We start from the raw sequence: 56,382 nt of genomic DNA, 5'->3' as shown, positions 1-56,382 counted from the left end.
TAACCAATCCCTTCGCCTCCATCGAGCACCTGGTGATCTGGCTGCTCATCGGCTTCTCCGTCGTCACCTGGGGCCTGGCCCTGGTCAAGGGCATCCAGTTCGCCCGCCTGAAGCGCCGCGACCGCCAGTTCCAGAAGCGCTTCTGGAGCGCCACCAGCCTGGACAGTGCCGCCGAGCAGCTGCAGCAGCATGCCGGTGCCGCCGCCCACGTGGCCCAGGCCGGCTTCGCCGCGATCCAGGTGCAGGGCGGCCAGCCCGGCGACCTGAGCCAGGCGATCAACCACCAGGACCGCCTCGAACGCGCCCTGCGCCAGCAGATCCAGCGCGAGCGCCGCTCCCTCGAATCCGGGCTGGCGGTGCTCGCCTCGATCGGTTCCACCTCGCCCTTCATCGGCCTGTTCGGCACCGTCTGGGGCATCATGGAAGCCTTGAAGGGCATCAGCGCGGCCGGCTCGGCCAGCCTGGAAACCGTGGCCGGCCCCATCGGCGCGGCACTGGTCGCCACCGGCGTGGGGATCGCCGTCGCCGTGCCGGCGGTGCTGGTTTACAACTACTTCCTGCGCAGCCTGAAGCTCACCGCCGCCGACCTCGACGACTTCGCCCACGACTTCTACCTGCTGGCGCAGAAGAGCGCCTTCAAGCTGATCGTCAATGCCGCGCCGGCACGCGCCGCCGGCTCTGTGAAGGAGGCGTCCTGACATGGCCTTCTCCACCCAGGACAACGACGAAGTCCTGTCCGAAATCAACGTCACCCCGCTGGTGGACGTGATGCTGGTGCTGCTGGTGGTGTTCATCGTCACCGCGCCGCTGCTGACCAACGCCATTCCGATCAACCTGCCGAAGACCGAGGCCGTGGCCCCGCCCGAGCAGAAGGACCCGCTGGTGGTGAGCATCGACGGCGCCGGCAAGCTGTTCATCAACAAGGACGAGATCCAGCCCGACCTGCTGCAGACCAGCCTGGAAGCCGCCAAGGCAAAAGACCCGGAGCTGCGCGTGCAACTGCAGGCCGACGACCAGGTGGACTACGGCGCCGTGGCCCGCGCCATGGCCTCCATCGAGCGGGCGGGCATCACCAAGCTCGCGGTGATTACCGCGCGCTGACCGGCTTGGCTGCTTTGTAGGTTGGTCTGAGCTACGCGAAGCCCAACGAGCGAACCTGATGCCCTGCAACGTTGGGCCTCGCTGCGCTCGGACCAACCTACGGCGTTTCTGCGCTGACAGGTTTTGGCCACCTCTCTTCAGGCAGGGGAGAGGTGGCTGTTTTACATCGATGGCTTTCGTCCAGAAGGCCTTCTCCCGTCAGGGTTGGCCCGGACTGCACACTGCAGATCCGGGCCTTTTTTTCTACGGCAGATGGGAAAGCCGAAAGTGCTTCATCCATTGCGCCACAAGTCTTCAGACCCTTCCTCTGCGCTCATCGGATTGAGCCTCTTTCGTCTCATCCTGCTTATCGGCCTAGATAACGACCGGCCCGCCAACTTGGCGATCGCGTTCAAAACAACGCCCATCCGAAGCAAGCAACGAGTGCGAAATGGAATTCCCTCATCTCGACCAGGCAGGTAGCGCGAACACCCGCTCGGTCGTGGTCATGAATTCTTGCTCGACGGCTTTCATCCGATCTCCCGCGGGAGGCACCTGGAGTAGTCATGGCATCGAACAGTTTCCAAAACGAAGTACCCAAGTCGCGGGTCAACATCAAGCTCGACCTGCATACCGGCGGCGCCCAGAGGAAGGTCGAACTACCCCTGAAGCTGATGCTGATGGGCGACTACAGCAATGGCCGGGAAACACGCCCACTCTCGGAGCGCAGCAAGGTCAACATCGACAAGAGCAACTTCGACAGCGTGCTCGCCGAATTCGCCCCGAGCCTGAAGCTCGCAGTGGAGAACACTCTGGCCGATGACGACTCGGAAACCCCCATCGAGCTCACCTTCCGACGCATGAAGGACTTCGAACCCGAGCAGGTGGCCCGGCAGATTCCGCAGCTGCGTGCCTTGCTCGCTATGCGCAATCTGCTGCGCGACCTCAAGTCGAACCTCTTGGATAACGCCACATTCCGCCAGGAGCTGGAACGCATCCTCAAGGACGACGCCCTCAGCGACGAACTGCGCATCGAACTCGCCGCGCTCGCTCCCCAAGACGCTCGCTAACGCGCCCGGATAGTCAAAGGAAGGTCACCCATGTCCGTAGAACACACCTCCGCGGCCCCGCACGGCGCCGCTGCATTCGAGGAAAACCAGGGCGTCTATGCGGCCCTGTTCGGCAAGATCAACCTCAGCCCTATCAGCGAGCTGAGCGCTCTCGACGCGTTCCAGAACAACGAGGCACTGTCCGAAGCTTCTGCTGACGAGCGGGTCACCGCAGCGGTCAGCGTTTTCCTCGACCTGCTCAAGCAGTCATCGCAGAAGGTCGAGCGCTTGGACAAGACCCTGCTCGACGAACACATTGCCTCCTTGGATGCGCAGATCAGCCGCCAGCTCGACGCGATCATGCACCACGCGGACTTCCAGCGCGTCGAGTCCACCTGGCGCGGTGTCAAGTCGCTGATCGACCAGACCGACTTCCGTCAGAATGTGCGCATCGAGTTGCTCGACATCAGCAAGGAACACCTGGTGCAGGATTTCGAGGACGCCCCCGAGATCGCCCAGAGCGGCCTGTACGTGCACACCTACATCCAGGAGTACGACACGCCCGGCGGTGAGCCGATCGCAGCGGCCATTTCCAACTACGAGTTTGATCGCGGCGCGCAGGATATTGCCCTACTGCGTAACCTTTCCAAGGTTGCCGCGGCGGCGCACATGCCCTTCATCGGTGCCGTCGGCCCGGCGTTCTTCGGCAAGGAAACGATGGAGGAAGTTGCCGCCATCAAGGACATCGGCAACTACTTCGACAGGGCCGAATACATCAAATGGAAGTCCTTCCGCGACAGCGACGACGCCCGTTACATCGGGCTGACCCTGCCCCGTGTGCTCGGGCGCCTGCCCTATGGCCCGGACACAGTTCCGGTGCGCAACTTCAATTACGTCGAGAGCGTGAAAGGCCCGGACCACGACCGTTACCTGTGGACCAATGCGTCTTACGCCTTCGCCGCCAACATGGTGAAGAGCTTCATCCACAACGGCTGGTGCGTACAGATTCGTGGCCCGCAATCGGGCGGCGCGGTGACCGACCTGCCGATTCATCTCTATGACCTGGGCATCGGCAACCAGGTGAAGATCCCGTCGGAAGTGATGATCCCGGAGACCCGCGAATTCGAATTCGCCAACCTGGGTTTCATCCCCCTGTCCTACTACAAGAATCGCGACTACGCGTGCTTCTTTTCCGCCAACTCGACACAGAAGCCTGCGCTGTACGACACGGCCGATGCCTCGGCCAACAGCCGCATCAACTCACGACTGCCGTACATCTTCTTGCTGTCGCGCATTGCCCATTACCTGAAGCTGATCCAGCGGGAAAACATCGGCACCACCAAGGACCGTCGTGTGCTGGAGCTGGAACTCAATACATGGATTGGCAGCCTGGTAACCGAGATGACCGACCCCAGCGACGACCTCCAAGCCTCGCACCCGCTGCGCGAAGCGAAGGTGATAGTCGAAGACATCGACGACAACCCCGGCTTCTTCCGCGTCAAGCTGTACGCCGTGCCGCATTTCCAGGTGGAAGGCATGGACGTCAACCTGTCTCTGGTTTCGCAGATGCCCAAGGCCAAGGCCTGAGCCTTCGCATAGGGAACACGACGTCATGAACATCGACCGCCCCCTATGGGCTGCGGGGACGCTACTGTCCCCGCAGCAGTTCCAGCAGCAAGCGCGCTGGGAGGCCTGGACCAATGAATGCATCGCCCGACTCGCCCTGGTTCACCCCTGGGGCGTGCTCGTGGCCGCCTTCGATCTGGATGCACTGAAGCTGGGGAAGCTCAAGGCCCAACGGCTCCAACTGCGGATGCCGGACGGTACCTTGATCGACACCGACCGTGCCGACTGCCTGCCGCCTGCGCTGGAGCTGTCCCGCGTGCTGGCGGACGACAGCCACCACTCGATCCTGCTGCTGGCGCTGCCTCTGGAACAGGGCAACGGCAACAATTGCGTTCTCGATGGTAGCCGTGAGGACCGGCCCACTCGCTACCGTCAGGGCTGGCGAGCGGTGCAAGACCTTTACGGCGACGAAAGCCAGTCCATCAGCGTGATGGAGCACCAACTCAGTCTGCGCCTGTCCAGTGATGACAACGGTGACTACCTGACCTGTCCGGTCACGCGCCTGGTGCGCGATGCCCAGGGGATCTGGAGCATAGACCCCAGTTATGTACCGCCCCTGCTGAGCTTCGGCGCTCACGCTGGCCTGTTGGCTCAGCTGGACAATTTGCTGACCCAGCTCTCCGCCAAGCGTCAACGGCTGATGGGCATGCGCCGTGAAAGCAACCAGCGCATGGCCGACTTCGCCGTGGCCGACGTCTCGCTGTTCTGGCTGCTCAATGCACTCAACACCTACCAGCCGATCCTGGCTGACCTCGGGGCCAATCCAGCCCGCCATCCCGAGCAGGTCTACCTGGAGCTGGCAAAGCTTGCCGGCAGCTTGTCGACCTTCTCGCTGGAACACGATATCGAACGGATTCCGGCATACCGGCATGAACAACTGGAACAGGTTCTGGCGCCGTTGATGAGCCTGATCTCCACCCTGCTCGAGGCCAGCCTGCCTTCACGTGTCATCGCGCTGGAACTGGAAGAGGCCGGTGCCAACCGTTGGAAGGTCTCGCTCAATGATCCACGCCTGCGAGAGCCGGACGGTGCCGATTTCTACCTGTCCGTGCGATCGCGTTTGTCCGCTGCACAGTTGCAGAGCCAGTTTCCGCACCTGTGCAAGGTCGGCACGCCGGAGGACGTCGATCACCTGGTCAATGCGGCACTCGACGGTATTCCGCTGCAGCCCCTCAGCCATGTCCCGGCCGCTATTCCGTTGCGCCTGGAAAACCAATATTTCGCGCTGGATCTCGGGCATCCCAAGGGGCGGACAATGCTGGCCGCTGGGGTGTGCGCCTTCTATGTCCCGGCCACGTTGATCGACGCGCGGCTGGAACTGTTCGCGGTGCTGCGCTCATGAGCCTGAATACCGAACACGCCAGGCCTTCAGCGGTCGACGTGGATGCGTTGCTGCAGGACAGCTACCTGCTGGTCGTGGCCCTGCATGAGGGTGCCACGGCAAGCGGCAGTCGTGATCTGTGGAATCACTGCTCCGCCCAGATCGAAGAGGTGCGCGAGAGGCTGAAGGCCGATGGCATGAGCCAGAAGAGCATCGACTGCATCAGCTACGCCCAGTGCGCCTTGCTGGATGAAACAGTGCTCGGCTACGCGAAGGATGAAGCCCATGCCGACTGGGCCGGCGAGCCCTTGCAGGCGAAGTTTTTCAACCGGCACCAGGCGGGAGAGTTCCTTTACGAGGATATGTGTGACGTCCTGCGTGAGCCCGCACCGGACCCAAGGGTGATGACGGTTTACCAGCGTGTGCTGATGCTGGGGTTCAAGGGGCGCTACAACGATTTGAACCACCCAGAACGTGAGGATCTGCTGCGCGCGTTGGACGCTCGGGTTGCGCCCTTGGTGACACGTCAGGTGCTGATCTCCGGCTCTGGGCAGGGGCGAGACGGGGTTGTGCGGAACGGGTTGCGTAGTCCCCTCATGCAACTGCTCGTGGCAGCACTGCTCATCGTCGGAACCTGGTGGGGGCTGAATCAGCTCCTCAGTAGCGCTGTCTCCTCGTTGATGCCCGGTGCGGCGTGATGGAGGCCCAATGACCTTGATGCTGACGCGCGGCCTCTGGCTGTTGGCCGCGCTGCTCGCCATGGCGCTGCTATTCGTTTTTCCCATGCTCGGGTGGCAACGGTGGAGTGCGGTATCGGTTATCGCGCTGGCGGCGGTCCTGGCCTGGCGCTGGACAGGGCAGCGTGCTGAGCAGTTGTCGCGGACGCTGGCACTCGACAGCGAAGTACCCCTGCCGGCCGCAGGTTTCCGACAACCCGTGGCACTGGTCTGTGGCGATGGTTTGCCGGCGCTTTTCGAGGCGCCTGAGGCAGGGCGATACGCGTCGAGAATGACGCCACAAGGTTGCTATTTATCGGTCGAAAGCCTCGAACATCTGCCCCGCAGGGTCCAGAGCATCTTGGCGCATCGGCCTCACTGGGGCGGACAGCTCTGTGTGCTCTTTATCGTCAATCCGCACGAGCACAGCGACGGCACCGAGCTGTACGGGCGTATTCGGACGCTCCGTCATCAGTTGGCGCTGGCCCGCCGATCTGGCCCTGCTCTGCCTCTACTCCTGGCGACCTACCTGCAAAGCGATCAGGGCGATGGTCCCTGGTTCTGTTGGGAGCCAGGAGCGCAACAGGCGGATGTTCTGGAGGGCGGCGCTCGCACCGATTTTGGCGCATGGCAGATGCACACAGACGACCTCCAGACCTCCGCGCTTCGCCTGCGAACCGGCGTGATGTTGAACAGCATCGCCGGGTGGTTGAGCGAACACGTACGGGCTCATCTTGTTGCACCTGAGGCCCGTAGCCCTGTTGCGGTTGCGGTGGCCGGCGGGGTCATCCTGGTGCCGGCGCTACCAGGTGGCGTGGTCGGAAGTCTCTGGCAGCAATGGGTGTGTGGCAGGACCGCATTGGGCGAACTGGCAACCCCGGCGTCCTCGTCCTCGGTGCTATTGCCTCTCCCCGACCCGCTGCTACCGCTGTTGCGGCTTAAGGCGCAGAACATCCCTTTGCGTCGGGCCGGAATCATTGCGCTCTGGTTGTTCGTGGCGGCGATGCTGACGGCCTTTGCCAGCTCCGCCTGGCACAACCACCAATGGGCGCGGCAGGCCAGCGACGACCTGCAGCGCTACCTGGCCATTCCTGAGGCTCAACAGCGCGAACAGCCCGAATTCGCCGAGCGGGAGGCAGCGATGTCGGCGCTGCGCAGCCATGCTGTGCGCCTGGATGGCTACTACCGCCACGGTGAACCGCTGTGGCTTGGATCCGGCTTGTACCAGGGCGAACGCCTTCGCAACGAGTTGTTGGCAGTGATCGCGGGGTATCGGGTGCCTGACGGCGCCCCAGCAGTAGCGACGATTCCCGACCCCGTACGACTGGACAGCCTGTCGTTGTTCGCGGTGGGCAGCGCCACGCTCAAGCCGGAATCCACCCGGCTGCTGATCAACATTCTGGTCGGCATCAAGGCTCAGCCCGGTTGGCTGATCGTCATTGCCGGTCATACCGATGCCACCGGCAACGCCGAGCACAACCTTCAGCTGTCCCACGCCCGTGCCAGTGCTGTGCGCGACTGGATGCAGCGCATGGGCGATATCCCCGATGGTTGCTTTGCCGTCCAGGGATTCGGCGCGAGCCAGCCGATCGCGAGCAATGACACTGAGATCGGGCGCGCCGCCAATCGGCGTGTCGATATCCGCCTGGTACCGGAGATGGGGGCGTGCGTGTCGTCCATCGAGGCTCCGGGCGGCAAGCATCAGTCGCACCCCGCGGCTGTCAACCTCTGAGAAGGAGTTTCAAATGGCAATTCCCGTATACCTCTGGCTGCAGGATGACGGTGGCGCAGACATCAAGGGTTCGGTGGATGTGCAGAAGCGCGAGGGCAGCATCGAGGTCGTCGCCCAGGACCACAGCCTCTACATCCCCACTGACAACAATACCGGCAAGCTGACCGGCACCCGGGTTCACACCCCGTTCCTCTTCACCAAGGAAATCGATGCCGCCAGCCCCTACCTGTACAAGGCGGTGACTACCGGCCAGACCCTCAAGAGTGCCGAGTTCAAGTGGTACCGCATCGACGACGCTGGCCAGGAAGTCGAGTACTTCATCACCAAGCTGGAAAACGTCAAGGTCGTGAAAGTCGCGCCGAAAATGCACGACGTGAAGGACCCGTCCAAGGAGAGGCACAACCACCTGGAGCAGGTGGAACTGCGCTACGAAAAAATCACGTGGACCTACAAGGACGGCAACATCATCCACGCCGATTCCTGGAACGAACGTCAGAGCGCCTGACGTCGGGTAAAGCCGGCGGAGCCTTCAGCTCCGTCGGTTCCGGTGCTCCGGCTTGAGCGTTTGTTCGCAAACGCTCAAGCCGGCTCATCGCAGACCCATATCGGACGCGCAAGCGCCACGAACCTCGTACAAGGACGCACCTTCATGGCCCAGAACTCCGCCAGCCTGCTTCGTCGCCTCAACCCATACTGCGCCCGGGCGCTCAGCGCTGCGGCGTCGCTCTGCCAGAGCCGCGCTCACGCCCAGATCACTCCTGAGCACTGGTTGCTCAAGCTGCTGGAACAGGGGGAGGGGGACCTCACGCTGATCGCGCGCCGTTACGGCTGGGACCTCGATGGTCTCTGGCAGGGGCTGCTTGAGCATCTGGATGGTTTGCCCCGCAGCGTGCGTGACAAACCCCAGCTCAGCGGCGAACTGCGACAACTGATCAAGAATGCCTGGCTGCGCGCCTCGCTGGACGATGACAATGACCGTCTGCGCTCATTGCACTTGCTCGGTGCCTTGCTGGAAGCCCCCAGTCTGGTTGGCTGCGATGCGATCTGGCCGTTGCTCAGTCTCAGTGACACTCAGCTGCAACGCCTCATGCCGATGCTGGACCAGCACTCCGAGGAGTGTCCCGAGGTGCAGCGTGAGGCGCGCCTGGAAGAGCTCAACCCCAGTGCCGGCACGCTGACGGTCGCCCCGGCCGGCCGCGCTGGAGACGATGCCCTGCATCGGGTGCTGGACCGGTTTACCCAGGACGTGACCGCCAAGGCGCGTGAGGGACTCATCGACCCGGTGTTCGGGCGTGACGATGAAATCCGTCAGGTCATCGACATCCTCAGTCGGCGACGCAAGAACAACCCCATTCTGGTGGGCGAGCCCGGCGTCGGCAAAACCGCACTGGTTGAAGGCCTGGCCCTGCGCGTCGCAGACGGCCAGGTGCCCGACAGCCTCAAGACTGTGAGCGTGCGCACCCTCGACCTCGGCCTGCTGCAGGCTGGCGCGGGCGTCAAAGGCGAGTTCGAACAGCGCCTGAAACAGGTCATCGACGCCGCGCAGCGTGCGGAATACCCCGTCCTGCTGTTCATCGACGAGGCCCACACCCTGATTGGTGCCGGCAACCAGGCAGGTGGTGCCGATGCCGCCAACCTGCTCAAGCCTGCGCTCGCCCGTGGCGAGCTACGCACCATCGCCGCCACCACCTGGAGCGAATACAAGCAGTATTTCGAGCGCGACGCGGCGCTGGAGCGACGCTTCCAGATGGTCAAAGTCGACGAGCCTTCCGATGCCAACGCCTGCCTCATGCTGCGCGGCCTCAAGGCCCGTTACGCCAGTCACCACGGCGTCCATATCGAAGATGCGGCGGTGCTGGCCGCCGTCAGCCTGTCGCGCCGATACCTGACCGGGCGACAACTGCCTGACAAGGCCGTCGACTTGCTGGACACCGCCAGTGCCCGTGTCCGCATGGGCCTCGATTGCGAGCCCCAGGCCCTGGTCCGTATCGCCGCTCATCAGTCCGCCCTGGAGCTGGAGCGCCAGGCCTTGGAAGCCGACCACCGCCTCGGTGGTCGGGCCACAGCCGGGCGGCTGGGCGAAATCGCGGCCCAGTGCGCCTCGCTGGCGCGAGAGCGCGCTGAGCTGGAGCGGCAATACCGCCTTGAACTCGACCTTGGCCGGCAGTTACTGGACGCCCGTCAGGAGGATCCTCCCCAGGCGTACCGCCGCACCGAATTGCAGCGGCAACTGGCAGCGGCGCAGGGTGAACGGCCGTTGCTGTCCCTTGACGTTACCGCGCGCAGCGTTGCCGAAGTGATCGCCGACTGGACCGGTGTGCCGTTGGGCAGTCTGCTCAAGGACGAGCACATCAACCTGCTGGAGCTGGAGCAGCAGCTCGGCCAGCGGGTCATCGGCCAGGGCCACGCCCTCGGCGCGCTGGTTCAGCGGCTGCGCGCCGCGCGCACCGGCCTGACCGACGACAAGGCGCCCCAGGGCGTGTTCCTGCTGGTGGGCAGCAGCGGCGTCGGCAAGACCGAAACCGCCCTGGCGCTGGCCGACAGCCTGTTCGGCGGCGAAAAATCGCTGATCACCCTGAACCTCTCCGAGTACCAGGAAGCCCACACCGTCAGCCAGCTCAAGGGCTCACCGCCGGGCTATGTCGGCTACGGCCAGGGCGGGGTGCTCACCGAAGCGGTACGCCAACGGCCCTACAGCGTGGTGCTGCTCGACGAAGTGGAAAAGGCCCACCGCGACGTGCTCAACCTGTTCTACCAGGTCTTCGACCGGGGCTTCATGCGGGACGGTGAAGGACGCGAAATCGACTTCCGCAACACCGTCATCCTCATGACCTCCAACCTGGGCAGCGACCTGCTGCACGCCTGCCTCCAGGAGCAGCCGGACGCCTCCGATGCCACCCTTCAGGAACTTCTGCGTCCGACCCTGCGCGAGCACTTCCAGCCGGCGCTGCTGGCACGCTTCCAGACACTGATCTACCGCCCGCTGGCGGCCGAATCGCTCAATCGCATCGTCGCCATCAAGCTCGCCCAGGTCGCCTGTCGCCTGCAGCGCCATTACGGCCTCGATTGCCAGATCAACGAAGCCTTGACTGAAGCCCTGACGGCCACCTGCCTGCTCCCGGACACCGGCGCCCGCAACATCGACAGCCTGCTCAACCAGCAGATCCTGCCGGTGCTCAGCCAGCAGCTCCTGCAACGCCAGGCCGCCCGGCTGGAAAGCCGGAACGTGATCCTGGGCTACAGCGGCGACGACGGCATCACCCTGCAGTTCACCGAACTGCTGGAGCATTCGCAGCCGGCCTGTGAGGAGGCCTGAACATGCCCGCTGAAACCCGCCCCTTCTTCGACCACAGCCGCCACAAACTGCACGTGCGCAACCTTGACGCCGAGCTTGATGTGCTCGCCTTCGAGGGCCAGGAAGCGCTCAGCCAGCCCTTTGCCTACGACGTGGAATTCACCTCCACCGAGCGTGATCTTCCCGCCGAGAGCCTGCTCGGCCAGGACGCCCGCTTCAGCCTGTTCCCACCTCCCATCCCAGTGCCTTTCGCCGGCATGAGCGTGCCGCCGGCCAAACCGTTGCGCACCCTGCATGGCGTGGTCACCGGCTTTCGCCGTCTCTCCGGCTCCAACGACCAGACCCGCTACGCCATTACCCTGCAACCGCGCCTGGCTCTGCTCGAACGTGGCCGGCAATACCGCATCTACCAGCATCTCTCGGTGCCCGAGATCGTCGAGCAGATCCTGCGCAGCGAGCGTCACCAATGGGCCGGGCAGGACTTCTTCTTCGACCTCAAGCGCGAGTACCCCAAGCGCGAACAGGTGATGCAATACGGCGAGAGCGACCTGGCCTTCATCACCCGGCTGCTGGCCGAAGTCGGCATCTGGTACCGCTTCACCGCCGACGAGCGGCTGAGCATCGACGTCGTCCAGTTCCATGACGACCAGCGCAACTACCAGTTCGATGTCCGCCTGCCGTACCGCCCGCCGTCCGGCACCAGCGCCAGTGGGCAGGACGCGGTCTGGGCCCTGCAATCGCGGCATGGCGTGGTGGAAAAGGGCATCCACGTCCGCGCCTACGACCCGCGCGATGCCGCCGCCCGGCTCGACGGCTACGTCGACCAGAGCCAAGGCGACCTCACCACCTACGGCGAGGCCTACCACTACGCCGAGCACTACACCGAACTGGGCGACGCCTACGCCCAGGACGAAGACCTGCAAAGCGAGAGCGGCTACTTCTTCGCGCGCCTGCGGCACGAGCGCTACCTCAATGCCCGCACCTGCCTCGCCGGCGTCGCCAGCAGCGCGACCCTGGCCCCCGGGCAGGTACTGGGAATCGACGGCGGCGCCCCCGAGGCCTTCGCCCCCGGCGCCGTCATCACCCGCCTGACCGCCAGCGCCGCCCGCGACCGCAGTTTCGAAGCCCGCTTCGAGGCCATCCCCTATGTCGAGCACATCTGCTTCCGCCCGCCGCCGGGGGAAAAACCGCTGATCGTCGGCACCATCCCGGCGCGGGTCACCAGCCCGCAACCCGACGACCTCTACAGCCACATCGACCTGGAAGGCCGCTACAAGGTCAACTTCCTCTTCGACCGCGACACCTGGCGATTACGCAGGCGCGGGAGATAACCGACGACGGGATCGATCCACCCCTGGCTGCGGCGCGGCCCGACGCTGAAGGCTTGCCTATGCTGCGTGCCCACCTGCGTCAGGACCTCGCCTTCTTCTGGCGCCGCAAGGTCCGACTGCTGCTGGTGATCGGCGAGCCGGACGAGGTGGCCGCCATTGCGCCCGGCTTGGCCGAGCGGCACTGGCTGGTGGGCGACGGTGCGTTATTGCTCTGGGGCGGTGCTGCCCAGGACGCTGCCGGAACTGTGTGGCTGGAACAGTGGCGCCGGCTGTGTCCACGCGCCCCTCTGGACGGCATTGTCTGGGCGCTGAACCCCGAGCAGAGTCTCGATTCCGACTACCTGGGCCGCTACCGCCGCCAGCTCGCAGACCTGGCACGGCGGCTTCGTTGGCAGGCGCCGGTGCACCTCTGGGAGGTACGCCGTAGTGAGTGGGCGCAACCGGCCGCGGACATCGCGGCGGGCTGCACACTGACGCCTCGCGCCGACCCGGCGCAGCTGGAAATCCGCCTGGACCACCTGCTGCAGCCGTTGTGTGAACAGGGCTTGGCGCGGATGCAGGACGACAACCGCTACGATTTCCTGCTGCGCCTTTCCCACGACCTTCGCGCCGAAGGCATTGCCCGCTGGAGGCAGGTCTGGACGCAGCAGCGGTGGGGAGCCGAGCCCCTGCTGCGCGGCTTGTGGTTCAGCCTTCCCTTGCCCGTTGTCCGGGAGGGCGAACTGCACCAGTGGCAGGCCCACCCGGCCTGGCGCGGCGTGCTGGATGACAGGTACTTGGGTGGCCGTCCCTACGGCTGGAACGGGCCCCGCGCTGTCGCCGCCGTGGCGCTTGGTCTGGCGGCACTCTGGGGCCTGGGCATGCTGCTCGCCTTCACCAGCAACCGCGTGCAGATCGCCGAACTGCAGAACACCCTGGCGGTGCTTGACCAGCCCCACGAAGGCGACGAGCAACTGCTCGCCCTTAACGAATTGGTCCACGAACTCGACCGCCTCGACTATCGAGCGAAACACGGCGCGCCCTGGTATCAGCAGTTCGGCCTGAACCAGAACGAAGGCCTGCTCGCCGCTCTTTGGCCACGCTACGTGATGGCCAACAACCGCCTGATACGTGACCCGGCGGCGGCCAGCCTGGAACGCGAGCTGCGCACCCTGTTCAGCCTGCCGCCGGGCAGCGCCGAGCGTACCGCCCGGACCCGGGACGCTTACCAGTTGCTCAAGGCTTACCTGATGCTGGCGCGTCCGGAGAAGGTCGACGCCGCCTTCCTTGCCCAGGCCCTCGCGGCCGCCGAACCGCAGCGTGCCGGCATCGGCAGCGGCGCATGGCAGGGCATCGCCCCAAACCTCTGGCGCTTCTACGCCGAACACCTGGCCGCGCATCCCGACTGGCGCATCGACGCCGATCCCACCCTGGTCGCCCAGACTCGCCAGGTGCTGCTCGGCCAGCTCGGCCGGCGCAATGCCGAAGCCAGTCTCTACGAAGCGATACTCGAGGCCGCGGCCAACCAGTACCCGTCGTTGGGCCTGCAGCAGCTGGTCGGCGATACCGACGCCCAGATGCTGTTCTCCACCGCCGCCGAGGTGGCCGGTGTCTTCACCCGCCAGGCCTGGGAAGGCCAGGTGCGCCAGGCCATCGACGAGGCGGCCTCCGCGCGCCGGGAAGAGATCGATTGGGTACTGAGCGACGACCACAGCCAGGTCGCCGCCGACCTGACCCCCGAGGCCCTGCGCGAACGGCTCACCGCGCGCTACTTCCAGGACTACGGCAACGCCTGGCTGGGCATGCTCAACAGCCTGCGCTGGCAGCCCGCCGACAGCCTCGCCGACGCCATCGACCAGCTCACGCTGATGGCCGATGTGCGCCAGTCCCCGCTCATCGCCCTGATGAACACCCTGGCCTACCAGGGCCAGGCCGGCGTCCGCCGGCAGGCCCTGGGCGGTTCGCTGGTGCAGTCCGCGCAGAAGCTCATCGGCCAGGACCAGACCTCGGTCATCGACCAGCAGGCCCTGGCTCCGGAGGGCCCGCTGGACGACAGCTTCGGTCCGCTGCTGGCCCTGCTCGGCAAGGGCGGGGATCCCCTGGCCGGCGAGGCTCGCCTGAGCCTGCAGGCCTTCCTCACCCGGGTCACCCGCGTGCGCCTGAAGTTGCAGCAGGTGAGCACCGCCGCCGATCCCCAGGCGATGATCCAGGCCTTGGCACAGACCGTATTCCAGGGGCGCAGTGTCGACCTTACCGACACCCAGTCCTATGGCAGCCTGATCGCCGCCAGCCTCGGCAGCGAATGGGGGGGCTTCGGCCAGGCCCTGTTTGTCCAGCCGCTGGACCAGGCCTGGCGGCGCATCCTGCAGCCTTCCGCCGCCGGCCTCAACGGCCAGTGGCAGCGCGGCATCGTGACGCCATGGAACCGCGCCTTCGCCGGCCGCTACCCCTTCGCCGCCGGCGGCAGCGATGCCTCCCTGCCGATGCTTGGGCAAATGATCCGCGCCGATAGCGGGCGCATCGACCAGTTCCTCGCCCGGCAACTGGGCGGTGTGCTGCGCAAGGAGGGTAACCGCTGGGTGCCCGAGAGCACCCAAAGCCAGGGGTTGCGCTTCAACCCCGAGTTCCTCGATGCGGTCAACCGGCTCACTGACCTTGCCGACGTGCTCTACACCGACGGTGGCATGGGCATCGGCTTCGACCTGCGGGCTAAACCGGTGCGCAACCTGGTGCAGACAACCCTCGTCCTCGATGGCCGTCGCCTGGAGTACTTCAATCAGCGGGAGCGTTGGCAACGCTTCGAATGGCCCAGTGCGAACGATCACCCCGGCGCGCGCCTCAGTTGGACCAGCGTCCGGAGCGGCGAGCGACTGTTCGGTGATTACCCCGGCACCTGGGGGCTGATCCGGCTGCTGGAGCGGGCCCGGGTCACCGCGTTGGACGATGGCGAAACCCACTACCGCCTGACGCTCGATGCCCCCGACGGCGTCGGGTTGACCTGGCACCTGCGCAGCGACCTGGGCCGCGGCCCTCTGGCACTGCTGAAACTGCGTGGCTTCCAGTTGCCGGCGCAAATCTTTCTCGACGCCAAAGCGGTCTCGTTACCACTGGCGCAGTCAGGAGACCTGCCATGAGCCTGTCGGCACTCATCACCAGTTGCCTTGGACCGCAGGACGCGCTGGCATTGGCGCAGCGTCAGGCGCCCGCTTGGGAGGCCTGGCTGCAACCCATCGGCGAGCAGTCGGCGGTCGGCGAGGACCCCGGTTACGACGATGACTTCCAGCGCATGCGCGATGAGGTCAATCGGCTCTCGGGCGCAGACGCCGAGTTGGTGGCGCAGTTGGCGGAGAAGCTGCTTACCCAGCGTTGCAAGGACCTGCGGGTGGCGACCTATTACCTGTGGGCGCGCTTGCAGACGGATGGCGAGGCGGGCCTGGCCGATGGGCTGAGCCTGGTGGCCGCGCTCGTGGAGCGTTTTGCCGCTGATGTCCTGCCGATTCGGCCCAACAGCCGGCGCATGGCGCTGGAATGGCTGGCCAGCAGCAAGGTGCTGGACAGTCTGTCGCTCTACCCGGAAGTGGTGAAGGTCGAGGCAGAACGCACCGTGGCGGCGCTGGCCTGGCTGGACCACGGCCTGGGTGCCTGGCCGGAGGACCAGCGCCCGGCGTTGGGTGCGCTGTACGGTGCGCTGTCGAGCCGATTGGCGCAGTCCGGTGGGGTCGACGCCCTGGTACCGCAGAACAGCGCTGCCCACGAGCCCCACAAACCGAGCGCTGCACCGGCGGTTTCTGCCATCAGGTCCGGGCGTGACCTGCTGGACAGCGGCCGCGCATTGGCCGGCTATCTGCGCGAGCAGCCGCAGGGTTGGCTGGCGGCGCACCGGCTGATGAAGAGCCTGCGCTGGGACAGCGTGCATCAACTGCCCCCTGCCGAGAGCAGCGGCAACACTCGCCTGGAGCCGCCCCGCAGCGATTACCGGGCGCAGCTCAAGCGCCTGCATCGGCAGCAGAGTTGGAGTGAGCTGCTGGATCAGGTCGAGCGTATCTATGCCGAAGGGGTGAACCATTTCTGGCTCGACCTGCAGTGGTACTTGTGCCAAGCACTGGGCAAGCAGCCGGCGCCACGGGACGGCTGGGCCGACATCGTCAAGCGCGACCTCGGCATGCTTCTCGACCGCTTGCCGGGGCTTGAATCCCTGCGCTGGCGTGATGGCTCGGCGTTCGCCGACGAAAACACCCGCCACTGGATCGCCCAGCAGGTGAGCGGCAACCACTCGGCGCAATGGCTGCCCGCGCCGGCGGCCCCGGCCTCGGTGGATGCCGACATTCTTGCCCTGGAAGACCAGGCGCTGGCCCAGGCCGACCGCGAAGGCGTGGATGCGGCAATCGCCTGGCTCGCTGCGCAGCCTGGCGTGCAGAGCGGGCGTCAGCGTTGGTTGCTACGCCTGCTGATCGCGCGGGTCGCCGAGCAGTGCGGCAAAGCCGACCTGGCCATTCACTTGCTGGCGGAGTTGAAGGCCACGGCGCAGCGCCAGGCCCTGGCGGAGTGGGAGCCCGACCTGATCTTCGAGGTGCAGGCCCGTCTGCTCAAACTGCTGCGCCTGAAGAGCCAGCGCAACGATGTGGACAAGCTCGCGCTTGGACGACGCCAGGAGGCCCTGCTGGCCGCCCTGGTCAGCATCGACCCGGTACGGGCCGCAGTGCTCTGTGGCTGAACCCTATTCAAGACAGGACGCCTGTGTGGACATGGATAATCTGACGCTGCGTTATTTCGACGCGGAAATGCGCTACCTGCGCGAGGCCGGCCAGGAGTTCGCCGAGGCCTTTCCTGATCGGGCCGCGCAGCTCAACCTGAATCGTCCGGGGGCCCGTGACCCTTACGTCGAGCGCTTGTTCGAAGGCTTTGCCTTTCTCATGGGGCGCCTGCGCGAAAAGCTCGACGATGATCTTCCAGAGCTGACCGAGGGGTTGGTCAGTCTGCTATGGCCGCACTACCTGCGGACCATCCCATCGCTGTCGATCCTGGAACTGGCGCCCGACTTGCAGCAGATGAAGCGCAGCGAGCGGATCGAGCGGGGCTTCGAAGTGCTGTCGCAGCCGGTGGGGCCGCAGCGCACTCGCTGCCGCTATACCACCACCCAGGACGCTACCTTGCAACCTCTGGCAGTCGATGCGCTGCGCCTGACCTACGAGCCTGATGGGCGGGCGGCCCTGCGCCTGCGCTTTGCCTGCGGCGCGTTGGCCGAGTGGCCGCAGGTGGACTTGAGCCGGCTATCCCTTTACCTGAACGCCGAGGCACCGCTGGCCAGCGCCTTGCACCTGGCCCTGACTCGTCAGGTGCATGCCTTGTACGTGCGCCTGCCCGGCGCTTTGGAGCGCGTGCCGCTGCAGGGGCATTTCGCAGCCAAGGGGTTTGGTGAGGAGGATCGCCTGTGGCCCAAGGGGGAGAGCGCGTTCAGTGGCTACCAACTGTTGCTGGAGTACTTCAGCTTCCGTGAGAAGTTCATGTTCGTCACTTTGCACGGCCTCGAGCAACTGAGCGTGCCGGAGGGCACGCCCTGGTTCGAGCTGGACGTGCTGCTGACCGAAGGTTGGCCCCATGATTTCGAACCACGCGCCGAGCATGTCCGCCTCCACGCCGTACCGGTGATCAACCTGTTCGCGCTGGAGGCTGACCCGCTGCGCCTGGACCCGCTGCAGAGCGACTACCTGCTGCGCCCCATGCGCTTGCAGGACGGGCACACGGAAATCTACTCGGTGGACCAGGTCACCGCCTCGAAGAACGCCGAGCGAGAGGACTACGTGCCGTTCACCAGTTTCCGGCACAAAGGTGGAATGCTGCGGGACCACGCGCCGGAGCGCTACTTCCACACCCGCCTCAAGCGCGGTGCGAACGGCTTGCACGACACCTGGCTGATCCTCGGTGGCGAGCGATTCGACACCGATCGCCTGGTGGCCGGCGAAAGCCTGTCGCTGCGTCTGACCGGCACCAACGGTCAGCTACCGCGCAAGGCGTTACAGAGCACGCTGCTCGACAGCGTGGTGCAATCCACGCAGACCGGCCTGCGAGTGCGCAACCTGTGCGCGCCGACCTTGCCCTGCTACCCGCCCAACCGCGACCGCTTCCACTGGCGGGTGCTCAGTCACCTGGGCTCGAACTTCCTGCCCATGCTGGGCAATGCCGAGGTGCTGCGCGGCACCCTGGCGCTTTACGACTGGACCGGCAGCGAACTGAACCGGCGTCGCCTGGAGGCCATCGTCGAGGTTCGTCATCACCTGATTCAGCGCTTCGAGAAGGGCTTCCTGCTGCGGGGTGTGGATATCGAGGTCACGCTGGACGCCAACGGTTTCAGCGGTGAAGGCGACATCAGTCTGTTCGGCGAAATGCTCAGCCGCTTCTTCGCCCTTTACGCCGATATCCACCTGTTCAATCAGCTCACGCTGATCCTTCAACCCACTGGCAAGAGCCTGCGATGGAACGAGAACCACAGTCAGCGTATTCCCGGCTGAACACCAGAGGATTGCTGCCCGCCTTGGAAGGGCGGATCGCCGAAGCCAATCTCTACCGCTTCTGCCAATTGCTGGAACAGGCCCTGCCGGGTCATCCGCCCCTGGGCAGCACCGCGCGCCCGACGGACGACCCGGTGCGCTTCCGCCCCGACCCCGGCATGGGCTTCCCCGCAGGCGAGCTGAAGGCCATCGAGAACGACCCGGAGCGCCCGTCGGGTCCGGCCACGGTACGCACGCGCCTGCTGGGGCTGTATGGCGTGGACTCGCCGCTGCCCACCGCCTACCTGGACGACATCGCCCAGCGCCGTGACGGGCACGAGGCCCTGGAGGCCTTCCTCGACATCTTCAACCACCGTGTGTTCACCCAGCTCTACCGCATCTGGCGCAAGTACTCCTACCCGGCGACCTTCCTGCCCGGCGGGCACGACGCGACCTCCCAGTGTCTGCTGGGGCTGATCGGCCTCGGGATTCCCGGAACCGCCGATCATGTCGAAACGCCGGTTTCCCGTTTCCTCGCGTTGCTTGGCGTGATGCGCCTTCCCACCCGCAATGCCGAGGGCGTGACGGCGCTGGTGACATTGCTGGCGCCCGGCACCCGGGCAACCGTCACGCCGCACTGGCCGCAGCGGGTGGTACTGGCATTCCCGGCCAGCCTCTCGGCGACCCGCCCGGTAGGCCTGTCCCAGGGCACCCCACTGGGCAGCGTCGGCCTCGATGCCAATAGCCAGCTGCACTTGGCCCTGTTCACCGAGGATCCAGAGGAAGCCCAGGGCTGGCTGCCGGGCGCCTCCCTGCACGGCGACCTGCTGGCGCTGCTGCGGGTCTACCTCGGCTGGCGCTGCACGGCGCGCCTGGAACTGTCCTTGCCGATCCGCTGCCTGCCTCGACCCGTGCTCGGACAGGCGACGCTGAGGCTCGGCATGACCGGGCTACTGGGCCTGGGCAGCAGCCGGCAGGCGGAAGCGCCGGGCACCGTCACCATCAGCCTGGGCCGCTACCAGGGCCTGCTGGGCAACCCCGAAGAAAGAGAGACACAGCATGTCGCATACCGTTTTTAAACCCCTGCTGCTGGCCGGCCTGATCTTGCTGGTCGGCGGCTGTGGCCTGTACCAGAGCGTGGGGGACCGCTCCGCGACCTTCGCCCGGTCGATCTTCTACAAGCAGGTGAAGACCCTGCACCTGGACATCAGCGGCCGCGCCGCGATCAACACCGACAACCGCGACATGTCCGGGCTGTCGGTGACCACGTTGGTGCGCATCTATGCACTGCGCGACGGTAAGGCCTTTGAACGGGCCTCCTATGACAGCCTGCTGGGAGACAGTCAGGACCTGCTGGGCGCCGACCTGCTGGACGAGCGGACCCTGGTGATCGGCCCCGGCGAGGGCGCGCAGGTCAGCGTTCCCCTGGACGAGGCCGCGCAGGTGGTCGCGGTGGCCGCGCTGTTCCGTCAGCCGGACACCGCGAAGAACAACTGGCGCCTGCTGCTGCGCCGCGACGAGCTGGACCCGGACAGGCCGCGGGTGATCGAGCTGGCCGACAACCACCTGAGCCTGCGCCCGCTGGCGAGGAATGATCGATGACCGAGCACGCGCCGTCGCTCTACGAAACCCTGCTGCAGAACTTCACCGGCGAGCTGGAGTTGCACAAGGTGCGGGATGAGGACCAGCTCGTCCTCTCGGTGCTGGACAACCTCCAGCGCATCCTCGACAGCCGCGCCGGATCGCTCAGCCATCTGCCGGACTACGGCCTGCCGGACCTGGGCCAGGTGCTGCAGGGGCTGCCCGCCGCCGCCCACGGCCTGATCGGCAGCATCACCCACACCCTGCTCACCTACGAGCCGCGCCTGGCGGAGTTGCACGTCCGCCTGCTGCCGCAGTCGCAGCCGGGGCAGCTGGAATACGCCCTCGATGTCCGCCTGAAGAACGGCGAGCAGGCGACCTTCGGCACCACCCTGGCGCCGGCGGGCAAGGTACTGCTCCGCCACCTCAGGCGGCAGGATTATCTGTAACGGCTGACCCGGGAGACTGACCCCCATGAACGGAATCGTTGGACGCAGCGGAACCGAGGCCTGCGAGCGAGGAGACTTCACCGCTCTCTACGACGAACTGGCGAAGCTGCACCACCCCGCCTGCCCGGATGTCGACTGGCGCAAGGTCGAGCAATGGAGCCGGGAGCTGCTGCGGGACAACGGCAGCGATCTGCAGGTCGCCGCCTTCCTTGCGCTGGCTTTGGCCCAGCGCTACGGGTTGCCGGGCATGGCCGAGGGCATGGCCCTGCTAAGCCGGCTGCTGGCGGCGGCCTGGGACCGCCTCTGGCCGCGCAAGGCGCCGGAGCGCATGGACATCCTCGCCTGGCTGTTCACCCAGTTTCAGCCGTTGCTGCGCGGTGTTGAGGTGGGCGAGAAGGACGCGCCGACCATCCGCAGCCTGGAGGCCGACCTGGCCCGCCTGCAGGAAGTGCTCGGCCTGCATCGGCTACCCGCGATGACCGCCATGCGAGCCCTTGGCCAGCAGATCGCGGCGGTGGCCGGCCGCGTCGAAGGCGAGGCTGTGCCGCTGGCCCGGAGTTCCAGTGGGAGTGGTCGTGCCGCGCATGATGGGCCGTTCAGGGTGTTCGTCTCGATGCCCGAGGGCGGCATGGTCGCTCCCGTGGTGTACGTGGATGGCAGCCCGCCCCGGCGTTGGCGCCGAGTCGTGCTCGTGCTGCTGCTGGGTATCGTCGCGCTGCTGCCCCTGGGCGTGCTGGCCTGGAACCACTGGTGGCTCGCCCAGGAGGAAGCGCGGGCGGCGACGGAGTCGGTGCGGCTGGACAGCCTCCAGCTATTTGACTCCGGCAGAGCCCACCTGAAGCCGGATTCCACCAAGCTGCTGATCAACGCCCTGGCCAACATCAAGGCGCAGCCCGGCTGGCTGATCGTGATCACCGGGCACACCGACGCTACCGGCGACCCCGTCCGAAACGTCGAGCTCTCGCGGGCCCGGGCCGAAGCCGTTCGCGATTGGATGAAAAGCATGGGCGACGTACCCGACGATTGCTTCGTCATCCGCGGCCACGGCCCAGGCCATCCCATCGCGGACAACGCCACTGAAGCGGGGCGCGAAGCCAATCGGCGCGTCGACATCAGCCTGGTGCGGGAGGCGGGGGCCTGTCTTGCCGGGCAGTGATCACGGCCCTCGACGCGGCGCCTGATTTCTCCGCGCGGCCTGTCCAGCGCGCTGCTCGACATCGACGAATCCAGCGTGCTGGTGACGACCCAGGCCATCAATGGTGAAACCGTCGCCAGCGCCACTGGCGAAGTGCGCTCGCGCGGCATCGAGCTGGACCTCTGGCTTTTGTAGGTTGGCGCCGGGCGAAGCGAGGCCCAACGTTTCCCCTCGACATCGATGCGTTGGGCTTCGTGGACTCAGACCAACCTACGGACCGACCGCGCAAGGCGTCTGCTTTTCGTAGGGTGGATATCGCTCTTCATATCCACCAGCGGAGCGATGCCGGACCTCGACGGTGGATCGGTGAAGCGTGATCCACCCGACGGATAGGGTCCCTGCTGGTGTGGGAGCGAATTTATTCGCGAAGACCGCAAAGCGAGCCGGTGGCCCCGATTTCGCGAATGAATTCGCTCCTACAAAAAACGCGGCTCTGCGCCCGGCGGCGGGATCGTTAATCTGACCGTAACGATCATCCTCCGGGCTTGATTGATGACCCACCGGTCGCGCTCCTAATGTGCGTTCCACGACAGCGGAACTCGTGGAGCCACCATGACAACAAGACCCTCTCCCCCGCCGCAGTGGTCGCGTCGGCGCGCCGAAAAGCAGCGCCGTCTCGACCAGGTACGCAACCTCGCCGATGGCGTCGTGCTGCCCAGCGAACGGATCGTCGAAGCCCTTGAAGCCCTGATCGCCCCCGGCGACCGTGTGGTGCTCGAAGGCAACAACCAGAAGCAGGCGGATTTCCTTTCCCGCTCCCTGGCCAAGGCCGATCCCGGTCGCCTGCACGACCTGCACATGATCATGCCGAGCGTCAGCCGCGCCGAGCACCTCGATCTCTATGAACGCGGCATCGCCCGCAAGCTCGACTTCTCCTTCGCCGGCCCGCAAAGCCTGCGCATCGGCCAGTTGCTGGAAGACGGCCTGCTGGAAGTGGGCGCCATCCACACCTACATCGAGCTCTATTCGCGCCTGCTGGTGGACCTGATCCCCAATGTCGCCCTGGTGGCCGGCTTCATGGCCGACCGCGACGGCAACATCTACACCGGCCCGAGCACCGAAGACACGCCGGCGCTGGTGGAGCCCACCGCGTTCAGCGACGGCATCGTCATCGTCCAGGTCAACGAGCTGGTGGACGATGTGCGCGACCTGCCACGCGTGGACATCCCCGCGTCCTGGGTCGATTTCGTGGTGGTCGCCGACAAGCCCTTCTACATCGAGCCGCTGTTCACCCGCGACCCGCGCCACATCAAACCGGTGCACGTGTTGATGGCAATGATGGCGATCCGTGGCATCTACGAGAAACACAAGGTCCAGTCGCTCAACCACGGCATCGGTTTCAACACTGCGGCCATCGAACTGATCCTGCCCACCTACGGCGAATCCCTTGGCCTCAAGGGCAAGATCTGCCGGAACTGGACGCTGAATCCGCACCCCACGCTGATCCCCGCCATCGAGACGGGTTGGGTGGAAAGCGTGCACTGCTTCGGTACCGAACTGGGCATGGAGGACTACATCGCCCAGCGTCCGGACGTGTTCTTCACCGGTCGCGACGGCTCACTGCGCTCCAACCGGATGATGTGCCAGCTCGCCGGGCAATACGCGGTGGACCTGTTCATCGGCGCCACCCTGCAAGTGGATGGCGACGGCCATTCCTCCACCGTTACCCGTGGCCGCCTGGCAGGTTTCGGCGGTGCGCCGAACATGGGTCACGACCCGCGCGGTCGTCGCCACGCAACGCCCGCGTGGCTCGATATGACCGAGCCGGTGACCATGCTCGAACGTGGCAAGAAGCTGGTGGTGCAGATGGTCGAGACCTACCAGGAAGGTGGCAAACCCACCTTCGTCGAGACCCTCGATGCCGTCGACGTGGCGAAGAAGGCCGGCATGCCGCTGGCGCCGGTGATGATCTACGGCGACGACGTCACCCACCTGCTCACCGAGGAAGGCATCGCCTACCTCTACAAGGCGCGCAGCCTCGAAGAGCGCCGCGCGATGATCGCCGCGGTCGCCGGCGTTACCGCCATCGGCCTGCGCCACGACCCGAAAGAGACCCTGCGCATGCGTCGCGAAGGGCTGATCGCATTGCCGGAAGATATCGGCATCCGCCGTACACAAGCCACGCGGGAACTGCTGGCGGCGAAAAGCATCGCCGAACTGGTGGAGTGGTCCGGCGGCCTTTACAACCCCCCGGCCAAGTTCAGGAGTTGGTGATGAGCGCACTGATTGCACGCAATGCCGACCTGCCGCAGGCCGACTGGCTGGCGGACCTGGCGGTGGACGCCCTGATCGACGAAGCCGACCTGTCGCCCAAGCCGGCACTGGTGGACCGCCGTGGCAGCGGCGCCCACCGCGATTTGCACCTGGGCCTGATGCACGCCTCGGCGCTGTCCCTCTGGCCTTGCTTCAAGCAGATGGCCGAAGCGGCGCTTGCGCATGGCGAAGTCGGCCAACCGCTGCGCGAAGCCCTCGGCCGTATCGGCCGTGAGGGTGAGGCGGCGATGCTCGTCACCACGGGTGGGGTGAATACCCATCGTGGCGCCATCTGGGCCCTCGGCCTGCTGGTGGCAGCGATGGCCTTGAAACCCGAGAGCCGCGATGCCCATGCCATTGCCCTGCGCGCCGCGCGCATCGCCCTGATCGACGACCGCGCGGCGCCCCACAGCGACAGCCACGGCGCCCAGGTCGCCCGTCGCTACGGTGCCCGTGGCGCGCGGGAAGAAGCCCAGCTCGGCTTCCCCGCCGTGATCGAACAGGGCCTGCCGCAGCTGGCGCGTAGCCGGGCAGCGGGTGCCGGTGAACAGAACGCCCGCCTCGATGCGCTGCTGGCGATCATGGCCACCCTGGCCGACACCTGCGTGCTCTGGCGCGCCGGCCTCGAAGGCCTCGATGCCATGCAGCAGGGTGCCCGTGCGGTGCTCGATGCCGGTGGCAGTGCCAGCCTCGCCGGTCGCCGCCAACTGCGCGCGCTGGACGCCCTCCTGCTGCAACTCAACGCCTCGCCGGGCGGTGCCGCCGACCTGTTGGCCGCCTGCCTGTTCCTCGATAAAGCCGGGAGCCTGTGACCATGGAAACCCTGTCCTTCCAATTCCCCGCCGGGCAGCCGGCCCGTGGCCGCGCCCTGGTCGGTTGCGTCGGCTCCGGCGACCTCGAAGTGCTGCTGGAACCCGGTAGCGCCGGCACCCTGTCGATCCAGGTCGTGACCTCGGTGAATGGCAGCGGCCCGCGTTGGCAGCAACTGTTCCAGCGCCTGTTCGACGGCCAGTCGCTGCCGGCCCTGAACATCGACATCCACGACTTCGGTGCCACCCCCGGCGTGGTGCGCCTGCGCCTGGAGCAAGGCTTCGAGGAGATTGCACATGACTGATACCGCACGCCTGCTCAAAGCCCGGAGCTTCGTCGAACTCGGTGCCCGCCAGCGTGCCCGCGAGCTGCTGGATGCCGGCACCTTCCGTGAACTCATCGGCCCCTTCGACCGGGTCATTTCCCCCTGGTTGCCGCAGCAGGGCATCGTGCCCCAGTCCGACGACGGCGTCGTGGTCGCCAAGGGCAGCATCAAGGGCCAGCCGGCGGTGATCGCCGCCATCGAAGGCGCCTTCCAGGGCGGCAGCATGGGCGAGGTCGGTGGTGCGAAGATCGCCGGCGCGCTGGAACTGGCCGCCGAGGACAACCGCCGGGGCATTCCCACCTGCGCCGTGTTGCTGCTGGAAACCGGCGGCGTGCGCCTGCAGGAAGCCAACCTTGGCCTCGCCGCCATCGCTGAAATCCAGGCGGCCATCGTCGAGCTGCGCCAATACCAGCCGGTGATCGGCCTGGTCGCCGGCCCGGTCGGCTGCTTCGGCGGCATGTCCATCGCAGCCGGGCTGTGCAGCCACCTGATCGTCACCCGCGAAGCACGCCTGGGCCTCAACGGCCCGCAGGTGATCGAGCAGGAAGCCGGCATCGAAGAATACGACTCCCGCGACCGGCCCTTCATCTGGAGCCTCACCGGTGGCGAGCAACGCATGGCCAGTGGCCTGGTGGACGCCTACGTGGCCGACGATATCGAGGCCATCCGCGACACCCTGCAAGGCCTGCTGGCCCAGCCGGAACAGCGCCTTCCGCGCAGCCGCCGGCATGCCTGGTTCCTCGAACGCCTGGCGCAACTCGGGGATGACTGCGAACAACTGGACGCCGCCGCCGTGCGTGCGCTGTACCAAGGAGAGCGGACATGAGCCGTGGACTGAACTGGCTGCAAGGCCTTGCCGGCGGCGAAACCCTGCAAGGATTTCCAGCTTCGGTGAAGGTGGTCGACGGCGAACTGGGCAACCGTGCTGCGCGCTTCATTGCCGTGGTGCCGGATTCGCAGAACTCCTTTCCCCGCGCTCGTAACGGCGAGGTCGGCTTGTTGGAAGGCTGGGGCCTGGCCAAGGCCGTGGACGAAGCCATCGAAGCCGATCGCAACTGCGCCAAGCGCGTGCTGGTAGCGCTGGTGGATGTCCCGAGCCAGGCCTACGGCCGTCGCGAAGAAGCCCTGGGCATTCACCAGGCCCTCGCTGGCGCGGTGGACGCCTACGCCCGCGCCCGCCTTGCCGGCCACCCGGTGATCGGCCTGCTGGTGGGTAAGGCCATGTCCGGTGCCTTCCTCGCCCATGGCTACCAGGCACAACGCCTGATCGCCCTGGACGACAGCGGCGTGATGGTTCACGCCATGGGCAAGGCCGCCGCCGCGCGCATCACCCTGCGTAGCGTGGAAGAGCTGGAAGTGCTGGCCGCCAAGGTGCCGCCGATGGCCTACGACCTGGAGAACTACGCATCCCTTGGATTGCTGTGGGAGCGGGTTGCGGTGGGTGATGCGCAGGAGCCGGACCAGGCCGATATCGGCCGGGTGCGCGCGTGCCTGCTGCGGGCGGTGGAGGACATTGGTTCGAGTACGGACCTGGCCGGTCGACTCGGTGCGGAGAATCGTGCGGCGTCGTCGCGTGTCAGGGAGATGTTGCGCGCGCAGTGGTAGTTCGCCTGCCCTCTCCCCCGGCCCCCGCTTTGCGCCCCGGCCTGATCGCTTCGCGCTCAGGCGTTCATCGGCACCGGAAGCGATGCTTCCGAAAACGTGCCGTTTCACCCCGCAGGCGGGCGAGGGGTGACTCGCGCCTTTGAGCGGGAAGTTAGCCGGCTGGCGCGGAGTAAAGCGCGGCCACCGATCCAGCTCCCCTCTCCCTTCAGGGAGAGGGGTTGGGGGAGAGGGTGAAACCCCATGCACAGGAGCCAATCATGAGCGCCAATCCAAACCCCCACGACCTGCTCTGGGGCATGACCATCGACCAGTTGCCCGCTCCCGCCCCTGCCTGGGCGCAGCAGGCCCTGGCCGCTGGTCACCCCGTGGTGGTGCGTCGTGCGCTCTGCCAACCCGGCCTTGTCGCGGTTGGCATCCGGGGCACCAGCCGCGACCAGCGCCTGGCGGCCCTCATGCCGATCTATTCCATCCAGCGCTTGCTCAGCCCCGAACAACTGCGGCCTCGGGCGGTCGCCGATTTCCCTGCACTACGTGCGCTGGAAACCGTCGCGCCGATACTGGCTGCCACCGGCTTGCCTTGGGGCCCCACCGGCAGCGTCGGCTTCCAGCTCGCCACCGGCATGGCGGTGCTGCATGAGGCCAGCGACCTCGACCTGATCCTGCGGACTCCGAATCAGTTCGATCGCCAGCAAGCGCGCCTGCTGCTGGCGACGTTGGCCGACGCCCCCTGCCGCATCGACCTGCAACTGGAAACGCCGAATGGCGCGGTGGCCCTGCGCGAGTGGGCCGGCGAGGCGCGTCGGGTGCTGCTGAAATGCGCCGAAGGGGCCCGTCTTGTGGATAACCCCTGGCTGCCCCTGGCGTGCGCGGCGTGAGCAGCCTGTTCGCCTTCCCCGGCCAGGGCGCGCAGCAGGTGGGCATGCTCCATCAGTTGCCGCCAGACGCTGCCGCCAGCCTGAACGAGGCCAGCGATGTGCTGGGGGAAGACGTGCTGGTGCTGGATTCGGAAGAAGCCCTGCAATCCACACGTGCGGTGCAACTCTGCCTGCTGGTGGCGGGTGTTTCCTGTGCGCGCTTGCTGCTTGAACGCAGTCCGGAACCAGACTACGTGGCAGGTCTCTCCATCGGCGCCTACGCCGCTGCGGTGATCGCCGGTTCACTGGACTTTTCCGATGCCCTGCGCCTGGTGGCGCTGCGTGGCGAGTTAATGCAGCGAGCTTATCCACAGGGCTTCGGCATGACCGCCATCCTCGGTCTCGACCAGGCGACCGTGGAGCGGCTGCTGGCCGCGGCCGAAGGTCCGGTCTATCTCGCCAACATCAACGCCGAGAACCAGCTGGTGATTGCCGGGAGCGAGACGGCCATGGCTGCGGTCGCCGAACGTGCCCGGGGGCTCGGCGCCGGTGTGGCGAAGCGGCTCGCGATGAGCGTGCCGTCTCACTGCGAACTGATGAATGAACCCGCACGCGAGTTGGCTGCCGCCTTTGCTGGTGTGGAATTGCGCCGCCCGGCCATTCGCTACCTCAGCGGCACGACAGCGCGGCCGGTGTTCGACCCTGAGCGCCTGCGCGACGACCTCGCGTTCAACATGTGCCGCGTCATCGACTGGCACGGCACGCTGCGCACCGCCTATGAACGCGGGGTGCGCTTGCACATCGAACTACCGCCCGGTGCCGTGCTCAGCGGCCTGGCGCGACGGGTGTTCGACCAAGGTACGGTGATCGCCTTCCAGGGCGCCCGTCTGGATACGCTGGACGCCCTGCTGCGTGAGGAGGTAAGCCGGACCCGATAACGCCGTGCGCTTCGAAGGACAAGAACAATCAACTTCGACCCCAATACGAGGGCAGCAACAATGATCGTCTACGGTGTGGCCTTGCTGGCCGTCTGCACACTTGCCGGTGTCGTCATCGGCGACTTCCTCGGCGTCCTGATGGGCGTCAAATCCAATGTCGGCGGCGTCGGCATCGCCATGATCCTGCTGATCTGCGCGCGTCTCTACATGCATCGCCACGGTGGCATGAGCAAGGAGTGCGAGTTCGGGGTGGGCTTCTGGGGTGCGATGTACATCCCGGTGGTGGTGGCCATGGCCGCGCAGCAGAACGTTGTCACCGCGCTGCACGGCGGCCCGGTGGCGCTGATCGCGGCGGTAGGCTCGGTGTTGCTCTGCGGCGCAACCATCGCCCTGATCAGCCGGACCAACAAGGGTGAACCGCTCGCAAAGGAGTCCCTTGACCCCGGCGTGAATGCCGCCCCGGCAGGAGGTCGCTGACATGTGGGACATCATCGAGAAAGCCCTGGAACACAACGGCCTGATCACAGCCTTCGCCGTGGTCGGCGGGATCATGTGGGTGTCGGTCCTGCTGTCAAAGTACCTCACGTTTGGCCGTGTCCACGGCTCGGCCATCGCCATCGTCATTGGTCTGGTGCTGGCCTGGGTCGGCGGCACCATCACCGGCGGGCAGAAAGGGCTGGCCGATCTCGCCCTGTTCTCCGGCATCGGCCTGATGGGCGGCGCCATGCTGCGTGACTTCGCCATCGTCGCCACGGCCTTCGAAGTGCAGGCCACCGAAGCGCGCAAGGCCGGAATGATCGGTGCCGTGTCGTTGCTGCTGGGCACGGTGCTGCCTTTCATCGTCGGAGCATCGGTGGCGTGGATGTTCGGCTACCGCGATGCGGTGAGCATGACCACCATCGGCGCCGGTGCGGTGACCTACATCGTCGGTCCGGTGACCGGTGCAGCGATCGGTGCGAGCTCGGAGGTGATGGCGCTGTCCATTGCTACTGGCCTGATCAAGGCGATCCTGGTGATGGTCTTCACCCCGGTTTCGGCGCGTTTGCTCGGCCTCGACAACCCGCGCTCGGCGATGGTCTTCGGCGGTCTCGCCGGCACCGTTTCCGGGGTGACCGCGGGGCTCGCTGCGACGGACCGGCGCCTGGTGCCCTACGGTGCGCTGACGGCGACGTTCCACACGGGTCTGGGTTGCCTGATGGGGCCGTCGATCCTCTACTTCTGCGTGCGCGGCCTGGTGGGCTGAACCCCGCCCGCCGTACTTCTCGCCCCGGCCATGTGCCGGGGCGTTTTATTGCGTGGGAGATCAACCGGCTCCGATAACCACCCTGTACTTCGAAGGACAATAAGGCTATGTACCGCAGGAGCCTCGGCGTTCCCGGTCGGCGAGAGGGCAGTACTAATAGAACGTCAATTCTATTTCGCTCCTGTACACCGCGAAGGTCGTCACCATGCAGGCCTGGCCGTTTAGCCTCATGGTGCCGTTTGAGAGTTTTCCGGCCACGTCCCCGAGTGCTTCCCTCAGCCATTTGCGATGAGCCCCGATGGCGGCGCCAGCAGCCAGACCCGACAAAAGACTCAGCATCTCACTATTGCATGCCCTATTGCTTTCGATTGCTTGTTGCACCACATCTACAGTCATCTCATTGAACATGTGTGTGCGGCTTGAAAAAATATCGGCATATCGCCCCCATAGCGACTTCATGATTAGATAAAGAGCATCCTGCTCGGCGGTCTCGAGATACATTTCATTTTTCCGGAGGTAACTTGTTCAGATATAGGTTGTCCAGTATCAGCTCTTGAAGTTGTTTTTCACTGATGCCGTAAGCCGAAATGAAGTTGAGTTCGTGGGGATAGTCGTCAGCTGTCAGATAGGCAATTGTTCGTCGCCTTTTGCCGTCTATTGCTAGGTATGCATGGCCTCCGGTTATTTTTATGATTTTCGTGCGGCGCCCTCTTACAAAGTTTTCCCAGACATTGTGGATATCGTCGATGGCCGTATTGCTCAATCCGAGATCGGGCGTCGGTTCCTCAAGCCTTAGTACGAGTCGTGGGAACTTGCGCATATCTATCTCGTAACCGAGTTGGGATTGGTGAAAGACAGATATGGAGATTGTCCGCTGCGAATCCCTGTTCTTCCGATCAATGGCCAGTGCTAGGCCACGGTTTTCGGAACCTATTATCGATACACCCCGTAGTGCGTCGGTAGGTAGCATTATTGAATAGGGGCCTATCAATAGGTCGGCATATTCAGCTTTATTGGACCCTGTCGAGCTTATTTTGCATCCACTTATTAAAAGGAAAAGCGCCAAGATAACTGTTTGGCGTATTGGTTTCATGTGTTTATCCAAATTGGCGGTGCGAAGTTAAGTTTAACTATTCGGCGCAAGGGTAAGTTGAAAGAACGTTCAGACTAATTGCCAGGGAAAGTTCGAGGGATTCTGCGGGATCAACCGAAAAGAACTCGCGGAAAATTCCCACGATTGCCACTCGGGAGCTAGGGCTAGGGTAACGAGATGGGCGCGCCTGTAGCCCGCAGCATCCCGCTCAGCCTTCGTTGCGCAGGCTGTACATCCGGCACTCGGCGACCAGCGCCAGCAGGTTCGGATCACGCTCGCGGGCCTTCAGGAATACGACGCCTATGTGCTGTTGCACGCGATAGCGTTCGCGCAGGCGGATCAGCTTCACGCGGTTCTCGTAGACCGCCGCGATGCGCCCCGGCAGCAGCGCGTAGCCGACGCCTGAGCTGACCATGCTGAGCAGGGTGAAGATGTCGTTCACCTGCATGGCGACCTTGGGTTCGAAGCCGGCCTGCTGGAACACCCGCGCGCCATCGCGGTGGGTGGCGAAGCCCTGGGTGAGGGTGATGAAGGTGGAGCCGGCGAGGTCCGCCAGGTCCACTTCTTCCTGGTCGGCGAAGGGCGAATCGGTGGGAACGGCGAGGAAGATATCGTCGGAGAACAGTGGCAGCTGCTCGCAATCCGGATCGCTCACGCTCTCATCCAGGGAGACGAGGATGGCGTCCAGCTCGATGTTCTTCAGGCGGTAGAGCAGGTCGACGTTGGAGCCCAGGGTCAGGTCGATGTTCAGCTCGCTGCGCCGCAGTTTCAGGCCCATCACCAGTTGCGGCACCGTCTTCACCGTCAGTGAATAGAGCGCGCCCAGCTTGAAGCGCTCGGCGGAAAAACCGGCCGCCTCGCGCGTCAGGCGCACCATGTCGACGGCGTCCTGGATCAGCTTCTGCGCTTTCTCTTCCAGCACAAAGGCACTTTCCAGCGGCGTCAGGTTGCGGCCTTCATGCTTGAACAACGGGCAGCGCAGGGCGCTTTCCAGGGAATGGATGGCGCGGTGCACGCTGACGTTGCTGGTGTTCAATTCGGCCGCTGCGCGGGACAGGTTCCCGCTGCGCATGAAGGCGAGGAAGGTCTCCAGCTTCTTCAGGGTCAGTTCTTCGTCGATCTGCATGGGCGGCCGGTTGCCTTCCGTAGGATGGGTGGAGCTTGCGATACCCATCAACCCCGCCGATGGGTATCGCTCCGCTCCACCCATCCTACAGGGCAGCCTTCTCGCCGCGGAGGCGACCTTTAGTGAATAAGCTAATAATGCATAAGCAAATAAATTCTTATTCCTTAACAGATATATGAAGAGCACCTAGACTGCCCAACATCGAAATTCAGCAAGGAGGGCTCGCCATGCGCAGCCAGGCCATTCGCTACCTGATCCTGCCGGGATGGCAGGGCTCCCCCGACGAGCATTGGCAAAGCCATTGGCAACGCAGCCTGCCCAATGCCAGCCGGGTCGAGCAGGCCGACTGGAGCAACCCGGACCGCGCGTCCTGGGTGGAGGCGCTGGAGCGCGCCATCGATGCCGAACGTACTCCGGTGATCCTGATTGCCCACAGCCTGGGCTGCGTGACGGTGGCTCACTGGGCCGCGCAGTCCGACCCGGATGTGCTGCGCCGCGTGCGTGGCGCGCTGCTGGTCGCCCCGGCGGACGTGCAGCGCCCCGGTTGCCCGGAGCCGCTCAAGGGCTTCGCGCCCATTCCGAAGGATCTGCTGCCGTTCCCGACGCTGTTGGTGGGGTCGGACAACGACCACGCCGCCAGTCCCCAGCGGGCGTTGGAAATGGCCCGCACCTGGGGCGCCGAAGCGGCGATCCTCACCGGTGCCGGGCATATCAACGTGAAGTCCGGTCACAGCACCTGGGAGCAGGGCTTCGCCCATCTGTATCGCCTGCAGAGCCGCGTCGAAGAGTCCGCCCGCAAGCGCGCCTGATCCATTCCGTACCCAAGCAATACGCCAGGGTCCGCTGCTTTGCAGCCAGGGCCCGGCGGGAGATTTCGTCATGAGCAAGGAAACCCCCGGCCAGCCACTGCTGACCTTCGCCGACGCCGACCGCAGCCCCCTGAGTATCCGGGCCCGTGCCCTGGTATTCGTCGATGCGCGCTCGCGCCAGTTGCGCGAGGAGGTCGACCAGCTGGCGCCCAGTGCGCTGCCGGTGCTGATCCAGGGCGAAACCGGTACCGGCAAGGAGTTGCTGGCGCGGCAGATTCATCGTTCCAGCGACCGCCCCGGCCTGTTCGTGGCGGTGAGTTGCAGCGCGATCAGCAAGGCTTACGCCGAGGCCGAACTGTTCGGCCACGCCCCAGGCGCCTACAGCGGCTCGGCCAGCAGCCGCGCCGGCTGGTTCGGCTCGGCCAACGGCGGGACGCTCTACCTCGATGAGATCGGCGACCTGCCGCTGCCCTTGCAGGCCAAGTTGCTGTCCGCCCTGGAGAGCCGCGAGGTGATCCGCGTCGGCGCCCATCAGCCGACCCCGGTGGACGCGCGCCTGGTAGCGGCCACCAGCATCGACCTGGCCAAGGCGGTGAATGCCGGCAAGTTCAACGCGCGGCTGTATCAGTATCTCGATGAAGGTCGAGTGGAACTGCCGCCGCTGCGCGAACGCCCGGACGACATTCTGCCGTTGGCGGAGTACTTCCTCGGTATCTACGCCCAGCGACTGGACTTGCCGTTGCCGCTGATCAGCGCATCCGCCCAGGCGGCGCTCGAGGCCTACCCCTGGCCGGGCAATACCCGCGAACTGGAGAACAGCGTGCACTTCGCCCTGCTGGTCAGCGCGGGCGACGAGATCCTGCCCGAGCACCTCAACCTGCCGCCGTTGCCGGGCTATGCGCAGCTCGCGGTGCAGTTGCGCCGGCTGGCGGCAAACGATGCCGAGCGCGATCACCTGCGGCAACTGCTGACCGAAGTGTTGGCAGGTTAGGCGTAATGCGGACGTAGGGTGAACCACGCTTCATCGGTCCACCATTCGGCGTTTCAGAGGGCACCGTCGGTGGATGTAAAAAGCGACATCCACCCTACTCATGGGTCGAGCCCTGCGTAGGGTGGACCCCGCTTCACCGGTCCACCGTTAGGGGGTTCGGCGGTCGCTATTCGTGCAGGTAGTAGAGCTTGTTGATGATGAACCAGCGGCCGCCGATCTTCAGCAGTGACAGGTAGTCGGTGAAGCGCATGTCGGCGTAGTCATCAACCACCTTGGCCGAGGCGCTGTCGCCGGTGATGTCCAGCGACTGGACTTCCCAGAAGGGCGTTTCACCTTCCGCCAGCACCGGTCCGGCATCGCCCAGGGCGCCTGCGAAATCATCCACCGAGAGCCATTCGAGGTCGCCATGGTAGTGGCCGATGATGCGGCTTTCCGGGTGAAAGGCGCTGCGCAGGCGGTCCAGGTCCGCGAAGACCATGCCCTCGACGTACTCACGCAGGACCTGGTGAATGCTGTCCCGATCGGTTTCCTGGGTGGTCATTTCACGCGCTCCTCTGCTGCCGCCAAGTCAGGCAATTCGAAAGGTTAGCCGCCCCGCTGCGGGGCGAGCGATCCGTTCGGCATAAGGGCTAGTCGGGCCCGGAAGCACGGGGTTCCTCTCATCCTGAGAAGCGTCTGTCAGCGGAGCTGCCCGGTGGCTTTCAGGTGATCCTTTACCGAGCGCAGACGCGGCAGTGGCAGGCAGACGAGGAGGGTCAGCGCCAGTACACCCACGCCCATCAGCGGCAGGTTGGACAGTCCCATGTTGGTGCTCAGCCAGAGGCCGCCCAGGAAGGCGCCGCTGGCATTGCCCAGGTTGAAGGCCGCATGGCTGAGGGTGGCGGCGAGGCTCGCCGATTCGCCGGCCTGCTCCACCAGCAGCAATTGCAGCGGCGAGGAAATGGCGAAGCTGGCCACGCCCCAGAGGAACAGACAGCCCAGGGCCAGGACCGGAATCTGTGCGAAGGCGTAGAGGCCCAGCAGGCACAGAGTGCTCACGGTGAAGGCCAGCGGCAGCGCATAGCGGAAACCCTTGTCGGCCAAGCGGCCACCCAGCAGGTTACCCACGGTGAGACCGATGCCGAACAGCAGCAGGGCGAAGTTGGCGTGTTCCGGTTTGAATCCGGATACGTCGCGCAGCAACGGGCTGATGTAGGTGAACACACCGAACAGCGCCACCGACGACAAGCTGCAGACGAACAGCGCGTGCAGCACCGGACGCCGCAGGATGCCATCCCAGGCACCGGCGGCATTGGCTTGTGGCTTCGGCGTGGCGGGCAGCCAGAGTGCTTGTGCCAGCAGGGTGAGGAAGCCCAGGGCGGCCACCACCATGAAGGTCACCCGCCAACTGGTGGCCTGCCCCAACCAGGCGCCGGCCGGTACGCCGAGCACGTTGGCGATGGTCAGGCCGCTGAGCACGAGAGCCATGGCCGAAGCGCGGCGGTGCGGAGGGGCCAGTTCGGCGGCCAGCAGCGTGGCGCAGCCGAAGAAGCCGGCATGGCTGAAGGCGGTGAACATGCGCATGGCCATCAGCCATTCGTAGTTCGGCGCCAGGGCGCAGCCGAGGTTGCCCAGGGCATAGGCGCCCATCAGCCAGAGCAGTGCCTGACGACGCGGCAGGCGACCGAGCAGCGGACCCAGCAATGGCGCACCGATCACCACGCCCATGGCATAGGCGCTGACCAGCAGGCCGGCGTCGGACAAGCTGACCTGGAGGTCTTTGGCGACCTCGGGCAGCAGGCCCATGATGATGAATTCGCTGCTGCCGACAACAAAGCCGCCCAGGGCGAGGGCCAGCAGCGGCAGGGAGAGGAGGGTGCTCGGGTTCATGCGGGTTCCGGTGGCGGGGCTGTTTTGCGAGGGGCGCGGATTCTACGCGCATTTCCTTGCAGGGGGCTTACCGCTGGAGCAGGTGGGGCGGCTCCACCTGTAGGGGCGAATTCATTCGCCAAGGGCAGCGAAGCTGCCCCATTGAACACACGAATGGCAGACCTTCGGCCTGCTTGGCGAATGAATTCGCCCCTACAAGGAAGTTGGCTGGAGCGTAGGGTGGACCACGTTCCACCGGTCCACCATTCGTGGTCAGGCCTGGCTGAGTTGGTGGATGGAAAAAGCGCCATCCACCCTACGATCGAGCTGTGGGAGCGAATTCATTCGCGAATGAATTCGCTTCCACGGGGATGGCTTCAGCCGTTGATGAACTTGCTCAGGAACTGCTTGGTGCGCTCTTCCTTCGGCGCGCTGAACAGCGCCTTGGCATCGCCCTGTTCGACGATCACGCCCTTGTCGATGAAGATCGCGCGGTTGGCGACGTCACGGGCGAAGCTCATCTCGTGGGTGACGATCACCATGGTGCGCTTCTCCTCGGCCAGACCGCGAATGGTGGCGAGCACTTCGCCCACCAGCTCCGGGTCGAGCGCCGAAGTGGGCTCGTCGAAGAGGATCACGTCGGGCTCCATGGCCAGGGCGCGGGCGATGGCCACGCGCTGTTGCTGGCCGCCGGAGAGGCGCTTGGGATAGGCGTCTTCCTTGCCCGCCAGACCGACCTTGGCCAGCAGCTTGCGGGCCTTCTCGACCGCGCGCTCGCGGGGTTCCTTCTTCACCACCACCGGGCCTTCGATGACGTTCTCCAGCGCGGTGCGATGGGGGAAAAGGTTGAAGTTCTGGAACACGAAGCCGACGTGCTGGCGCAGCTTGCGGATCAGCCCTTGCTGCTGCTTCAGCGGCTTGCTCGCGTCGATCTCGATCTGGCCCACTTTGATGAGCCCGCCGCTCGGCACTTCCAGCAGGTTGAGGCAGCGCAGCAGGGTGGTCTTGCCCGAGCCGCTGGGGCCGATGATGGCCACCACTTCGCCCGGCTCGATGGTCAGGTCGATGCCCTTGAGCACCTCCTGGCCCTTGAAGGATTTGGTCAGGTTACGGACGGTGATCATCAGCTGTCCTGCTCATGCTGGTTGACGCGCGCCTCGAGGCGACTCTGGAAATGCGACAGCACGGTGGCCAGCACCCAGTAGATCAGCGCGGCGGCCAGGTACATGGTGAAGATCTCGAAGGTGCGCGCGGTGATCAGCTGCGCCTGGCGGAACAGTTCCGGCACCTGGATGGTGGCAGCCAGCGCGGTGTCCTTGACCAGCGAGATGAAGCTGTTGCCGAGCGGCGGCAGGGCGGTGCGCGCAGCCTGCGGCAGGATGGCGCGAACCAGCGTCTGGGTACGGCTCATGCCGATGCTGGCGGCGGCTTCCCATTGGCCCCGGTCGATGGAGGCGATAGCGGCGCGGAGGATTTCCGAGGTGTAGGCGGCCATGTTCAGCGAGAAGCCGATCAGCGCCGCGGGCAGCGGTTCGAGCTGGATACCCAGCTGCGGCAGCCCGTAATAGATCATGAACAACTGCACCAGCAGCGGCGTGCCCCGGAAGAAGGACACGTAGATCCGCGAGAGCCATTGCAGGGCGGTGAAACCGTAGAGGCGCATCAGGGCGAGGACGAACCCCAGCAGCAGTCCGAAGAACATGCCGCCGAGGCTCAGTACTACCGTAAAAACCGCGCCCTTCAACAGGAAGGGCGCGGAATCCAGCGCAAGTTGAAGGCTTGCGTCGATCATTGGGTCACGTCAGCCTTGAACCATTTCTCGGAGAGCTTTTTCAGGGTGCCGTCGGCCTTCAGCTTGGCCAGTGCCTTGTCGATGGCAGCGAGCAGTTCCGGGTTGCCCTTGCGCAGGGCGATGCCGGCTTCCTGGCGGGAGAAGGGTTCGCCGGTCACGGCCAGCTTGCCGCCGGTTTTCTCGACCATTTCGAAGGCGGCCAGGCGATCCACCAGGATGGCGTCGATGCGGCCGACATTGAGGTCCTGGAACTTGGTGGGGTCGTCGTCGTAGGTACGGATGTCAGCCTGCGGGACGTTTTCCTTCAGCCACTGCTCGTAGTTGGTGCCCAGGCCCACACCGACCTTCTTGCCGGCCAGGTCCGCGGAGGTCTTGATGTCACCCTCGGTGCCCTTGCGCACCAGCGCCTGGATACCGGAGACGGTGTAAGGGGTGGAGAAGTCGTACTTCTTCTTGCGCTCGTCGGAGATGGTCACCTGGTTGATCACCACGTCGAGGCGCTTGGATTCCAGCGCAGCCAGGATGCCGTCCCACTTGGTCGGCTGGAACTCGGCCTTCACGCCCAGCTCCTTGGCCAGCGCCTCGGCCAGTTCCACTTCGAAGCCGGTCAGCTTGCCGCTCTCGTCCTGGTAGTTGAAGGGCGGGTAGGTGCCTTCCAGGCCGACCTTGATGGCGCCTTTCTGCTGGATGTCCTGGAGCAGGTCGGCGGCGGAGCTGGTGCCGACGAAGCTGGCGCCGAGCACCAGGCTCAGGCTGCCGAGGATGAACTGGCGACGCAGGGTTGCAAATGTCATAGGAGCCTCACGGGGCAGGGTGGCTAAAGGTGTCGCAACTCTAGGGATTTGGTTATATGCAATAAAATAATTAAAAATTATTTATTGCTTCAAATAATGCATAAGGCTTTTTCTGAATCTGTTCAGGGCCGGCGAGCTAGAGAAGAACAAGGCGAAAATGGCTGAGGAAGCGGAGTCTACGAGTTGTAAATGAGCATTCCGAAGCCATTTTCAACGCAGTTTTTCCGACGCGCAGCTGACCATGAACAGATTCTAGGTACCCGCTGGATGATAGGCGAACAGTGCCGGGGAGCCACCGGTGTGCAGGAACAGCACCGGCCCGTCACCTTCGAAAGCACCCTTGGCGAGGCCATCGAGCAGGCCGGCGAAGGCCTTGCCGGTGTACACCGGGTCCAGCAGCAGGCCTTCAAGGCTGGCGGCCTGGCGCACGGCGTCCAGGGTTCCGGCGTTCGGCTCGCCATAGCGCGGGAAGAAATACTCGTCCCACAGCTCCACCTTGAGCGCCCCCGGTACCGGCACGCCGAGCAGGTCGGCGGTGCGCTGCAGCAGGCCTTCGACTTTCGGGCGCTGGGTGGCGTCCGGGCGCGAGACGGTGACGCCGACCACGCGCGTGCCGGGCAGGGCGTATTCCAGCGCCAGGGCCAGGCCCGCATGGGTACCGGCGCTGCCAGAGGCCAGGACCACGGCGGAGAAGGTCTCGCCGCTCACCTTGATCTGTTCGGCCAGCTCCAGGCCGGCGCGCACATAACCCAGCGCACCCAGGGCGTTGGAACCACCGATGGGCACCAGGTAGGGCTTCTTGCCGGCAGCGCGCAGGCGTTCGGCCGCAGCGGCCAGCAACTCGTCGGCGTTATCCAGGTTGGCGACCAGCTCGCACTCGGTGCCGAACAGGTCCAGCAGCAGGCGATTGCCATTGCCGAGGTAGTTGCTGTCGGAGGTGCCGATGGGGTTTTCCAGCAGCGCTACGCAACCCAGGCCGAGGCGCGCGGCGAGGGCGGCCGTCTGGCGCACGTGGTTGGACTGGATGGCGCCGGCAGTCACCAGGGTATCCGCGCCCTGGGCCAGGGCGTCAGCGGCGAGGAATTCCAGCTTGCGCACCTTGTTGCCGCCGAGGGCGAAGGGGGTGAGGTCGTCGCGCTTCACATAGACGTCACGGCCGAGCTTCTGCGACAGGTGCGCAAGCTTCTCCAGCGGCGTGGGCGAGGGAACCAGTTCCAGGCGGGAAAAGCGGGCGAGGGCTGCATCGAGCATGGTGTGGTTCCGGTAGGCGGTTGCGAAGGCTGCCACTCTAGTGAGCCGGGGCGTTGCAGGCAATTCGCAGACGCGACATGAAAGTACTGCTCAGTCAGGCCGAGGACGTTATCAGCTCATCCGTTTATAGATAAGAAATGGAATATAAGAATAAGAAAACGGTATTTGTTCGTTATAAAAAATCTCCGTAGTGTCGCCCTCAACCCGGCACACCCAGACCGGGCATCCCAACACTTGCTCGTGGCTGAAGATCCAGCCGGAGCCGCAGAATCGAAAAGGATCATCATGAAGAAGACCCTGCTGTTGACCGCTCTGGCTGCCGCCCTGTCCGTCACCTTCGCCCAGGCTGGCGAGAAGCTCGTCGTCGCTGCCACCCCGGTACCGCACGCTGAAATCCTGGAGCTGATCAAACCTCAGCTGGCGAAGGAAGGCGTGGACCTGGAAGTGAAGGTCTTCACCGACTACGTGCAACCCAACGTGCAGGTCGACCAGAAGCGCCTGGACGCCAACTACTTCCAGACCAAGCCCTACCTGGACAACTTCAACAGCGGCAAAGGCACCCACCTGGTGATCGTCAAGGGCGTGCACGTCGAGCCCTTCGGCGGCTACTCCAGCAAGTACAAATCCCTGAAAGAGCTGCCGGACGGCGCCACCATCGCCCTCCCCAACGAAGGCAGCAACAGCGGCCGCGCCCTGATCCTGCTGCAGAAAGCCGGCGTGATTAAGCTGAAGGATCCGAAGAACGCCCTGGCCACCCCCAAGGACATCGCCGAGAACCCGCACAACTTCAAGTTCAAGGAACTGGAATCGGCCCTGCTGCCGCGCGTGCTGGATCAGGTCGACCTGGCCCTGATCAACACCAACTACGCGCTGGAAGCCAAGCTGAACCCGACCAAGGACGCGCTGGTGCTGGAAGACCGCACCTCGCCCTACGTGAACTACCTGGTGGCCCGTCCGGACAACAAGGACAGCGAAGCCATCAAGAAACTCTCCGCCGCGCTGACCAGCCCGGAAGTGAAAGCCTTCATCGAGCAGAAGTACTCCGGCGCGGTCGTGCCGGCGTTCTGATCACCTGCTAGCCACGGTGGTGCACTGGCCAGTGCACCCCTCCTCACGCCGACGAGTCTCGACTATCGTCGGCGTTCTTTTTTCTGCTGCGGCTCCGTAGGGCGTGAGACTTGTAGGGGCGAATTCATTCGCCAAGCAGGCCGAAGGCCTGCCCTGCAAAGTCGGGCCCGCTTCGCGGTCCTTGGCGAATGAATTCGCCCCTACAGGGAACGCAGCTCGCTGTCAGGAGTGTTCCCATGTCCACCCCCAAACCCGGCCTGTCCACCCGTTCCGTCCACAGCGGCAACGAGGTCGACCGCAGGATGGTCACGCGGCCCAAGAGCCTGCCCATCTACGAATCCTCGGTGTTCGTCTATGACTCGCTGGAGCAGGTGGACGACTTCCTCGCCGGCAACCCCGACAACTACATGTACACGCGCATCGCCAACCCCAACCAGGCAGCGGTGGAAGAACTGGTGTGCCAGCTGGAAGGTGGTGAAGCAGCGCTGTTCTCCGCGTCCGGCATGGCCTCGGTGAGTGCGGCGTTGCTGGGCCGGTTGAATGCTGGCGACCACCTGATCGCCAGCCGCGAGCTCTACGGCACCACCCAGAGCCTGATCGAGAAGGAGCTGGCGCGTTTTGGCATCACCGCCACCCTGGTGGAGATCAACGATCTGGCGGCGGTGGAAGCAGCCATCACCCCGGCGACGAAACTCATCTACACCGAAACCGCCTCCAATCCGCTGGTTCGGGTCAGCGATGTACCGACACTGGCGAAGCTCGCCAAGGCCCGTGGCCTGAAGCTGCTGGTGGACAACACCTTCCTCTCGCCGGCGCTCTACAACCCGCTGGCCGCAGGGGCCGACCTGGTGCTGCACAGCACCACCAAGTACCTCAACGGCCATAGCGACGCTACCGGCGGCATCCTGGTTGGCGATGCCGAGTGGATCGCCCAGGCGCGGCGTTTCCAGATCAACGCCGGTGGTAGCGCCAGCCCGTTCGAGGCCTGGCTGACCTTCCGTGGCGCCAAGACCCTCGCCCTGCGCATGAAAGCGCACTCGGCCAACGCCCAGGCCTTGGCCGAAGCCCTGGAGGCCCACTCGAAAGTGGCCCAGGTGTTCTATCCGGGCCTGCCTTCTCACCCGGACCACGCGCTTGCTCAGCGGCTGTTCCCGAAGGGCGCTTCGGGGATGCTCAGCTTCACCCTGCACGGCGGCTTGGCTGAAGTGGACGCGCTGATCCGTGCCCTGAAGAACACCGCTTTCGCACCGTCCCTCGCGGGCGTCGCCAGCAGCATCACCCACCCCGGCAAGACGTCCCACCGCGCCCTGTCGCCGGAAGCCCTGGCCGAGCTGGATATCCATGACGGCACCATCCGTGTGTCGGTGGGTATTGAGGACGCGGCCGATATCGTTCAGGACTTCGTGCAGGCGTTGGATAGGCTCTGATTTCCCGCCCAAACGGGTCACGAATCATGTTGTAGGAGCGAATTCATTCGCGAAGGTCGCGCGCAGCGCGGCCGTTGCCACGCCCTCCTGCGGAGGTCTTCGCGAATGAATTCGCTCCTACAGGCTGTTCATATCCATATTCGATAACGGTATTTCCACGGCTGCTCTTATGCCCGCTATTCTCTCGCCACAACTTGTTATAACAAGTCAGGATTGCGAGCGAACAAAGACATGGCCGAACTGCTTCCCCTCTCCCCGGTGCCGCTCTACAGCCAGCTCAAGGAGCTGCTGCGCGGGCGCATCCTCGACGGCACCTACCCGCCCCACAGCCGCATGCCCTCGGAAAGCGAGCTGGGCAAAGCGTTTGGTGTCAGCCGCATCACCGTGCGCCAGGCGCTGGGCGACCTGCAGAAGGAAGGCCTGATCTTCAAGATCCACGGCAAGGGCACTTTCGTCGCCAAGCCCAAGGCTTTCCAGAACGTCAGCACCCTCCAGGGCCTGGCCGAGTCCATGACCCAGATGGGCTACGAGGTGCTGAACCGCCTGCGCAGCTTCAAGCACGTGCCGGCCAGTGCCCTGGTGGCCGCGCGACTGCAAGTGGAGGAAGGCAGCCCGGTGACCGAAATCCGCCGCGTCCGCCTGATCAACCGTGAGCCGGTGTCCCTGGAAATCACCTGGCTGCCGAAGGCGGTGGGCGAGAAGCTGGAGAAGGCCGACCTCGCCACCCGCGACATCTTCCTCATCCTCGAAAACGACTGCGGCATTCCCCTCGGCCATGCCGACCTCGCCATCGATGCGGTACTTGCCGACGGCGACCTGACCCAGGCGCTGGAAGTGGAAGAAGGCTCGCCGATCATGCGCATCGAGCGCCTGACCCACGCTGCCGACGGCACGCCGCTGGACTTCGAACACCTTTACTACCGCGGCGATGCCTTCCAGTACCGCCTGCGCATCGACCGTCAGAAGGGGCCCCAGGCATGAGCACCCGAGAACAGGAATACGACATCGTCGTCATCGGCGGTGGCACCGCCGGCCCGATGGCCGCCATCAAGGCCAAGGAAAAGACCCGCGAGCTGCGCGTGCTCTTGCTGGACAAGGCCAACGTCAAGCGCAGCGGCGCCATCAGCATGGGCATGGACGGCCTGAACAACGCCATCATCCCCGGCCACGCGACGCCCGAGCAGTACACCAAGGAAATCACCATCGCCAACGACGGCATCGTCAACCAGGCGACCGTGCACGCCTACGCCACCCACAGCTTCGAAACCATCGAGCAACTCGACCGCTGGGGCGTGAAGTTCGAGAAGGACGAGACCGGCGACTACGCGGTGAAGAAGGTCCACCACATGGGCGCCTACGTGCTGCCCATGCCCGAGGGCCACGACATCAAGAAGGTGCTCTACCGCCAGCTCAAGCGCGCACGGGTGGAAATCAGCAACCGCATCGTCTGCACGCGCCTGCTGCTGGATGGCGAGGGCGCGGCGAGCGGGGTGATGGGCTTCGACTGCCGCAGCGGCGAATTCCGGGTGATCCGCGCCAAGGCGGTGATCCTTGCCTGCGGCGCCGCGGGCCGCCTCGGCCTGCCGTCTTCCGGCTACCTGATGGGCACCTACGAGAACCCCACCAATGCCGGCGACGGCTACGCGATGGCCTATCACGCCGGGGCGGAGCTTTCGAACCTGGAGTGCTTCCAGATCAACCCGCTGATCAAGGACTACAACGGCCCGGCCTGCGCCTACGTTACCGGTCCGCTGGGCGGCTACACCGCCAATAGCAAGGGCGAGCGCTTCATCGAGTGCGACTACTGGAGCGGCCAGATGATGTGGGAGTTCCACCAGGAACTCGAAGGTGGCAACGGCCCGGTGTTCCTCAAGCTCGATCACCTGGCCGAGGAAACCATCCAGACCATCGAGGAAATCCTCCACAGCAACGAGCGCCCGAGCCGTGGCCAGTTCCACGCCAACCGGGGCACCGACTACCGCTCGCAGATGGTCGAGATGCACATCTCCGAGATCGGCTTCTGCTCCGGCCATTCAGCGTCGGGCGTGTGGGTCAACGAGAAGGCCGAGACCTCGGTGAAAGGCTTGTACGCGGCGGGCGATATGGCCGCCGTACCGCACAACTACATGCTCGGTGCCTTCACCTACGGCTGGTTCGCCGGGATCAACGCGGCGGACTACGTGGCAGGTCGCGACTTCGCCGAGGTCGATGCCGAGCAGGTGGAGCGTGAGCGGGCGCGGGTCTTCGCCCCGCTGGAGCGTGAGCACGGCCTGCCGCCGGCCCAGGTGGAATACAAGCTGCGGCGCATGGTGAATGACTACCTGCAGCCGCCCAAGGTGACCAAGAAAATGGAGATCGGCCTTACGCGCTTCGCCGAGATCGAACGGGACCTGGCGCAGATGAAGGCCAACAACCCCCACGAGCTGATGCGCGCCATGGAAGTGGCGGTGATCCGCGACTGCGCCGAGATGGCTGCCCGCGCCTCGCTGTTCCGTGCAGAAAGCCGCTGGGGCCTGTACCACCACCGCGTGGACTTCCCCGAGCGCAACGACGCCGAGTGGTTCTGCCACTGCCACCTGAAGAAGGGCGAGGATGGCCGCATGACCAGCTTCAAGAAAGCGGTGGAGCCGTACCTCATCCCGCTGGATGCCGAGGAGCAGCAGGCCTATGACCGCCTGCGGGTGAAGACCGAAGCGGCCGCCTAGCTCCAAGTGATTTTGTACCGAGAGTTGCTGCAACAACGCATAACGAGAGCCCCAGGCTCCAAGGAATCGTGAAATGGCCCATCAACCCCAGGAAATCTTCTTCCGCAGCAGCGCGCCGGTGACCATCGACGAAGACAAGTGCATCGCCGAAAAAGGCTGCACCGTTTGCGTCGAGGTCTGCCCGATGGACCTTCTGGCCATCAACCCGGCCACCCAGAAGGCCTACATGGCCTTCGACGAATGCTGGTACTGCATGCCCTGCGAGAAGGACTGCCCGACCGGCGCGGTGAAGGTGGAGATTCCTTACTTGCTGCGCTGATCGACTTTCCCTTCTCCATCCGGGAGAAGGTGCCCCGAAGGGGCGGATGAGGGAAACACCGAGCCGCTCGGAGCACCCTCACCCCAGCCCTCTCCCAGAGGGAGAGGGAGCAAAAAATGCCATCCGGCCCACCCCCGGACGCCTCACCTGAAAGCCCCTCGTTTCCCACCACCCGACCACGTGGCGGAGACGATTCCAACACTCATGATTCGAGGGGAAAAACCCATGCGTCTTCGTGCAACCGTCGCCGGCCTCGCGCTGGCCATCTCCAGCCTGTCCGCCTCCGCGGAAACCATCCGTATCGCCATCGGCACCCAGGACACCACCATCAACTGCGCCACCGGCGGCCTGCTCATTCGCGAGCTGGGCCTGCTGGAGAAGTACCTGCCCCATGACGGCAAGTACAAGGACGCCGACTACCAGGTGGAGTGGAAGAACTTCACCAGCGGCGCGCCGCTGACCAACGAAATGGTCGCCGGCAAACTGGACTTCGGCGCCATAGCCGACTTCCCCGGCTCCTTCAATGGCGTCGCCCACCTGGATGCCGGCAAGCAGAGCCTGTTCATCAGCGTGCTCTCGGGCAGCACCCGGGGCAGCGGCAACGGCATCGTGGTGCCGGCCTCATCGCCGGTGCAGTCGCTGGCCGAACTCAAGGGCAGGACCATTTCCGTGCCCTTCGCCTCCACCGCTCACGGCATGCTGCTGCGCGCGGTCGCTGCCCAAGGCTGGGACCCGGAGAAGGACGTGCGGATCATCGCCCAGCCGCCGGAAATCGCCGGCTCCGCCCTGCGCAGCAACCGCATCGAGGCGCACGCCGATTTCGTGCCCTTCGCCGAGCTGTTCCCCAACCGTGGCTTCGCCCGCAAGATCTACGACGGCTCCCAGGCCGAGGCGCCCACCTTCCACGGTGCGCTGGTGGATGCGGCCTATGCGAAGAAATACCCGGAGATCGTCACCGCCTATCTGCGCGCCAGCCTGGAGGCCGACCGCCTGTTCGCCGCTGAACCGGAGAAATACAGCGAGCTGATCGAGAAGGTCACCGGCATCGAGGCCGAGGTGAATTACCTGTTCCACGGCCCCCTTGGCCTGCAGACCCGCGACCTCACCTGGAAGCCCGAGTACCGAAAGGCGGTCGCCACCTCCATCGACACCCTGAAGCTGCTGAAGAAGACCGACCGTGGCCTGGACACCGCCAAGTTCATCGACGACCAGTACATCCGCTCGGCGTTCAAGGCGGCGGGCCAGGACTACGACAAGGCGCTGAAGAACTACGAGCCGCTGCCGCTCAAGGCTAACGACGCAGCTACCGGCAAGCCGATCACCGACTTCAAGCGCCTGGCGCAGATCTGGGTGCGCGGTGAAGACAAGGTGCGCCACTACGCTTCGCCGGAAGCAGCGCTGACCGCGCTGGCGCAACTGGAGCAGGAGGGCAAGGACATCCGCGCCATCTATGCCCAGGCCACCGACAGCGGTATCAAGCTGCTGGCCAACCAGGCCTGGTTCGTGCGCAACGACAAGGGCGAGCTGAGTGCCTTCCTGCTCAAGTCCCAGGCCGAGCAGTACGCCCAGCAGAACGGTGGCACCGCGCTCGATTTCGTGAGTGCCAACCAGAAGCTGGTGGCCCAGCGCTGATGCCAACGTAGGGTGCGCTGCGCGCACCGGAATCTCACTGCGGGCTTTCCGGTGCGCACGGCACACCCTACGGGAATCGGAGGAGTTCCCATGACAAATCTGTACCGCTGGCCCTTGCGCCTCGCTTCATTGGCCGCCTGCCTGCTGTTCTGGCAACTGGCTGCCAACGCGCGCCTGGACCTCGGGCTGTTCACCTTCACCTACGTGCCCACGCCCGCTGCCGTGCTCGACGCGGCCTGGCAGTTGGCGCACTCCAGCAAGCTGCTGCCGCACCTTGCCAGCAGCCTGTCGCGGGTGTTCGCCGGCTACCTCGCCGCGGCCCTGCTGGGCGTGTTGCTGGGGCTGCTCATCGGCCGCTCGAAATGGGCCGAGGACAGCCTCTTGCCGCCGCTGGAAGTGCTGCGGCCGATCCCTGCGGTGGCCTGGATTCCCTTGGCCATCCTGATGTTCCCCTCGTCCGAGCTGTCGATGGTGTTCATCACCTTCACCGGCGCGCTGTTCCCGATCCTGCTCAACACCGTGCACGGCGTGGAAGCAGTGGACCCGCGCCTGATCGCCTCCGCGCGCAGCCTGGGTGCTGGTCGTCTGGCGATCCTCCGTGAAGTGATCCTGCCCGGCGCGGCACCGAGCATCGTCACTGGCCTCGCCATCGGCATGGGCACATCGTGGTTCTGCCTGGTCACCGCCGAGATGATCTCCGGGCAGTTCGGCATCGGTTATTACACCTGGGAGTCCTACGTGGTGCAGAACTACGCCGACATCGTCGTCGGCATGCTGCTGATCGGCCTACTCGGCATGGGCAGCAGCGCCCTGGTGAAGCGCCTGGGCGCACTCGCTACGCCGTGGTACCACGCGCGGAGGAATGCTTGATGAGCAGCTTCGAACGCGCAGTGGAACCTGGCCGCATCGAGGCCCGGGGCGTCTCCATTCGCCTAGGGCAGGGCAAGCAAGCCTTCGAGGCAGTGCAGTCCCTGGACTTCGCCATCGCACCGGGGGAATTCGTCTGCATCCTCGGCCCTTCCGGCTGCGGCAAGTCCACCTTGCTTGGTGCCCTGGCCGGCCACCTCAAGCCTAGCGCTGGCAGTCTGGAGGTGGATGGCCAGCCGGTCGCGGGGCCTTCGCCCGAGCGCGGCATGGTGTTCCAGCACCACACGCTTCTGCCCTGGCGCAGCGTGCTCGATAACGTCGCCTTCGGCTTGAAGATGCAAGGCATCGGTAAGCGCGAACGGCAGCGCCGCTCCGCCGAATTCCTCGGCCTGGTCGGGCTCGGCGACTTCGCCGAACGCTGGCCCAGCCAACTCTCCGGCGGCATGCAGCAGCGCGCCGAGATCGCCCGCGTACTGATCAACCGCCCTCGGCTTCTGCTGATGGACGAACCCTTCGGCGCGCTGGATGCGCAGACCCGCTCGCGCATGCAGGAACTGCTGCTGGATATCTGGACACGCATCCGCACCACCGTAGTGTTCGTCACCCACGACATCGACGAGGCGCTGTTCCTCGCCGACCGCATCCTGGTGATGAGCCCGCGCCCCGGGCGCTTCATCGAAGACCTGCGCCTGGACTTCCCGCGTCCTCGCCGCGCCAGCCTGCTCACCAGCCCCGGCTTCACCCATCTCAAGCGTCATTGCCTGGAACTGCTGCGCCACGAAGAAGGCCGCGAGTTGCCACGCCTGACCCCGCTGGGACTGCCCACCGACCACCCGCCATTGCGAGTCGCCCTATGACCCACCGTGAAACCGACAACCCTGACATCCTCGACCTGCTGCCACGCCTCGCCGCTGACGATGCCGGCGTACGTCGCATTGCCCTGATCGAACTGGCCGACCTGGAAGACCCGGAGGGCCTGCCCTGGCTCACCGATGCCCTGGTGGTGGACCCGGCCGCCGAGGTGCGCGCCGAGGCCGCGCGCCTGCTGGAAGCCTGGGAAGAGCCGGGAGTTGTGCAGGCCCTTTGTGCTGCCCTGGCGGACGCCGCCGAGCCCGTGCGCCTGGCTGCCGCCCAGAGCCTTAGCGAACTGAAAAGCCTGGAGGCGGGGCAATTGATCCTGCCCTGGGTGACCCACGCCGATGCCTTCGTCCGCAGCAGCGCCCTTCGTGCCCTGCGCGAACTGCGCCTGGAAGATGCAGCAAGTCCCGCGCTGCTGGCGCTGAGTGATAGCGAGGCTTCGGTGCGCCGCGAGGCGGTGGGCATTCTGGGTTGGCTCAAGCACGGCGAGGCATTGCCGGCGCTGGCGCGCCTGGCCAGCGACGATGCGGATACCGAGGTACGTCGTGCCGCCACAGGAGCCCTCGGCCTGGCTCGTGACGCCGGGGTGCTGCCGGCCCTCTACGCCGCGCTGCGCGATGCCACCTGGCAGGTCCGCGAGGAAGCCGCCACCACCCTCGGCAAAGTCGGGTTGGCCGAAGCCGGTCCCGCGCTGGTGAAGGCCCTGGAAGACGATTACTGGCAGGTCCGCCTGCGCGCCGCCCGTGCCCTGGGCCGCCTGCGTTATCGGCAGGCCCTGGCCGAGCTGGCCACCCTGCTCGGTCATGGCATCGCCAACCTGCGCAAGGAAGCTGCGCTGGCACTGGGTGAACTGGGCGACGCCGCCGGGCTACCTGCCCTGCACGCGGCGGAAGCCGACAGTGATCCGGAAGTCCGCAAGGCGGTGCGCATTGCTCTCGCGCAACTGCAAGGGGCTGCCTGATGGCGACCCCCAGCGCCCTGCGCAATTCCCGTAGCCAGGCGCGCCTGAGCCTGGAGTGGACCGATGGTGAACACCAGCAGATCAGCCACACCCGCCTGCGCGGCGCCTGCCCCTGCTCACAGTGCAAGGCCGCGCGGTTGCGCGGGGCGATTACGGTGGTGAACGAAGGCGTGCGCCTGGAACGCATCGCGCTTCAGGGGTATGGCGTGCAGCTGGTGTTCAGCGATGGGCACGAGCGCGGGATTTATCCCTGGGACTACCTGCGGGAGTTGGGGGCACGTAATGGCTAGCAGGATGAAGCCGATTCGGTAGGGTGCGCCGTGCGCACCAGCGGTTTTACCTAGTACCGAAGCCGATCCCGGAATCGGTGCGCACAGCGCACCCTACGGCCCTGCACGTTCTGCGATGTGGGAGCGAATTCATTCGCGAATGAGCTCGCTCCCTCGTTGCGTGCCCAGCACATGCCGGCAGAACGCGATGCAAACCAGGGCGAAGACGATGAGTCCGAGCCACTCCGCCGTATCACTGAATCCGGGACCGACCAGGGCCAGCGGGGCATCCTTGCCGGAAGTGCCGATCAGGCTGGCGAGCAGGATGCCCATCAGGCTCTCGCCGACGATCAACCCGGAGGCCAGCAGCACACCACGGCGACGGGGCACTTCGGCGTAGCGCTCCAGGTCCTGCCCGGCAGCCTGGGCGCGCCTGGCCAGGCGGCTGTCGATCAGCCAGCCGAGTGCGGCGCCGATCACCAGGGTCATGCCGATTGTCGGTGGCAGGTAGATACCCAGCCCCACCGCGAGTACCGGCAGGCTGGCCTTGCTGGTGCGGCGCAGGGCCAGGTCGACGAGGATCAGGGCGATCCCCAGTACGACGCCGATGAGGATCATGTTCCAGTTCAGCGCGTCCTTGAAAATGCCGCTGGCGATGGCGGTGAGCAAGGTCGCCTGTGGCGCCGCCAGGGCCTGCTGCGGGTCCATGCCGTCACGGGGCAGGGCGCCGGGGAAGCCGTAGGCGTTGTAGAGCAGGTCGAGTACCGGTGGGATCACCAGTGCGCCCACCAGGCAGCCGACGATCAGCGCCACTTGCTGGCGCCAGGGTGTGGCGCCGACCAGGTAGCCGGTCTTGAGGTCCTGCAGGTTGTCGTTGGAGATGGCCGCGATGGCCAGCACCACTGAAGTGGTGAACAGCGCCAGGGCGATGGCGACCTTGCCTTCGGCCAGTTGCAGCAGACCGGACTCCAGGCTGCCCATACCGAGGATCAGCAGCGACACCAGGATCACCGCGATGATGCCGATGCCGGAGATCGGGCTGCTGGACGAACCCACCAGGCCGGCCATGTAGCCGCAGGCGGCGGCGATCAGGAAGCCGAAGAAGAAGGCGAAGAACACGCAGCCGGCCACGAAGCCCCAGAACCCGAAACCGGACAATTCCGGCGCGGCCTCGTGGAGGAAGTTGGCGAAGACGCCGAGCAGCGCGAGCAACAGCAGCCCGGCCAGCAGCAGGATCGCCTTGGGCGGCATGTCGTGCTCGGTGCGGGCGGTGCTCATCTCACCCTTGCCGCGAACTGCGCGCAGGGACGTCCACACGCCTTGCGCCATGGGCTTGAACAGGGTGGCCAGGGTCCAGAGCGCGGCGATGCCGATGGTGCCTGCGCCGAGGAAGCGCACCTGCGAACTCCACAACTGAGTGGCCAGCTCACTCAATCCCTGGCCGTCGGCAGGCGTCGCGTTGAAGGTCAACAGCGGCACCGCCACGCCCCAGCAGATGAGTACGCCGATGAGGATGGCGATTCCGGCTGTGATGCCCATCAGGTACCCCGCGCCGACCAGGGCGAAGGAGAAGCCGGTGGAGAAACGGAAGGCCGCCTGCCCGGCGCCCAGCCAGAGGCTGATGCTCTCGCCGAGCACCTTGAAGCCGCTGCTGCACAGGCTGAAGGCCGCGGCCACCAGGCCGCCGCCGAGGATGTCGCGCAGGCCGGGTTCGCCGCGACTCCGCGCCGCGTGCTTATCGTCGCCTTCGTCGCTGCTGCCGACCCGGAGGATCTCCGCCGCCGCCACACCTTCGGGGTAGGGCAACTCGCTCTGCACCACCATTACGCGACGCAGCGGGATGGTGTAGAGCACGCCGAGGATGCCGCCGATGGCGCAGATCATCGCGGTCTGCCAGAAGGGAAAGCCCGTCCAGTAACCGATCATCAACAGACCGGGGAGGATGAAGATGATCGAGGACAGGGTGCCGGCTGCCGAGGCCTGAGTCTGCACCATGTTGTTCTCGAGAATGTTCGAGCCCTTGAAGTAGCGCAGCACCGCCATGGAGATCACGGCGGCGGGTATCGACGAGGCGAAGGTCAGGCCGACCTTGAGGCCGAGGTAGACGTTGGAGGCGGTGAACACCAGGGTGATCAGCGCGCCCAGGATCAACCCGCGCAGGGTGAGTTCGGGCAGGTCGAGGTGGTCAGGGACGCGGTCCGTCATGTTGCTCTCCCAGGGACATGCCGGCGGGGTTGCGCCGGCACGGGAAAGCCTAGACCACGGGGCGCAGCCCGATCAGAACGGCTTGTCGCCCAGGATGGTCGCGCGGTGCATCACGCGGCGCTGCGGCCGGTAATCGTCAACGGCGAAATGCTGGGTGATGCGGTTGTCCCAGAAGGCCACGTCGCCCACCTGCCAGCGCCAGCGAATGGTGAACTCCGGGCGGGTGGAGTGAGCGAAGAGCAGGCGCAGCAGCGCATCGCTTTCCGCTGCCGAGAGTTCGTTGATGCGGGTAGTGAAGCCCTCGTTGACGAAGAGTCCCTTGCGTCCGGTAACCGGGTGAGTACGTACCACCGGATGGCTGCGCGGCGGGTGCTTGCGCTTGGCATCCTCCAGGCGCTCGTGCTCTTCGGCGGTGAGGCTGAATCGCTCCTCGGGGAAGGAGCGGGACAGGTCGTGGGTCGCGGTGAGGCCTTCGAGCAATTGCTGGATGGGTTTGGACAGCGCGTCGTAGGCCGCACTGCTGCTGGCCCAGAGCGTGTCGCCGCCATAAGGCGGGAGCTGCTTGGCGGCGAGCACCGCACCGAGTGCCGGGGTTTCCAGGAAGGTCACGTCGGTGTGCCAGAGGGCGTTGTCGCGCACATCGGTCACTGCGGTATCCAGGACCAGCACTTCCGGCTGATCGGGAATGTTCGGATAGATCGGGTGGATGTGCAGGTCGCCGAAGTTGCGGGCGAAGGCGGCCTGCTGCTGCGGGTTCAGTGGCTGGTCGCGGAAGAACAGCACCTGGTGGATGAGCAGGGCGCGCTCCACCGCTTCACGCAATGGGGCGTCGAGCGGCTTGCTGAGGTCGAGGCCTTCGACCACGGCGCCGAGGGCAGGGGAGAGCGGGGTGATGTGTAGGGGCATGGTGTGTCTCCTGAAACCGTGGGGCGGGGATTCCCTCACCCCGGCCCCGCTCTGCGCCCCGGCCGGATCGCTTCGCGGTTCGGCGCTCATCGGCACCGGAAGCGGTGCTTCCAAGAGCGTGCCGCTTCGCCCCGGAGGGAAAGGGGGATGTTCGTGTGAGCTGGGAATTCTTGTGTGGCACCAACTGGCTCCCCTCTCCCTTTGGGAGAGGGGCTGGGGGTGAGGGAGCTGCGTCTAGCGTCCTTGCCCATGCCAGGGCACGAGCTTGCGTTGCAGGGCGCGCAGGCCGAGTTCGAGCGCGAAGGCGATCAGGGCGATGACGAGGATGCCGAGGATCACCACGTCTGTGACCAGGAACTGCGCCGCCGACTGCACCATGAAGCCCAGGCCACGGGTGGCGGCCACCAATTCGGCGGCCACCAGGGTGGACCAGCCGACGCCGAGGCCGATGCGCACGCCGGTGAGGATGTCTGGCAGGGCGCTGGGCAGGATCACATGGCGGATCAGTTGCGCCTGGGTGGCGCCCAGCGACTGTGCCGCGCGCAACCGCGCCGGGTCGACATTGCGCACGCCAGTGGCGGTGGCGATGGCGATAGGGGCGAAGATCGCGAGGAAGATCAGCAGCACCTTGGACAGCTCGCCGATGCCGCACCAGATGACGATCAAGGGCAGGTAGGCCAGCGGCGGAATCGGTCGGTAGAACTCGATCAGCGGGTCGAAGATGCCGCGGGCGATGCGGTTGCGGCCGATGGCGATGCCCAGCGGAACGGCGGTCAGCACCGCCGCCAGCAGCGCCAGGCCGATGCGCCCGAGGCTCGCGCCCAGGTGCTGCCAGAGGCTGGCGTCCATGTAGCCCTGGGTCAGCAGCACCCAACCCTTGCGGGCGATGGCCTGCGGGCTGGGCAGGAACAGCGGTTCGATCAGGCCGGCGGTGGTTACCGCCCACCAGGCCAGCAGCAGGCTGCCGAGGGTCAGCAGGCTGATGGACAGGGTGCTCAGGGGGCGGCGCTGGCGCGGTTTCACGGTCGTTGCGGACTTGCTGGCCAGGGTCAGGTCGAGGCTGCTCATGCGCTTCTCCTATGACGTTCGGCGAAGACCTGGGCGAGCACGTGCTCGCGCGTTTCGATGAACTGCGGGTCGGACTTGATCGCCCGTGCGCTTTCCCCGGCGGCGTAGCGTTGGCCGAAGTCCAGGCGCAGGCGCTCGGCGATGCGGCCCGGATTGGGCGACAGCAGAATGAGTTCGGTGGAGAGGAAGACGGCTTCCTCGATGTCGTGGGTGATCAGGAACACCGGTTTCGCCGCGCGTCGCCAGACCTGCAGCAACAACTCCTGCATCTGTTCGCGAGTGAAGGCATCGAGTGCGCCGAAGGGCTCGTCCATCAGCAGTACGCGCGGGTCGGCGGCCAGGGCGCGAGCGATGCCGACGCGCTGTTTCTGTCCACCGGAAAGCTCCCAGATGCGGCGCTTGTCGAAGCCGGCCAGGTCTACCAGGGCGAGCATCTCGCGGGCGCGGGCTTCGCGCTCGGCGCGCGACACGCCCGCCAGTTCGAGGCCAAAGGCGACATTGCCGAGCACGTCCTGCCAGGGCAGCAGGGCATCGTCCTGGAACACCACGCCTCGTTCGGCGCTAGGGCCGCTGACGGGGACGCCGTCGAGGCTGATGCGGCCGGCGCTGGGGCTGACGAAGCCGGCAATGAGGTTGAGCAGGGTGGTCTTGCCGCTGCCGGAAGGACCGAGGGCCACCAGCAGCTCACCGGGGCCGAGGTCGAAGGTTATGTCGGTCAGTACCGGCTCGGCCGCGCCTGGGTACTGTGCGCTGATGCGCTCCAGTTGGAGTAAGGCCATTTTCTGCGGATCTCGAATGGGCCTGCCCGGAGCGGCCGGGCAGGCGGGGGTGGATCAATTGGTGACGTATTTCGAGCTGACATAGGGCGCGTAATCCGGCAGCACGGCGTCGACCTTGCCCTGCTCCTTGAGGAAGGCAGCGGTCTCGCTGATGGCCTGGGTGGTGGGCGCGCCGAGTGCGGTGGCCTGGTCGGCGGCCAGCGGGAAGACGTTGCCCTGCAGCAGGAGCGGGATGTCTTCGGCCTTGGCGCCGGAGAGTTTCACCAGCTTGTCGATGTTGCCCTTGTCGGCCAGCCAGGCTTTCGGGTCCTTGCGGTAGTCGGCGTAGGCGTCGAGGGTCACCTTGGCGAAGGCGCGGACGACTTCAGGGTGCTTCTCGGCGAAATCCTTGCGCACGATCCAGGCGTCGAAGGTGGGAGCGCCCAGCTTGCCCAGTTCGGCGGAGCTGATCAGCACCTTGCCGTTGGATTTGGCCACGCCCAGTGCCGGGTCCCAGACGTAGGTGGCGTCAATGTCGCCGCGCTGCCAGGCAGCGACGATGGCTGGCGGCGCGAGGTTGAGGATGGTCACCTTGGTGGGGTCGATCTGCCAGTGCTTCAGGGCGGCCAGCAGGCTGTAGTGGCCGGTGGAAACGAAGGGCACGGCGATCTTCTTGCCAATCAGGTCTTCGGGCTTGGTGATGCCGGCGCCGTTGCGCGCCACCAGGGCTTCGGCGTCACCGATCTGAGTGGCGATGAGGAAGGTCTGGATCGGCAGCTGGCGAGTGGCGGCGGCAGCCAGCGGGCTGGAGCCGACATAGCCGATCTGCACGTCACCGGAGGCGACGGCGGTGATGACTTCAGCGCCGCTGTCGAACTTGCGCCAATCGATCTCGGATTTGCTGGCCTTTTCATAGGCGCCATCGGCCTGGGCCACCTTGGCCGGGTCGACGGTGGTCTGGTAGGCGACAGTGAAGTCCGCGGCCTGGGCGCTCAGTGCCAGGCCGCCAAGGGTGAGGGCCGCCAGCAGGCGACGGGGGAACAGGGACGGAATCATGGGGTGCTCCTCAACGGGCTGGGGGCCGGTCTTGGAGGCCGGTCCACGGGACAGGGTGTTGCGCTCTGGGGATGTCCGGTGGTCCGGTGAAGAGAATTTAATTGATCTAAAAAAAGCGAAATAAATAATTTTTTAGCATTAGCTTAGGTCGGGCGGATTGCTGCCTCCGTAGAATTGCTTATTGCTGAAAGTTCTTTGCATCTAAAAAATAATTCTTTTTAGAAATTAGCCTTCGCCTTCTAGAGTGGCGGCCTGCCGAAAGCGGACCGCCGCATCGCATTTGCACCGGAGCCTGTGAAAACGACAGTGGCTTCGAAGGTCACGCAGCGGCGCGTCGCGTCTGCTCCTGCTCCGGGCACCCCAACACCCTTACAAGATCGCAATGGAGCATCGAGCATGAACAAGTCGTCCCTCGCCCTGGCCGTCACCCTCGGCGTGCTGGCCCAGCAAGCCGCCGCCGCTGGTTTCATCGAAGACAGCAAGGCCAGCCTGACCCTGCGCAACTTCTACATCAACTCGGACAACCGTCAGTTCGCCGACGCGCCGTCCAAGCAGGAAGAGTGGGGCCAGGGCTTCCTCTTCAACTACGCCTCCGGCTACACCGAAGGCACCGTGGGCGTCGGCGTCGATGCCCTCGGCCTGTTGGGCGTGAAGCTGGATTCCGGCAAGGGCCGCCACTACAACCCGACCAGCGCCAGCTACGGCGGCA

Annotated in this window: 52 protein-coding genes and 1 pseudogene (1 of these 53 only partly in view); 39 read left to right on the top strand and 14 right to left on the bottom strand. The window is 65.4% G+C overall.

Translation table 11 applies throughout. The annotated features are described in order from the left end of the window. The 26 genes and pseudogenes from MnOB_RS02410 to madM all read left to right on the top strand — a co-directional run. Positions 1-698: the 3' portion of a MotA/TolQ/ExbB proton channel family protein gene (locus tag MnOB_RS02410; protein ID WP_077521620.1), read on the top strand. 10 nt of this gene lie to the left of the window's left edge; 698 of the gene's 708 nt are visible here — the last part of the coding sequence; its start codon lies off the left edge, out of view; the stop codon is at positions 696-698. Between the two features lies 1 nt (position 699). After that, complete coding sequence (locus tag MnOB_RS02405) at positions 700-1,101, top strand: ExbD/TolR family protein (RefSeq protein WP_077521618.1); 402 nt, start codon at positions 700-702, stop codon at positions 1,099-1,101. 545 nt (positions 1,102-1,646) lie between these two features. Then, positions 1,647-2,150: a type VI secretion system contractile sheath small subunit gene (gene tssB / locus MnOB_RS02400; RefSeq protein WP_077521616.1), complete on the top strand. Its 504-nt coding sequence runs from the start codon at positions 1,647-1,649 to the stop codon at positions 2,148-2,150. Positions 2,151-2,180: 30 nt separating this feature from the next. Continuing rightward, positions 2,181-3,716, top strand: a complete 1,536-nt coding sequence (tssC, locus tag MnOB_RS02395; RefSeq protein WP_077521614.1) for a type VI secretion system contractile sheath large subunit — start codon at positions 2,181-2,183, stop codon at positions 3,714-3,716. Positions 3,717-3,741: 25 nt separating this feature from the next. Beyond that, positions 3,742-5,097, top strand: coding sequence for a type VI secretion system baseplate subunit TssK (gene tssK, locus MnOB_RS02390; protein ID WP_077521612.1), 1,356 nt, complete (start codon positions 3,742-3,744; stop codon positions 5,095-5,097). Further along, positions 5,094-5,774: a type VI secretion system protein TssL, short form gene (gene tssL / locus MnOB_RS02385; protein WP_077521610.1), complete on the top strand. Its 681-nt coding sequence runs from the start codon at positions 5,094-5,096 to the stop codon at positions 5,772-5,774. The genes tssK and tssL overlap by 4 nt, the downstream gene beginning before the upstream one ends. Positions 5,775-5,784: 10 nt before the next feature. After that, positions 5,785-7,524: an OmpA family protein gene (locus MnOB_RS02380; RefSeq protein ID WP_077521608.1), complete on the top strand. Its 1,740-nt coding sequence runs from the start codon at positions 5,785-5,787 to the stop codon at positions 7,522-7,524. A gap of 13 nt (positions 7,525-7,537) precedes the next feature. Then, entirely contained in the window at positions 7,538-8,029 is a 492-nt protein-coding gene (locus MnOB_RS02375; protein ID WP_077521606.1) for an Hcp family type VI secretion system effector, read from the top strand. A 144-nt stretch (positions 8,030-8,173) separates the two neighbouring features. Further along, complete coding sequence (gene tssH, locus MnOB_RS02370) at positions 8,174-10,840, top strand: type VI secretion system ATPase TssH (RefSeq protein WP_077521604.1); 2,667 nt, start codon at positions 8,174-8,176, stop codon at positions 10,838-10,840. A gap of 2 nt (positions 10,841-10,842) precedes the next feature. Continuing rightward, a pseudogene (locus MnOB_RS02365) lies at positions 10,843-12,129 on the top strand (type VI secretion system Vgr family protein); the annotation flags it as partial. Between the two features lie 80 nt (positions 12,130-12,209). Next, positions 12,210-15,263 (top strand): ImcF-related family protein, encoded by a 3,054-nt coding sequence (locus MnOB_RS02360; protein WP_077521602.1) that lies wholly within the window; start codon positions 12,210-12,212, stop codon positions 15,261-15,263. Beyond that, complete coding sequence (gene tssA / locus MnOB_RS02355; protein ID WP_077521600.1) at positions 15,260-16,843, top strand: type VI secretion system protein TssA; 1,584 nt, start codon at positions 15,260-15,262, stop codon at positions 16,841-16,843. Before MnOB_RS02360 ends, tssA begins: the two co-directional genes overlap by 4 nt. Positions 16,844-16,868: 25 nt before the next feature. Next, the gene (tssF, locus tag MnOB_RS02350) at positions 16,869-18,638 is read left to right on the top strand and encodes a type VI secretion system baseplate subunit TssF (RefSeq protein WP_077521598.1); all 1,770 of its coding nucleotides are present in this window, start codon (positions 16,869-16,871) and stop codon (positions 18,636-18,638) included. Beyond that, on the top strand, positions 18,602-19,696 hold the full coding sequence (tssG, locus tag MnOB_RS02345; RefSeq protein WP_077521596.1) for a type VI secretion system baseplate subunit TssG: 1,095 nt from the start codon (positions 18,602-18,604) through the stop codon (positions 19,694-19,696). The genes tssF and tssG overlap by 37 nt, the downstream gene beginning before the upstream one ends. Then, positions 19,677-20,219 (top strand): type VI secretion system lipoprotein TssJ, encoded by a 543-nt coding sequence (gene tssJ / locus MnOB_RS02340; protein WP_077521595.1) that lies wholly within the window; start codon positions 19,677-19,679, stop codon positions 20,217-20,219. The genes tssG and tssJ overlap by 20 nt, the downstream gene beginning before the upstream one ends. Continuing rightward, complete coding sequence (gene tssE, locus MnOB_RS02335) at positions 20,216-20,647, top strand: type VI secretion system baseplate subunit TssE (RefSeq protein ID WP_077521593.1); 432 nt, start codon at positions 20,216-20,218, stop codon at positions 20,645-20,647. Before tssJ ends, tssE begins: the two co-directional genes overlap by 4 nt. 25 nt (positions 20,648-20,672) lie before the next feature. After that, entirely contained in the window at positions 20,673-21,803 is a 1,131-nt protein-coding gene (locus MnOB_RS02330) for a type VI secretion system ImpA family N-terminal domain-containing protein (RefSeq protein ID WP_077521591.1), read from the top strand. Positions 21,804-22,394: 591 nt separating this feature from the next. Next, the gene (gene mdcA / locus MnOB_RS02325; RefSeq protein WP_077521589.1) at positions 22,395-24,056 is read left to right on the top strand and encodes a malonate decarboxylase subunit alpha; all 1,662 of its coding nucleotides are present in this window, start codon (positions 22,395-22,397) and stop codon (positions 24,054-24,056) included. Then, positions 24,056-24,907: a triphosphoribosyl-dephospho-CoA synthase gene (locus tag MnOB_RS02320; protein ID WP_077521587.1), complete on the top strand. Its 852-nt coding sequence runs from the start codon at positions 24,056-24,058 to the stop codon at positions 24,905-24,907. The genes mdcA and MnOB_RS02320 overlap by 1 nt, the downstream gene beginning before the upstream one ends. A gap of 2 nt (positions 24,908-24,909) precedes the next feature. Further along, on the top strand, positions 24,910-25,209 hold the full coding sequence (locus tag MnOB_RS02315; protein WP_077521585.1) for a malonate decarboxylase subunit delta: 300 nt from the start codon (positions 24,910-24,912) through the stop codon (positions 25,207-25,209). Then, complete coding sequence (locus MnOB_RS02310) at positions 25,202-26,056, top strand: biotin-independent malonate decarboxylase subunit beta (protein ID WP_077521583.1); 855 nt, start codon at positions 25,202-25,204, stop codon at positions 26,054-26,056. The genes MnOB_RS02315 and MnOB_RS02310 overlap by 8 nt, the downstream gene beginning before the upstream one ends. Next, the gene (gene mdcE, locus MnOB_RS02305) at positions 26,053-26,835 is read left to right on the top strand and encodes a biotin-independent malonate decarboxylase subunit gamma (protein ID WP_077521581.1); all 783 of its coding nucleotides are present in this window, start codon (positions 26,053-26,055) and stop codon (positions 26,833-26,835) included. The genes MnOB_RS02310 and mdcE overlap by 4 nt, the downstream gene beginning before the upstream one ends. A 257-nt stretch (positions 26,836-27,092) precedes the next feature. Next, positions 27,093-27,710: a malonate decarboxylase holo-ACP synthase gene (locus MnOB_RS02300; protein WP_077521579.1), complete on the top strand. Its 618-nt coding sequence runs from the start codon at positions 27,093-27,095 to the stop codon at positions 27,708-27,710. Continuing rightward, entirely contained in the window at positions 27,707-28,627 is a 921-nt protein-coding gene (gene mdcH / locus MnOB_RS02295; RefSeq protein ID WP_077521637.1) for a malonate decarboxylase subunit epsilon, read from the top strand. Before MnOB_RS02300 ends, mdcH begins: the two co-directional genes overlap by 4 nt. 60 nt (positions 28,628-28,687) lie before the next feature. Continuing rightward, positions 28,688-29,104, top strand: a complete 417-nt coding sequence (gene madL / locus MnOB_RS02290) for a malonate transporter subunit MadL (protein WP_077521577.1) — start codon at positions 28,688-28,690, stop codon at positions 29,102-29,104. A gap of 1 nt (position 29,105) precedes the next feature. After that, entirely contained in the window at positions 29,106-29,870 is a 765-nt protein-coding gene (gene madM / locus MnOB_RS02285) for a malonate transporter subunit MadM (protein WP_077521575.1), read from the top strand. A gap of 153 nt (positions 29,871-30,023) precedes the next feature. On the opposite strand, the gene MnOB_RS02280 is transcribed toward madM, so the two are convergent. The 3 genes from MnOB_RS02280 to MnOB_RS02270 all read right to left on the bottom strand — a co-directional run bounded on the left by MnOB_RS02280 (position 30,024) and on the right by MnOB_RS02270 (position 32,089). Next, the gene (locus MnOB_RS02280) at positions 30,024-30,371 is read right to left on the bottom strand and encodes a hypothetical protein (RefSeq protein WP_077521573.1); all 348 of its coding nucleotides are present in this window, start codon (positions 30,369-30,371) and stop codon (positions 30,024-30,026) included. Position 30,372: 1 nt separating this feature from the next. Next, positions 30,373-30,690 (bottom strand): hypothetical protein, encoded by a 318-nt coding sequence (locus MnOB_RS02275; protein WP_077521571.1) that lies wholly within the window; start codon positions 30,688-30,690, stop codon positions 30,373-30,375. 481 nt (positions 30,691-31,171) lie between these two features. Further along, a complete protein-coding gene (locus MnOB_RS02270; protein WP_077521569.1) occupies positions 31,172-32,089 on the bottom strand; it encodes a LysR family transcriptional regulator in 918 nt (305 codons plus the stop codon). A 227-nt stretch (positions 32,090-32,316) separates the two neighbouring features. On the opposite strand from MnOB_RS02270, the gene MnOB_RS02265 reads away from it, so the two are divergent. Together MnOB_RS02265 and MnOB_RS02260 are read left to right on the top strand one after the other, a co-directional pair. Continuing rightward, entirely contained in the window at positions 32,317-32,898 is a 582-nt protein-coding gene (locus MnOB_RS02265) for an RBBP9/YdeN family alpha/beta hydrolase (protein ID WP_077521567.1), read from the top strand. Between the two features lie 70 nt (positions 32,899-32,968). Then, positions 32,969-33,889, top strand: coding sequence for a sigma 54-interacting transcriptional regulator (locus MnOB_RS02260; protein WP_077521565.1), 921 nt, complete (start codon positions 32,969-32,971; stop codon positions 33,887-33,889). Positions 33,890-34,055: 166 nt separating this feature from the next. On the opposite strand, the gene MnOB_RS02255 is transcribed toward MnOB_RS02260, so the two are convergent. The 6 genes from MnOB_RS02255 to MnOB_RS02230 all read right to left on the bottom strand — a co-directional run bounded on the left by MnOB_RS02255 (position 34,056) and on the right by MnOB_RS02230 (position 39,574). After that, positions 34,056-34,430, bottom strand: coding sequence for a nuclear transport factor 2 family protein (locus MnOB_RS02255; protein WP_077521563.1), 375 nt, complete (start codon positions 34,428-34,430; stop codon positions 34,056-34,058). A 137-nt stretch (positions 34,431-34,567) separates the two neighbouring features. Next, positions 34,568-35,758 (bottom strand): MFS transporter, encoded by a 1,191-nt coding sequence (locus MnOB_RS02250; protein WP_077521561.1) that lies wholly within the window; start codon positions 35,756-35,758, stop codon positions 34,568-34,570. Between the two features lie 356 nt (positions 35,759-36,114). Beyond that, positions 36,115-36,861 carry an L-cystine ABC transporter ATP-binding protein TcyN gene (gene tcyN, locus MnOB_RS02245; RefSeq protein ID WP_077521559.1) on the bottom strand — a complete coding sequence of 249 codons (747 nt, stop codon included), beginning with the start codon at positions 36,859-36,861 and terminating at the stop codon, positions 36,115-36,117. Then, on the bottom strand, positions 36,861-37,529 hold the full coding sequence (gene tcyL / locus MnOB_RS02240) for a cystine ABC transporter permease (RefSeq protein WP_077521557.1): 669 nt from the start codon (positions 37,527-37,529) through the stop codon (positions 36,861-36,863). The genes tcyN and tcyL overlap by 1 nt, the downstream gene beginning before the upstream one ends. Continuing rightward, entirely contained in the window at positions 37,526-38,323 is a 798-nt protein-coding gene (tcyJ, locus tag MnOB_RS02235) for a cystine ABC transporter substrate-binding protein (RefSeq protein WP_077521555.1), read from the bottom strand. The genes tcyL and tcyJ overlap by 4 nt, the downstream gene beginning before the upstream one ends. Before the next feature lie 252 nt (positions 38,324-38,575). After that, positions 38,576-39,574 carry a D-cysteine desulfhydrase gene (locus MnOB_RS02230; protein WP_077521553.1) on the bottom strand — a complete coding sequence of 333 codons (999 nt, stop codon included), beginning with the start codon at positions 39,572-39,574 and terminating at the stop codon, positions 38,576-38,578. A 285-nt stretch (positions 39,575-39,859) separates the two neighbouring features. On the opposite strand from MnOB_RS02230, the gene MnOB_RS02225 reads away from it, so the two are divergent. The 10 genes from MnOB_RS02225 to MnOB_RS02180 all read left to right on the top strand — a co-directional run bounded on the left by MnOB_RS02225 (position 39,860) and on the right by MnOB_RS02180 (position 49,701). Continuing rightward, positions 39,860-40,642 (top strand): MetQ/NlpA family ABC transporter substrate-binding protein, encoded by a 783-nt coding sequence (locus tag MnOB_RS02225; protein ID WP_077521551.1) that lies wholly within the window; start codon positions 39,860-39,862, stop codon positions 40,640-40,642. Between the two features lie 236 nt (positions 40,643-40,878). Beyond that, positions 40,879-42,069 carry a trans-sulfuration enzyme family protein gene (locus MnOB_RS02220; RefSeq protein ID WP_077521548.1) on the top strand — a complete coding sequence of 397 codons (1,191 nt, stop codon included), beginning with the start codon at positions 40,879-40,881 and terminating at the stop codon, positions 42,067-42,069. A gap of 231 nt (positions 42,070-42,300) precedes the next feature. Beyond that, a complete protein-coding gene (locus MnOB_RS02215) occupies positions 42,301-43,050 on the top strand; it encodes a GntR family transcriptional regulator (protein ID WP_077521546.1) in 750 nt (249 codons plus the stop codon). After that, complete coding sequence (locus MnOB_RS02210; RefSeq protein WP_077521544.1) at positions 43,047-44,774, top strand: fumarate reductase/succinate dehydrogenase flavoprotein subunit; 1,728 nt, start codon at positions 43,047-43,049, stop codon at positions 44,772-44,774. Before MnOB_RS02215 ends, MnOB_RS02210 begins: the two co-directional genes overlap by 4 nt. Positions 44,775-44,847: 73 nt before the next feature. Then, positions 44,848-45,093, top strand: a complete 246-nt coding sequence (locus MnOB_RS02205; RefSeq protein ID WP_028629110.1) for a 4Fe-4S dicluster domain-containing protein — start codon at positions 44,848-44,850, stop codon at positions 45,091-45,093. Between the two features lie 225 nt (positions 45,094-45,318). Then, positions 45,319-46,725: an ABC transporter substrate-binding protein gene (locus MnOB_RS02200; RefSeq protein WP_077521542.1), complete on the top strand. Its 1,407-nt coding sequence runs from the start codon at positions 45,319-45,321 to the stop codon at positions 46,723-46,725. Positions 46,726-46,815: 90 nt separating this feature from the next. Continuing rightward, positions 46,816-47,595 carry an ABC transporter permease gene (locus MnOB_RS02195; protein ID WP_077521540.1) on the top strand — a complete coding sequence of 260 codons (780 nt, stop codon included), beginning with the start codon at positions 46,816-46,818 and terminating at the stop codon, positions 47,593-47,595. Further along, positions 47,595-48,449, top strand: coding sequence for an ABC transporter ATP-binding protein (locus MnOB_RS02190; protein ID WP_077521538.1), 855 nt, complete (start codon positions 47,595-47,597; stop codon positions 48,447-48,449). The genes MnOB_RS02195 and MnOB_RS02190 overlap by 1 nt, the downstream gene beginning before the upstream one ends. Next, on the top strand, positions 48,446-49,411 hold the full coding sequence (locus MnOB_RS02185) for a HEAT repeat domain-containing protein (protein WP_077521536.1): 966 nt from the start codon (positions 48,446-48,448) through the stop codon (positions 49,409-49,411). The genes MnOB_RS02190 and MnOB_RS02185 overlap by 4 nt, the downstream gene beginning before the upstream one ends. Then, positions 49,411-49,701: a gamma-butyrobetaine hydroxylase-like domain-containing protein gene (locus tag MnOB_RS02180; protein WP_077521534.1), complete on the top strand. Its 291-nt coding sequence runs from the start codon at positions 49,411-49,413 to the stop codon at positions 49,699-49,701. The genes MnOB_RS02185 and MnOB_RS02180 overlap by 1 nt, the downstream gene beginning before the upstream one ends. A 129-nt stretch (positions 49,702-49,830) precedes the next feature. On the opposite strand, the gene MnOB_RS02175 is transcribed toward MnOB_RS02180, so the two are convergent. From MnOB_RS02175 to tauA, 5 genes are all read right to left on the bottom strand, one after another. Further along, entirely contained in the window at positions 49,831-51,885 is a 2,055-nt protein-coding gene (locus MnOB_RS02175) for an OPT family oligopeptide transporter (RefSeq protein WP_077521532.1), read from the bottom strand. A gap of 72 nt (positions 51,886-51,957) precedes the next feature. Beyond that, positions 51,958-52,791 carry a taurine dioxygenase gene (gene tauD / locus MnOB_RS02170; protein ID WP_077521530.1) on the bottom strand — a complete coding sequence of 278 codons (834 nt, stop codon included), beginning with the start codon at positions 52,789-52,791 and terminating at the stop codon, positions 51,958-51,960. Between the two features lie 234 nt (positions 52,792-53,025). Continuing rightward, positions 53,026-53,859 carry a taurine ABC transporter permease TauC gene (tauC, locus tag MnOB_RS02165; protein WP_077521528.1) on the bottom strand — a complete coding sequence of 278 codons (834 nt, stop codon included), beginning with the start codon at positions 53,857-53,859 and terminating at the stop codon, positions 53,026-53,028. After that, entirely contained in the window at positions 53,856-54,638 is a 783-nt protein-coding gene (gene tauB, locus MnOB_RS02160) for a taurine ABC transporter ATP-binding subunit (protein WP_077521526.1), read from the bottom strand. The genes tauC and tauB overlap by 4 nt, the downstream gene beginning before the upstream one ends. Before the next feature lie 54 nt (positions 54,639-54,692). Then, positions 54,693-55,673: a taurine ABC transporter substrate-binding protein gene (gene tauA / locus MnOB_RS02155; protein ID WP_077521524.1), complete on the bottom strand. Its 981-nt coding sequence runs from the start codon at positions 55,671-55,673 to the stop codon at positions 54,693-54,695. Between the two features lie 396 nt (positions 55,674-56,069). Between tauA and MnOB_RS02150 the strand changes: the two genes are divergently transcribed. Further along, a partial coding sequence (locus MnOB_RS02150; protein ID WP_158713761.1) for an OprD family outer membrane porin occupies positions 56,070-56,382 on the top strand: 313 nt, incomplete at its 3' end.

It is taken from the genome of Metapseudomonas resinovorans (assembly GCF_002003485.1).
GTDB lineage: Bacteria > Pseudomonadota > Gammaproteobacteria > Pseudomonadales > Pseudomonadaceae > Metapseudomonas > Metapseudomonas resinovorans_D.
Note: the sequence above shows the minus strand (reverse complement) of the source record. Positions and strands in the feature narration are given on the sequence as shown.

Bases quoted from the DNA above. Each gene is read 5' to 3' on its own strand.
- MnOB_RS02405 (WP_077521618.1), top strand. From the start codon at position 700: ATGGCCTTCTCCACCCAGGACAACGACGAAGTCCTGTCCGAAATCAAC.
- tssB (WP_077521616.1), top strand. From the start codon at position 1,647: ATGGCATCGAACAGTTTCCAAAACGAAGTACCCAAGTCGCGGGTCAAC.
- tssC (WP_077521614.1), top strand. From the start codon at position 2,181: ATGTCCGTAGAACACACCTCCGCGGCCCCGCACGGCGCCGCTGCATTC.
- tssK (WP_077521612.1), top strand. From the start codon at position 3,742: ATGAACATCGACCGCCCCCTATGGGCTGCGGGGACGCTACTGTCCCCG.
- tssL (WP_077521610.1), top strand. From the start codon at position 5,094: ATGAGCCTGAATACCGAACACGCCAGGCCTTCAGCGGTCGACGTGGAT.
- MnOB_RS02380 (WP_077521608.1), top strand. From the start codon at position 5,785: ATGACCTTGATGCTGACGCGCGGCCTCTGGCTGTTGGCCGCGCTGCTC.
- MnOB_RS02375 (WP_077521606.1), top strand. From the start codon at position 7,538: ATGGCAATTCCCGTATACCTCTGGCTGCAGGATGACGGTGGCGCAGAC.
- tssH (WP_077521604.1), top strand. From the start codon at position 8,174: ATGGCCCAGAACTCCGCCAGCCTGCTTCGTCGCCTCAACCCATACTGC.
- MnOB_RS02360 (WP_077521602.1), top strand. From the start codon at position 12,210: ATGCTGCGTGCCCACCTGCGTCAGGACCTCGCCTTCTTCTGGCGCCGC.
- tssA (WP_077521600.1), top strand. From the start codon at position 15,260: ATGAGCCTGTCGGCACTCATCACCAGTTGCCTTGGACCGCAGGACGCG.
- tssG (WP_077521596.1), top strand. From the start codon at position 18,602: ATGGAACGAGAACCACAGTCAGCGTATTCCCGGCTGAACACCAGAGGA.
- tssJ (WP_077521595.1), top strand. From the start codon at position 19,677: ATGTCGCATACCGTTTTTAAACCCCTGCTGCTGGCCGGCCTGATCTTG.
- tssE (WP_077521593.1), top strand. From the start codon at position 20,216: ATGACCGAGCACGCGCCGTCGCTCTACGAAACCCTGCTGCAGAACTTC.
- MnOB_RS02330 (WP_077521591.1), top strand. From the start codon at position 20,673: ATGAACGGAATCGTTGGACGCAGCGGAACCGAGGCCTGCGAGCGAGGA.
- mdcA (WP_077521589.1), top strand. From the start codon at position 22,395: ATGACAACAAGACCCTCTCCCCCGCCGCAGTGGTCGCGTCGGCGCGCC.
- MnOB_RS02320 (WP_077521587.1), top strand. From the start codon at position 24,056: ATGAGCGCACTGATTGCACGCAATGCCGACCTGCCGCAGGCCGACTGG.
- MnOB_RS02315 (WP_077521585.1), top strand. From the start codon at position 24,910: ATGGAAACCCTGTCCTTCCAATTCCCCGCCGGGCAGCCGGCCCGTGGC.
- MnOB_RS02310 (WP_077521583.1), top strand. From the start codon at position 25,202: ATGACTGATACCGCACGCCTGCTCAAAGCCCGGAGCTTCGTCGAACTC.
- mdcE (WP_077521581.1), top strand. From the start codon at position 26,053: ATGAGCCGTGGACTGAACTGGCTGCAAGGCCTTGCCGGCGGCGAAACC.
- MnOB_RS02300 (WP_077521579.1), top strand. From the start codon at position 27,093: ATGAGCGCCAATCCAAACCCCCACGACCTGCTCTGGGGCATGACCATC.
- madL (WP_077521577.1), top strand. From the start codon at position 28,688: ATGATCGTCTACGGTGTGGCCTTGCTGGCCGTCTGCACACTTGCCGGT.
- madM (WP_077521575.1), top strand. From the start codon at position 29,106: ATGTGGGACATCATCGAGAAAGCCCTGGAACACAACGGCCTGATCACA.
- MnOB_RS02280 (WP_077521573.1), bottom strand. From the start codon at position 30,371: ATGTATCTCGAGACCGCCGAGCAGGATGCTCTTTATCTAATCATGAAG.
- MnOB_RS02275 (WP_077521571.1), bottom strand. From the start codon at position 30,690: ATGCGCAAGTTCCCACGACTCGTACTAAGGCTTGAGGAACCGACGCCC.
- MnOB_RS02270 (WP_077521569.1), bottom strand. From the start codon at position 32,089: ATGCAGATCGACGAAGAACTGACCCTGAAGAAGCTGGAGACCTTCCTC.
- MnOB_RS02265 (WP_077521567.1), top strand. From the start codon at position 32,317: ATGCGCAGCCAGGCCATTCGCTACCTGATCCTGCCGGGATGGCAGGGC.
- MnOB_RS02260 (WP_077521565.1), top strand. From the start codon at position 32,969: ATGAGCAAGGAAACCCCCGGCCAGCCACTGCTGACCTTCGCCGACGCC.
- MnOB_RS02255 (WP_077521563.1), bottom strand. From the start codon at position 34,430: ATGACCACCCAGGAAACCGATCGGGACAGCATTCACCAGGTCCTGCGT.
- MnOB_RS02250 (WP_077521561.1), bottom strand. From the start codon at position 35,758: ATGAACCCGAGCACCCTCCTCTCCCTGCCGCTGCTGGCCCTCGCCCTG.
- tcyN (WP_077521559.1), bottom strand. From the start codon at position 36,861: ATGATCACCGTCCGTAACCTGACCAAATCCTTCAAGGGCCAGGAGGTG.
- tcyL (WP_077521557.1), bottom strand. From the start codon at position 37,529: ATGATCGACGCAAGCCTTCAACTTGCGCTGGATTCCGCGCCCTTCCTG.
- tcyJ (WP_077521555.1), bottom strand. From the start codon at position 38,323: ATGACATTTGCAACCCTGCGTCGCCAGTTCATCCTCGGCAGCCTGAGC.
- MnOB_RS02230 (WP_077521553.1), bottom strand. From the start codon at position 39,574: ATGCTCGATGCAGCCCTCGCCCGCTTTTCCCGCCTGGAACTGGTTCCC.
- MnOB_RS02225 (WP_077521551.1), top strand. From the start codon at position 39,860: ATGAAGAAGACCCTGCTGTTGACCGCTCTGGCTGCCGCCCTGTCCGTC.
- MnOB_RS02220 (WP_077521548.1), top strand. From the start codon at position 40,879: ATGTCCACCCCCAAACCCGGCCTGTCCACCCGTTCCGTCCACAGCGGC.
- MnOB_RS02215 (WP_077521546.1), top strand. From the start codon at position 42,301: ATGGCCGAACTGCTTCCCCTCTCCCCGGTGCCGCTCTACAGCCAGCTC.
- MnOB_RS02210 (WP_077521544.1), top strand. From the start codon at position 43,047: ATGAGCACCCGAGAACAGGAATACGACATCGTCGTCATCGGCGGTGGC.
- MnOB_RS02205 (WP_028629110.1), top strand. From the start codon at position 44,848: ATGGCCCATCAACCCCAGGAAATCTTCTTCCGCAGCAGCGCGCCGGTG.
- MnOB_RS02200 (WP_077521542.1), top strand. From the start codon at position 45,319: ATGCGTCTTCGTGCAACCGTCGCCGGCCTCGCGCTGGCCATCTCCAGC.
- MnOB_RS02195 (WP_077521540.1), top strand. From the start codon at position 46,816: ATGACAAATCTGTACCGCTGGCCCTTGCGCCTCGCTTCATTGGCCGCC.
- MnOB_RS02190 (WP_077521538.1), top strand. From the start codon at position 47,595: ATGAGCAGCTTCGAACGCGCAGTGGAACCTGGCCGCATCGAGGCCCGG.
- MnOB_RS02185 (WP_077521536.1), top strand. From the start codon at position 48,446: ATGACCCACCGTGAAACCGACAACCCTGACATCCTCGACCTGCTGCCA.
- MnOB_RS02180 (WP_077521534.1), top strand. From the start codon at position 49,411: ATGGCGACCCCCAGCGCCCTGCGCAATTCCCGTAGCCAGGCGCGCCTG.
- MnOB_RS02175 (WP_077521532.1), bottom strand. From the start codon at position 51,885: ATGACGGACCGCGTCCCTGACCACCTCGACCTGCCCGAACTCACCCTG.
- tauD (WP_077521530.1), bottom strand. From the start codon at position 52,791: ATGCCCCTACACATCACCCCGCTCTCCCCTGCCCTCGGCGCCGTGGTC.
- tauC (WP_077521528.1), bottom strand. From the start codon at position 53,859: ATGAGCAGCCTCGACCTGACCCTGGCCAGCAAGTCCGCAACGACCGTG.
- tauB (WP_077521526.1), bottom strand. From the start codon at position 54,638: ATGGCCTTACTCCAACTGGAGCGCATCAGCGCACAGTACCCAGGCGCG.
- tauA (WP_077521524.1), bottom strand. From the start codon at position 55,673: ATGATTCCGTCCCTGTTCCCCCGTCGCCTGCTGGCGGCCCTCACCCTT.